Below are 54989 nucleotides of genomic sequence, written 5' to 3'. Positions count from 1 at the left end.
CCGCCGCTGATCACGACAGCCGGCGCGATCGAACTGGTGCTTGGCGCGCTGTTGATGATCGGCCTGTTCACGCGGATCGCTGCGTTCATCCTGTCCGGTGAAATGGCCTTCGCCTATTTCCTCGGACACATGTTCAAGAAGCCCGAAGATCCGGTGTTCCTGCCGCTGCTCAATGGCGGTACCGCCGCGATCCTGTTCTGCTTCGCCTGTCTCTATCTGGCGACCGCGGGCGGCGGGCCGTACAGCGTCGACGAGATGCGCAAGAAGTAACTGAAATCTAGTTCGTCATTGCGAGCGAAGCGAAGCAATCCACCTCTCTGCGGATTGCTTCGTCGCTACGCTCCTCGCAATGACGGCGAGAGGGTTTAACCCGCCACCTTCACATCGAGCGGCACCGCCGCTTCATATTTCGAATTGTGCAGCACCAGCGACGTCCTGACGTTGCGCACGTGAGGGGCTGCCGTCAGGTGCGTCACGAAATCCTGAAACGTCGCCATGTCGGGCGCGACGCATTTGAGGATGAAGTCCACCTCGCCCGACAGCATCCAGCATTCCCGCACCAGCGGCTCGGCGCGGACGAAATCCTCGAACGCGCGCAAATCCGCATCCGCCTGGCTGGAGAGATGAACGGACGCAAACACCGTGACGTCGAAGCCGAGCCGGCGCGGATCCAACAGGCCCCGATAGCCCTGGATATAGCCCTCTTCCTCCAGCGTGCGGACCCGGCGCAGGCAGGGCGGCGGCGAAATGCCGACGCGTTTGGCCAGTTCCACGTTGGTGATTCGGCCGTCGGCCTGGATTTCGGAGAGGATTCTGAGGTCGATTTCGTCAAGATTCTTCGACACGCGCGTCGGGTTCCCTAATTTGGCTGCGCCGGGCAGGCCTTACTGGCAACTCTCTTAGCGCACGCCGCGCGACTTGCGCAATTTTATTGCGCGTGCAGCGCCACATTTCGCGAATGTGAATTCAGTTCCGGGGAAAATTCGCTGGGATGAATTGCAATTCTTGCATAGCTACCCAGATATCCTAGACTTGGATTTGACACTTTCGGCGCCCCGCGACGTCCTTCCGGGCGCTTTCTGCTCAGTCAACAAAAACCCCCGAATAAGAGAGGGAATCGCCGATGCCCGCGCCTATCCATGCCAAGGTCGTCATTATCGGTTCCGGCCCCGCCGGTTACACCGCGGCGATCTACGCGGCGCGCGCGATGCTGGAACCGGTGCTGATCCAGGGCATCCAGCCTGGCGGACAACTCACCATCACCACCGACGTCGAAAATTATCCCGGCTTCGCCGACGTCATCCAGGGCCCGTGGCTGATGGAGCAGATGGAGAAGCAGGCGGCGCATGTCGGCACCAAGATCGTCACCGATTTCGTCAACAAGCTCGAACTGGCGCAGCGGCCGTTCCGGCTGACCTGCGATAGCGGCGACGTTTATCTGGCGGAAACCGTGATCCTCGCCACCGGCGCGCAGGCGCGCTGGCTCGGCATCGCTTCCGAAGAAAAGTTCAAGGGCTTTGGCGTCTCGGCCTGCGCGACCTGCGACGGCTTCTTCTACCGCGGCAAGGAAGTCATGGTCGTCGGCGGCGGCAACACCGCGGTCGAGGAGGCGCTGTTCCTAACCAATTTCGCCTCGCAGGTGACGATCGTTCATCGCCGCGATCATTTCCGCGCCGAGCGCATCCTGCAGGATCGCCTGTTCAAGAACCCCAAGATCAAGGTGATCTGGGATAGCGCCATCGACGAGATCTGCGGCACCGACAATCCAGGCAAGGTCACCCATGTGCGCCTGAAAAACGTCAAGAGCGGCACGCTCACGGAAGTGCCGGCCGACGGCGTCTTCATCGCCATCGGCCACGCGCCGGCCACCGACCTCGTCGCCGGCCAGATCAAGCTGAAATCCTCGGGCTATGTCGAGGTGGCGCCGAACTCGACCGCCACGTCTATCCCCGGCCTGTTCGCCGCCGGCGACGTGGCGGACGAAACCTACCGGCAGGCGGTCACAGCTGCAGGCCTCGGCTGTATGGCGGCCCTCGAGGCCGAACGTTTCCTGGCTTTGCGCGCGAGCGATCGCGCGGCGGCGGAATAATCATGCCTAGAACACGGGACGGATCAAAGGACATGGATTGGGACAAGCTGAAGGTGTTTCACGCAGCGGCTGAAGCGGGAAGCTTCACCCATGCCGGCGAGCAGCTCGGGCTTTCGCAATCGGCGGTGTCGCGGCAGGTCAGCGCGCTGGAGCAGGAGCTCGCGGTGTCGCTGTTCCACCGCCACGCGCGCGGGCTGATCCTCACCGAACAGGGCGATCTGCTGTTTCGCACCGCGCATGACGTGTTCATGCAGCTGCAGGCGGCGCGCGCCAAGCTGACCGACAGCCGCGAGCGGCCGAGCGGCGACCTCAAGATCACCACGCCGCCGGCGCTCGGCATCAACTGGCTGATCCCGCGGCTCGACGAGTTCACCGCGCTCTATCCTGACATCCGGATCTCGCTGATCGTCACCGACGAGGATCTCGACCTGTCGATGCGCGAGGCTGACGTGGCGATCCGGACCCGCAAGCCGACCCAGCCGGACCTGATCCAGCGAAAACTGTTCTCGATCGGCTTCCATGCCTATTGCTCGCCCGAATACATCAAGCGCTTCGGTACGCCGCGGACGCTCGATGACCTCGATTCGCACCGCATCATCATGCTGGGGGATGCGCAGGTTCCACCGCATCTGCAGAACCGCAGCTGGCTGATCGACGCCGGCCGCAACGGCTCGGGCCCGCGCGAAGCTTACTTTAAGGTCAACAATATCTTAGGACTGGTCCGCGCCTGCCAGCAGGGGCTCGGCATCGCCGCGTTGCCGGACTATCTGGTCGAGGAAAACAACCGCCTGGTGCAGCTGTTCGGCGAAACCGACTCGATCGTGGTCGACACCTACTTCGTCTATCCCGAAGAGTTGAAGACGGTGGCGCGGGTGCAGGTGTTCCGCGATTTCGTGGTGAGCAAGGCGCAGCGCTGGCCCTCCTAGATCTTCGGTTCGGATTGCATCAGAACCGAAGCTCTAGTTTCTTGTTTTGATGCGTTTTCTACCGCAGATAAGTCTAGGCAATCAGCGTAACGTGATCGCCATGCGAACCGGAACCCACTTCGCGCGAAAACGCCATGGGTGACGTTTCATCCCGCTTTGCGGATTAGCCTATTTTATAGAGGGCCCGCTCTCCGCATGTCAGACATGCGGCTCGGACGGTTGCCGCACAGCACTGATGAGGATCATAGTACTCGAACGCTGAGCGGTCGTGTCGCGCATATGTCCCCCTCCTCCAGTGGCGCGGCAGTTCAGTAATCCCTCTTGGAAGGTGATTGTGTCGGCCTCACGTGGCCAATACCTCAAGCCGGGCTCTCTTGGGCCCGGCTTTTTTTCGCCCGCAAGTCTTTCATCGACAAGCGATGTTGCTGCGCGGATTGACATTAAGGTCCCCTGCCACCATCATCCGCGAATGATCACGCGTTCGTGCGCAGCTTTGTCGTCGAAAAAAGGTCTCCGCCTGGGGACCCGAGATCGACGCGCGCGCTAGTCTGCCGCAACCCGCGATCCCGAAAGCCCCGCCGTCTGGACGGGGTTTTTTTATTGGTCCCGTCTCCGGCTCACCCCACGAGGAGATGGAACGATGACTGCCCCTACGACTGACGATCTGACAAGCCGCTTGCAGGGCCTGTGGCTACCGCTCATCACGCCGTTTCGCGACGGCGAACTCGACGAGGCGTCGCTGCGCCGGCTGGTCAGGCACTATGCGGCCGGACCGGTCGACGGCTTCATTCTCGCGGCGACGTCCGGCGAAGGCATGTCGCTCCGCGCGGACGAACTCGAGCGGCTGGTCACCGTGACGCGCAGCGAGCTCTCCGGCAGCGGTCGCCGCCTGCCGATCCTGCTGGGCCTGTCCGGCGCCTCTACCGCGAAGCTCCTGGATGCGCTGGATGAGACAGCGGCCTGGCCGATCGACGGCTATCTGATCGCGAGCCCCTATTACATCCGCCCCTCGCAGCGCGGCCTGCTGCAGCATTTCACCACGCTCGCCGATCACGCCTCGTGGCCGATCGTGCTCTACAACATCCCCTACCGGACCGGCGTCAGCCTCACCAACGAGACGCTGCTTGAGCTCGCCTTGCATCCGAACATCGTCGGCATGAAGGATTGCGGCGCCGACCGCGCGCAGTCGATCGACTTGCTGGGCAGACGCCCACCCGGCTTCCGCGTGCTGACCGGCGAAGATGCACTGTATCACGAAGCGCTCGCCGACGGCGCCGACGGGGCGATCCTGCTGTCGGCGCATCTGGAGACCGAAGCGTTCGCCTCGGTGCAGACACTCATGAAGCAGGGCGATCGCGACAGCGCGCGGGCGTGCTGGAAGGGAATTTCCGCGCTGACGCGGCTGCTGTTCGCCGAGCCGAGCCCGGCGCCCGCGAAGTATTGGCTTAAGCGCGGCGGGCTGATCGACAGCGCGCAAGTGCGCCTGCCGATGGTGGAGGTGAGCGCGGAGCTCGCCGCGTTGCTGGACGAGGAAATCGAGCGGCGCAGGCCACCGCTATTGCGCCGGGCCTGAATGACGCGCCAGGAGAGATGGCCGGCCACCGCTCGCCTTGGATGGCGAGCGGAAGCAATGCGCTTTAGCTGACCAGCAGGCGATAGGTCAGCACCGGCGCGAAGCCGAGCACCATCGCCCAGATGGCGAACGACGACACCAAGAGAACGTCATGCGCTCGCTGCGCGAGTTCGCCAATCGGATATTTGTCGTGCGTGAACATTGTCATTCCCCCCGGTGATGTTTTCTTGAGGAGAAATATCTACAGATAAAATTTTAATGTCTTGGGCGGGCCTTCGCTCGAAGTTGCGGCTTCGAACTTACCCGCCATTAACCAGGATATCGCGGTGGTTAATCGGCGGTAGCGCGCGCGGTCAAATGCAAGGGAAATCGCCACCGGCTTTTTAAAGCTGGTCGCGTATCAATAGCCCCACAACAACGAAAACGCGGGGGCGCGTGGTGCACTTCGAAAACAACAATACGATCACTCAACAGGGCTTTTCCACCGAGGACATTCTGTGGGCCGTCGGCATCTGGTCGGTGATCCTGACGCTGTCGCCGGTCGTCGTGTTCTACGTGCTGATGGTGGCGTAAGCCGCACTCTCACCATCGTCATTGCGAGCCAACGGGTCGCATGACGATGATAGTGCGTTGCCAACGCACCCAAAAAGAAAAACGCGCGGAGCGCCGCGCGTCTTTGTCAGTCCATAATAATCAATCCAGAAAAGAAAGCGGCGTTGTTACGCCGCCTGCTTGTGCATGGCACCCGATGCGGACGCCGTTCCGCGGATCGCCTTGATCGAACGTTCGATCGCGCCCCACAGCCTGGTGATCTCCGCCGCAGCGCGGCCTTCGGCATAATATTCGCGGGCGCCTTCGCCCTGGCTCAGCGCCATGATCAAATCGGCGCGGTTGGTGATCTGGCCGCTCCACACCGGCGCGCGGAATTTCGCCAACGCTTCACGTGCTATGGTGACGATGCGGCTCTCGGCGCCGTCGCGTTCGGCAGGCGCGCCGTTGACCACGACCGCGTAGGGCTTGCGCGCCGCGCGGCAGGTCTGAATCGTTTCCTGCACCGCGTTGACGTCGAATACGCCGGGCCGCGCCGGAATGATCACCATCGTGGCGTTGCGGATCGCGTCGTCGACGACAGCCGACAGATTCGGCGGCGTGTCGATGAACACCCATTCGATGCCGTCGCGCTTGGCGGCAGCGACGATGCCGCTGACGGAATTCACCGCGGCCTTGATCGGCGGTTCGTTGGTGCCGCGCAATTTGTGCCAGAGCGTAAGCGATCCCTGCGGGTCGGCATCGACCAAAAGGATGGGCTTCGTTGCCTTGTGAACATGGGCAGCGAGGTGAGCAGCCAGGGTACTCTTTCCCGAGCCCCCCTTACGCGACGCGAAAACAATTACGTTCATATCTTGGCCTCCAGTTGACCCCAGAAATCGAAAATGAATCACCGGGCTGATTCGCGAAAGAAAAATTTATGGAAAGCCGCGATCAAGCCACGTAATTGCCAACAAGGCTGGTTTTTGAGTCACACGTGTGATTACGGTCACAACCGAAAACCGGAATCGGTTGAAGGCCTTGATCCACTCATTGCGTACTTTTTGCGCGCTCGCGTTCGAGCTTTGCGCGCTGGCGCTCGAGCCATTTGCGCTCGATCCATCCGAGCCCCTGCGCCATCGGCTTCTGCAGCGGCGGCACGTCCTGCGCGAACAAAAGGAGTCCGAGCGGCAGCATCCAGAGTCCGAGCACCGGCAGGAAGCTGAGAAAGCCGCCGGCGACCAGCAGTATGGCGATCGGAATCCGGGCGTAGATCGACGACGGCTTGCGTACCCAACTGACGAACTTCGCCGGCCGCGGCGGCAGCTTCTTCTCAAACCAGGCAAAGTGCCGGTCGAGTTCCTTTTGATGCTTACTCAATGAACCCTCTCCTCTTGCCCAAGGAGATGTTCATTACCGAAGCCGCAGACAAGCAGTCGCAGCGTGAGGGAATCTTAAAATGGCGCAATACCGTCAGGTCGCCTGCGCCGTCAGGTCGCCTGCGCCGTCAGGTCGCACGCTTCGCCGGCTTCTTGGCCTTGCCCGCCTTGGCGCTTACGGCCTTGCGCGGCGTTGCGGGCCGGATGACCGTCGGCCGGCCAACCGGCCTGGCCGCGGCCGCGCTCGGCTCGGGATCCGGCCTGAACTGCGACCGGCAGGCCGGCGAGAGCTGGGACTTTTTGGCGACCATGCAGGCGGTCACGCGGCCGATATCGGGAATCTCGGAACTGCAAAGCCGGAACGCGTCGCCAGTGCAGGCCTGCTCCTGTTCGGGGGTGTAGGTTTGCCCAGCGGCGGGTCCGATCGAAACTCCGAGCACGCTAGCCAGCAACATTCCGAGCTGGATCCTCCTTGGTGCGGCAGCCAACATAGATCCCCCCACCCCGATGGAATGACCGGGCTTTGTTGCTGCATGCGCCCGATTCCCCCGGAATTGTGAGTGAGCGTTAGGAGATTGGCAAGCAGACCGGGCATTGGCCTTTTGACGCGGGCAGGTCGCCGTTCATAATTGATTTTAATGCGCTCCCGCAAAGAGGCGACACGACACCGTGGCCACCACTTCTTCCCTGCCCGTCAGCACGATCCTCCGGACCGTGTGGGATGACCTTGGCGAACTATCGGTGCGGCTGCGCAGTCAATCCGTCATCGCCGGTGCAAACGCCGCCTTCTTCGCGTTGATCGGCGCAAATCCGGCGATATCGGATGATCGCTTGCTTGCTGAAGTCTTCGATCTGATGGGCACATTGGTGCTCGTGCCGTTCGAAATCGCGATCTATCGCCTGCTGATATCAGGCGAAGCTGCCTCCGGATACCGTTTCGAGATATCGACCGTCCGGTTTCAGCGCATGCTGGGCTGGACTGCCGGCTTTTGGCTGCTTGGGAAGATCCCGCTTCATTTGTCGGGCGCCGTCGCACCATCCGATGGCGCGGAAGTCATCATCAGCGTCGTCTTGTTTGCGCTGGTCATCTTTGCCGTGCTGCGACTGACGATTTTCCTGCCCGCCATCGCGGTTGACGCGCCGGGCGCTTCGGTCCGAAACGTTTTCGCGGACACGGGCGGCCACACCTGGCTTATCGTCAAGGCGTACTTAGCTGCTCTGCTGCCCTTCATCCTGCTCGTCATTTCGATTGTAGGGCTCGCATCGCTTGGCGGCGCACATGACGTCCGTTCCGGTATTGGGTCTTTGGCGGCAGACGTATTTGCCGGTCTGCTGGGATTTCTGATCTGGACATGCTGCGTAATCGTCTCAGCCCGGCTTTTCATAAAGATCGGCGACCGCGTGAAGACTGGCGGGCCTGCGGCGAGCGAATGAACCGGCAGCAGCAGCGCCGGACATTTCCGAATTGGGGGCGATGGAGGGTTGGTACAGTTGGGTGGGCTCGAACCACCGACCTCCTGTTCCACAGACATAGCCAGGGCTCCGCCGGTGCTACGCCATTCCCGCCGTTGATACGAAAACTTCAGTGTAATCAATAGATAAGATCGCCTTCTCCCGCCTTGTCTGCGCTGCAATTGGCGCTATGGTGGTAGCTATATGGTAGCTACAGAGGCGATCGATGGCTGTCTCGAGTGTAACGATCCGCGCGGTGCGAGCGCTCAAGCCGGGCGAAACCATTTGGGACGCCGACCACCGCGAAGCAGTGCGTGGCTTTGGTGTTCGGCGCCAACGCGACCAGGCGACTTACGTCCTCAAGTACCGCGTGTTCGGTCGACAACGCTTCGTCACCATCGGTCCTCACGGCGCCCCTTGGACCCCCGAGCTGGCACGCAGGGAGGCCAAGCGGCTTTTAGGCCTGGTTGCCAATGGCAAAGATCCAGCGGACGAGAAAGCGAAGGCCCGTCTGCAGGCGGCCGACACGCTCCTGGCAATTGCGGATCAGTATCTGCGGAACGCGAAACAGCGGCTGAAACCCCGGACCTATTCGGAAATAGAACGCTACTTGCTGGTCATTTGGAAACCCTTGCACCCGGTTTCGGTGTTCCAGATCACCCGCCGTCACATCTCGGCTCGTATCGCTGACATCGCATCCGCTCATGGAACGGTCTCAGCAGCCCGCGCCAGGACAGCCGTGTCCTCCATGTTCAACTGGGCTATTCGCGAAGGTCTCGACATTCCCGCTAACCCGGTTCTCGGCACTAATCGACCCGCCCAGCCCGGAGGCCGCGAACGGGTCCTCACGGAGACGGAACTATCTGCGATCTGGCGGGCCTGCGGTGAGGACGATTACGGACGCATTGTGCGCTTGTTGCTGCTCACCGCCCAACGCCGTGATGAGGTAGGCAGCATGCAGTGGGCCGAACTGGATACTATTACGGGGCTCTGGACGCTGCCGGGCGCCCGGACCAAGAACCATCGCGAGCACTTGCTGCCATTGGTTCCCGCCGCCTTGGCCCTCCTCCCACCCCGCCGAGACGGCCGTGACTTCCTCTTTGGCGACGGACCCCGACGCAGCGGTGACCCGCATCGTGGGTTCTCCGGCTGGTCAAAGTCGAAGGCAGCGCTTGATGCGCGCATCGCGGAAGCCCTGGGCGCCCCCCTGCCTCATTGGACGGTTCACGATCTTCGGCGATCAGCATCCACGGTGATGGCCGATCGGCTTGGCGTATTGCCTCATATAGTGGAGGCGATCCTAAACCACATCAGCGGCCATCGGGCCGGCGTTGCCGGCGTGTATAACCGCGCTCGGTATTTGACCGAAATGCGCGAGGCGCTTGCACGCTGGGCACAGCACATTGAGGCCCTGCCAGACCAAAAGCTGGGAAAGGTTGCAGCGTGACAGCGGACTCCGGCCTTTCTCCTACTGGTCTCCTCACTGGGGCTGTCGGGTTCCACTCCTAGTTCAAGGCGCTATTCCGATTCCGCGGTCTGTTCCTTCGACCCGGTTGGTACTTCCGCATTTGACCACCGGGGGCCTAGTTTGAAAAAACCGCAGTGGCCAGTTTTGGTTAGCCGAATAGGTCAGAAGCCCTCCGTGGTTCTCCGGCCACAGGGAACATCGTTCCATGACGCCCTTGATTCCCGAAGTTCTCGAATTAGAATTTCTGTTGCTTGAACCCTGCGGTTAGGACCCGCAAGAGCGAGAGAAGGTTAGCGATGAGCAGCCGCAACCGTTCCGTTCCTCACACATTTCAAGACAATATCGCCGCTGAAAAAGCGAAGCTTGTTGCCCAGGTCGCCAAGTTAAAACCGGGCCCCGCGATGGAAGCGCTCGAAGAGAAAATCCGACAGCTAGAAACCGCCCTCCACATGGATGAGTGGTTACGGTCTCCCGGCCTGAAGTCCCCGGAGTGAGCGGAGCCATGAGGGAATATTACGCTTACGTCATCGGAGATGACGGTCATATCGCAAGCCGTGTTGAAGTAATGGGCGTTGACGATACGGAAGCGAAGCGACTTGCAAAGCAACACTGTGGCAAGGGACACGTCAGGTCGCGCGGTTTGAACCGGAGGAGTAGGGCCGCCCCAGTGGCGGTCTCTCCTCTTTGGGGGCTCTACCTTTTCTGGAAATAGGTTGCCTGCTTCTCCATGACCTAGTTTGATTTGCTAGGTGGCCTAGTTTGATTTTCGGGCGCATGATCGGGCATGGAATCACACCATCGAACCTGCCGGTGCGGAGCGGTCTATAGCCGGACCGAGGCTATGGCCCCCGAGAGGCAGATCGCCAGCTTTGAATGCTCTCTCTGTGGGACTACCTTGGAAAGCTGGAACACGGCTTGGGTGCCAGCTTACAAGTTTGTTGCTGGTCCGGTGAGGCGACCTGAAAGCGCCCCGTAGTACCTGAACAGGGTCCCACGTCCTGAATTTTGCAATGGCATATTTTGGGTCTAGGTTTTGGTTGGTCGGCCGGAACCTTGGGGCGGGTCATGCAGTCACAGTCCGTTCTTGCTATACTGTTACTTGTATCTATGATTGGGCTTGGTGCCATTGTGTTCTATGAGTAAGTGCTCACTGATGGCAAAACTAACCAAAGCGCTTCGCAAGCAGGCCGATAAGGCTGAGCGCTGTGCTGTCGCCATGCCCGACCCGGAAGCGTCGGCCAGCCTGTTGGCTTTGGCCCGGGCCTATCGCGCACAAGCTGACGTGATCAAATCTAAAAAGAAAAAGACGAAAGGCAGAGGGTGACCGCATCGGCATCGTCCCCGGGCAGGATTTTGACGAGAGCAAGATGAAGGCGGATTTCCTCAAGCGCCTGCTAAAGCCCCGAAACTAGTTGGATGCTTGAAATCGACTGCGGTGCTTTGACCGCGGGCTCCATGCGCAAATCCGAGTTGCGGTGGTCAGGCTTGTCACCCATCAGCAGAAGCCACGCCACCAGCATCAGAGCTGCACAGAGAATCGCAAACCCGGCGGCAATTAGGTCTCGATAATCGTCCATCTTATTCTTGCGGCTTCAATTCGCACTCAGGATTCTCGCGTCCCGTATTCCGTCGAAGATAAACTGCGAAGCGAGTGCAGCAAGTATGACGCCCGCTAAACGGGCTATCACATTCGATCCAGTGGTTTTAAGAAGCCGGTGCAGTAGGTCCGTAAAGATCATCCCCGCATAGGTCAGAACGACGCAGATGAGCATTGACGCGAGGACGACGACCGACCTAACTAGATCGCCTGTCGCCTGCCCCATGAGCAAGACAACGGCAGTGAGGCCGGCGGGACCTGCGATCACCGGGAAGGCGAGCGGAAAAATCGCAATGTCACCGGGTTCCAGCGCTTCCCTGCGCTCTCCGGCAGTGAGCGTAGAAAGCCCGGCCGGGTGGCCAAAGATGAGCTGGATGGCTTGAAGCAGCAGCAGCACCCCACCTGCAAAGCGAAAGGCTTCCAGGGACACGTGCAGCCCGCCAAGCAATTGAACGCCGAGCAGCGCAAAGCCGAACAAGACCCCGCCGGCAATAAGGACAGCCCGAAGCGCCAACCGGACCCGGTCCGGACGGTGTACGCCACCCGTCAAGCCGCCGAACACCAGCGCGGTATCGAGGGGCCCGATAGCCACAAAGAGTGTCGCGAACGTTGTTACGGCGAAATCGGCGATCGGCATTGGTCTGAACTTGTGCGGCCTTCGATCCCTTAACCGTCCAGAGAAACGTTTGTTCAAGACGAATTGACGCGCCGCCTGGAAGTCGCAAAAAATTTTGCGGTCCCCCCTTGAAGGCCATTTTTTCGACTCCCAAGTCGTTTGCCGCCGGGGCCGGTTACGGACCCTGTTCGCCGAGAGGCCGAAAGTCTGAGCCCGTGGCAGCTGCGCTGCCAACGGACTCTGATCAGGCCGGGCCCGTCCATGAGAATGACCGGGCGCACCCTCGATAAGGAGAAGGAAAGACATACCAGGAGATCAAAGATGAGCAGACGCATGCAATCTCGATCGCACGAGAGCGGGGCGACTGTACTGCATTGGCTCATGTTCGCCCTCAGCTTTCTGACGATCGGATGGATCAGCTTCGTACCGATCAGCTTCGTACCGACAGGAGGATGAGATGACTAGGAATCGCAAATTCGTCTCCGCTGTCATGGAGACCTTGCGCCGACACCGGCGAATTGTTGCCGGCTCTTTCGCACTCGCCATGCTGTTGCCGGCCGGCGCCTTCACCATGGACAGCACGCCCAAAGTGACGCCCGATCGAGCCGGCTATGTGGTGCCGCTGCCGCCTATCCGCTATCTGGATTCGATGCGCTGGATGGATTGGAAGCCGAGCGCACCGGTGTTCAAGGTGGATACCTTGCTGCTTCCGGACAGCACTCAACCGGGCGTTTTCCGCCTTCCCTCGGATTATAAGCGGGGCCTGCCCCGCGTCAGCTGAAGCCGGTTGAGGCCGAACATGCGCAAGCCCGCAACCTGGCCGCCCGCCAGCCAAGGAGAGCGGCCGCTCCCCGAGACGGTGCGCGCCTTTCTCATCGAAAGCGAGCGGCGCGTCCTCTTGCACTGCGAGAGACTGCTCGCGCAGGACAACTTGGCCGATGGCGAGCGGCAAAGGTTGCTGCGTCTCTCCACGGCCGCTCAGGAAGAGGTGCAACGCCTTGCGGGCTCGCGCGAGATCAAAGCAGCTTAAAAAATCAGAGGAGGCTCTTGCAACGATCGCAGATTTTTCTATTTCGGTTTACCGCAAAGCCGCGGCGCCGGATGCCAGCTCGGGTCCGGCGGACTGAACCAGGCGCCGGACAGGTGTCCAGCGCTCCTTCGTACCCATCTTGCTCTCAGGAGGACTTGGTTATGAGGACCACCCTTGACTTCGCGCCGCTCTGGCGCTCCACCATCGGCTTCGATCATGTGGCTGACGTCGTTGACAGCGCACTGCGTTAGTCCAACGACAACTATCCACCCACCGACATCGAACGATCCAGTGAGGATCACTACCGGATTTGCCTGGCAGTGGCCGGCTTCGGCATCAACGATATTGCCGTAACTGCCGAGCAAAACGCGCTGACCGTTGAGGGCAAGAAGCCCGATGGCAATACGCGCGAATACCTGTACCAGGGCATTGCCGCCCTGCCATTCCGGCGCGTGTTCAAGCTCGCCGACTACGTTCAGGTGAAGCAGGCCTCCTTCGAGGACGGCTTGCTGGTGATCGACCTCGTGCGCGAGGTGCCGGAGTCCATGAAGCCGCGGCGAATTCCGATCGTCGGCGCCGGCAACGATAGCCGGAAAACCGAAAATACGCAGGCGGCCTGAGAACAGCTGTCTTCGAGCAGCGACCGCTGCGAAGCCGCGCTCCGGAGAGCTGCGACAATTCTAAACCATGAAAAGGAGTACAAAAATGGCACTACGCGATCTTGTTCCATGGAACAACAGCTCACGCAAAGTGAGCGTACCAGGCAATGAAACAAGCAATCCGTTTCTTGCGCTCCATCGTGAAATGAACCGCATGTTCGACGAGGCATTCCGCAGCTTCGACATTGGTCCCTTCGGCTCGTCCTCCATGATGGGTTGGCCAAGCGTCGAGCTCAACGAGACGGAAAGGAGGTCAAGGTCCTCGCCGAACTTCCCGGCCTCGACCAGAACGACGTTGCGATCGAACTCTCCGACGGCGTGCTGACCATCAGCGGCGAAAAGAAGAGCGAAACGGAAGACAAGGAGCGCCGCTTCAGCGAGCGCTACTACGGACGTTTCGAGCGACGAATTCCGGTCGATGACGTCGACCAGGACAAAGTTGCCGCGTCGTTCAAGGACGGGGTCCTCACCGTGACGCTGCCCAAGCTGCCTACGGCGCAGCGGAAGGTAAGAAGGATAGCGATCAACGGAACAAAGCAATAGCTGAAAGCAGGATAAAGATCGGGCGGGGTTTCTCCCCGCCCGCCTCCTTCGAGGGAGGCGGCCATGAACACTTTGCCCTTATCGGCCGATTCGGACTTGACGGATAGTCAATCCGTCCCCGGTCCGATGACGCAGCCGGCATGTCCGGCGGACGTGGAAGGCACGAGCGATGAAGAATTGGAGTCGCTGATCCGCCGGGATTACGAACGGTGCCATCCCGGCGACACACTGGATGATCTCAAGCGGCGGGCCGCGTTCTCAAAGGAGGACAGAGGACTGCTGCGAGATTGGATGGCGACAGCAGCGGCCTATAGGAAACGTTGTCGCGACTAAATTCAACCGCGGGAGCCTGAAGGGAACAGTCCCGCTCGCCCGCAGATCGGCTCGTCCACCCGGGTAAACGGCGAGGAGATGCGTCATTGGAACCTGCGGCGAGCAGTAATCATTTACCCGGTTTGCGATGGGAGACCAGAGTGCCCGCTTCGGAAGCGCACAAGCTTCGCAGACAAGTCTCTACATTGTCGGAGTTCGGCAAGCGAGCTTTGCGGAGCGATGACATAGATGGTCTCCTGCAGGAGGCAACCAAGCTCGTTTCTGATGCCATTGATGTGGAGCTGGTTAAAGTGCTGGAGTTCGTCCCAGGCGGCGAGAATTTGCTTGTCCGAGCCGGGGTGAACTGGAACCCCGGCGTAGTCGGGCACGCCATGATACCCGCCCATAAAGGCTCGCCAGCAGGCTTTGCCTTGCACACGAACCAACCTGTGATCACCGAAGATACCGAGCGGGAGGTTCGGTTCGCAATTCCCGAGCTGCTGATCGAGCATAGCGTCAGGAGCACCGTCAATGTTGTTATTCGCGGCGAGGACGGCCCATTCGGTGTGCTGGAGGTCGATTCGCGGAAGCTCCGGAAATTCGAGCAGGACGATATCGATTTTCTTCAGAACTATGCCAATCTCCTGGCTTCTGCTATCGACCGAGTGAGGATCCAGCGGGAATTGGCGGAGCGCGCGCTCAGGCAGGAAGTGCTCGGTCATGAACTTCAGCATCGCATCAATAACCTGCTGACGACGATCCAAGCCGTCGCGCGAAGGACGCGCGCCAAAAGCCAGAACCTTGATGAGTTCGCAAAAGCTTTTGAGGATCGATTGAGGGCGATTGCGCGCACTCATGCTTTATTGAACCGGACACATACGCGCAACATCGATATCCGCGAGGTTCTCGCTCAGGAGCTCTCGCTGCACGGTGCTGTCGAGGGCGAGAACCTCAGGCAGCACGGCCCCGAGATCTTAATTCCGGCAAAACAGGCCGAAGTTTTGTCGATGGCAATACACGAACTCGCCACAAACGCCGTCAAGTACGGCGCCCTATCCGTGGAGAACGGCCAAATCGATATATCGTGGGACGCTCATGGTCGAGGCAATGAAAATGAGTTCCAACTTCGCTGGCGGGAGCGGGCAGTCCCCATCGCGCACCAGCCGGCCCGACGAGGCTTCGGTTCAGAGTTTCTCGAGAAATCGATACCACATATGGTGAACGGGCAATTCGAACGGAAGTTTGGCTCCGATGGAATAGAATGCACCGTCTCATTCTTATTGGATAAGAATGATACATGAGCGGGGCCGCATTTATCCAGACGACGTTCCTGCGCAACTGAATAGGCGTGATCTTTGCCAACGCCAAGCCGGGCGTCTCTCGCGATCGATGCCCACCAAGCCAAATCATCCCAGCCCAACGGGGCAATAAGGCCGCCGTCCGAACCCCCGCCCCCCTTCAGTGAGGAAGTTTCTTTAGTGATTTGTTAACGAAATCTAGGCTCCAGCGACCTCATCGGACTTAAAAAAAATTTCAACCCCTCTTGAAACCAAAAACGACTTTGCTAATTTTTTTCTCGTCACCGAACGGTGGCGTCCGGGCGCCCCATGGGCCCGGGCAAGAGACGGGCACCGGTCGTGTCCGGTGCCGCTCGTATCCATCTTGCTCTTTGGAGGATTTGGCTATGCGCACTTACGACTTCTCCCCCCTGTGGCGCTCGACCGTTGGCTTCGACCGCCTGTTTGACCTCGCGGAAATGGCCCAGCGGGCCGGCGAGGACAATTATCCCCCCTGCAATATCGAACGGCTGGCCGAGGACCGCTATCAGATTTCGCTGGCGGTTGCCGGTTTTGCGCCCAGCGATATCACGATCACGGCCGAGCAGAACGTGGTCACGATCGAAGGCAGCAAGCCCGACAAGGCCGAGCGGGACTTCCTCTATCGCGGTATCTCGACCCGCAACTTCAAGCGTCAGTTCAACCTGGCGGACTATGTTCAGGTCAAGAGTGCCGCGTTCGACAATGGCCTGCTCAAGATCGAGTTGGTCCGGGAAATCCCGGAAGCCATGAAGCCGCGCCGGATTGCGATCAACGGCGCGTCAGCCGACAACGTCCAGAAACTGGAAGCCAAGGCAGCCTAGGAGCGGCTCTGGCCGGCGCCGCGCGACGCGTCGCGCGGCGGCCGCGCATCGTCAATGAAAAGGAGGATACCATGCGGCCGACGACCGCCGACGACAACGTTTTCGATTTCAACGCGCTGCTTCATCCCGGCACGGCTTTCGAGCATCCGAAGGATGTGGTGCATCACTCCGCCCTGACGACGGCCGAGAAGAGAGCAATTCTGGCATCCTGGGCGTCGGATGCGTCTGCAATAGCATCGTGTCCCTCAATGCGTTCGCCTGCCGGTCTCAAGAAGCCGGTATCGATCGACGAAATCCTCGAAGCCTTGTGCGAACTCGATGGCGGCCCCCGGAATCCCCCCGGCGGCAAACCCTGTCGATTGCGCTCGACCGAACGTGCCCTTGCTGCCTGAAGCCGGAGGTGGACCATGCTTGAGGTAACCCTGGAACGGCTGCTTGCGCATCGAGGGAATATCGACCGCTATCGCAGGCTGCTGGCGACGCGTCTGTCGGACCTTGAACGCTCGTTTATCGAGCGCCGACTGAGCGAAGAGGAAGCCTCGGTGAAAGGACTTCTGCGAGAGGCGTTCCCCGAGCGCCTCTCCGCGGGACTGCCGAGGGTCGAGGGACGAACGCCGCCGCTTGAAATGGCTGCCCTGCTGCACCCGGCCGACGCATTCGATCATCCCTTGGACGTTGTCGACGACTGCGATCTGACGTCGTACGAGAAGCGGGCAATCCTGTCGTCCTGGGTCGCAGGTGCTTGCGCCGTTCCAGGACCAGACCAGCCCGTCCGGGATACTGCCGTCAGCTTCGACGACATCCTTGATGCCTTGCACCTTGTGGAATCGGAACCAGAGCCTGCGGCCGATCACGGCAAGGATCGTGGCCGTCACAAGGGGCACGATGATCCGGATACGCTTTCCATTGATTTCTAAAAAGCTCTCGCGAGGTGGAAATGTATCAAACCGTCTCTCAACCATTGCCATCCGTCGGTAGCGGGCTGACGCACTATCTCGCCGAGATTCGGAAGTTTCCGATCTTGACGCATGAGGAGGAAACGAACTTCGCCAGGCGCTGGCGTCAGCACGGCGACCGCGATGCAGCCTATCGCCTTGTCACCAGCCACCTGCGTCTCGTTGCGAAGATCGCCATGCGGTACCGTGGCTACGGCCTGCCAATCGCCGATATCGTTTCCGAGGGGAATATCGGCTTGATGCAAGCCGTGCGGCGCTTCGATCCAGAGCGCGGGATTCGTCTTTCCACCTATGCGATGTGGTGGATAAAGGCGACAATCCAGGAATACGTCCTTCGGTCGTGGTCACTGGTGAAGATTTCGGCGAATTCTGCCCAAAAGAAACTGTTTTTCAAACTGAAGCGAGCCAAGAGCGCTATTTCGGCGCTCGATGAAGGTGATTTGCGACCGGATCAAGTCAAAACAATCTCTGAGCGCCTCAAAGTGCCCGAGCATGAAGTGGTGGATATGGACCGTCGCTTGCGTGGCGACATATCGCTGAATTCTCGGATCAATGAGGCGTCCGATTCGAGCGAGAGGGTTGAACTTCTTGTTGATCCCTCACTTTGCCATGACATTGCGTTTGCTGAGGACGAAGAATTGTCGCAACGGCGCGCCGCCCTGAAGGCTGCCATTCAGACTCTCAATCCTCGCGAAAAGCACATCTTTACGGAGCGCTACCTGAACGAGGCCCCTCCCAAGCTCGAAACGCTCGCGGTAAAATACGGCATCTCACGTGAGCGCATCCGCCAAATAGAACTGCGTGCATTCCAGAAAGTGCAATCTGCGATGCAGCAAGGGAGAAACCTGCCAAAGCAGCGCCTAGTTAGATGAGCCCGCGAAGTTCAAGGGGTTCTCGGCGAGAAATGATGGGAATGGTCGTAGCGGTAGGCCTAGCGGTTTTGATTGCGCTATCGATTTGGGTGATATTCTTGGAACGCGCGATCCCCTGCTCCAAAGATCGCAGGCTTAACCGCGCGCCACCTCCTATGCTATTTCCCGAACGGGGATGGCTTTCGCATGTCCTTCTGTCCGCTTGTGCTTCTCAATCGCACGATTGGCCAGCATCAGGGGGCGTCGCTCGCCCTTGAAGGCTCGATCGCGGATGTCCATCAGCAGCACTTCCGCGGAGCGGTGGGGGTCTGAAATCTCTCCAGATGCCTCAAGGAAATCCCAGGCGATTTGGAGAGACTGTTCAACGAACTCGGGCAATGAATTTGTCATACGGGGTAACGTCCGGCAGGGCCTCACGTTCCTTCTTTGAGTCCCTTGCACGAACTCGCCCGGAGCAGACCTTCCGATGCGATATCCCGGTACTCAATGTCGGCGTAGAACTTCGGCTCAACCCATGTCGCCTTGGGCTTTTTGAGTGGCTTACTCAATTTGCTCTTTGGGCTCACGACTATCCAGCGTCTGCCGGATCTTCGCGGAGGTGGTCCGATTCCAGCCCGTACCAGCTCCTTCCCTTTTCGCTTCCCGAGGTAGAGCGCAGCGACACCTGTAGAGTCTTTGATAAATCCTACCACGGGGAATTGACACTTCATCACGGTCTTGATTTTCAGCCAGGCTTCGGTTCGCTCCGACCGGTACGGCGCTTCGGCGTTCTTTGAAACGGTCCGCTCGTAGTTTAGCCTGCTGACCGCCTGACCGGACCAGGCTCAGCCCATCCGGGCCAGCGGCTGCTCGGCCTTGTCGCTGATGGCAAGGACCCGGCGGACGAACGCGCGCAGGCAGCGCTCCGGGCCGCAGACACGCTCCGTAGAATTGCCGATGAATACCTGAAGCAGGCAAAGCAGAAGCAACGGCCACGAACCTACTCGGAGATAGAGCGATACCTGTTAACCGATTGGAAGCCATTGCATTCGGTCTCCGTGTTCCACATTCGCCGTCGCCATGTCGCGGCACGGCTCACCGAGATAGCGACGGACCGGGGGCCGGTCGCAGCCGCACGCGCCCGAGCGGCGCTCTCTGCCATGTTTAACTGGGCCATCCGAGAAGGGCTCGACATTCCGGCCAACCCGGTGGTTGGCACCAATCGACAGGCCGAGCCAAAGTCGCGGGATCGGGTCCTCACCGACGTTGAGTTGGCCGAAATTTGGTCAGCATGCCGTGATGACGATTATGGGCGGATGACGAAGTTGCTATTGCTGACGGCCCAACGTCGAGATGAAGTCGGCAGCATGCGATGGTTAGAGATTGATCCCGAGAACAAGTCTTGGATCATCCCCGGCACCCGGACGAAGAACCATCGCGACCACATTCTTCCGCTGGCTGACGCCGCGCTGGCGCTGATCGAAGCCTCGCCCCACCATCGCGATTTCGTTTTCGGCGATGGCCCGCGCCGCAGGGGCGACAAGCAACGTGGGTTCTCGGGTTGGTCGAAGTCGAAGGCCGCACTGGATGAGCGCATCCTTGAGGCTCGGCAGAAGGTCACAGAGGATGCCAAGCCCCTACCCGACTGGCGGCTGCACGACCTGCGTCGCACGGCCGCCACCGTAATGGCGGATCGGTTGGGGGTGCTTCCGCATATTGTGGAGGCGATTTTAAACCACGTCAGCGGCCACCGTGCTGGCGTAGCTGGAGTCTACAATCGTGCCCGCTATGAAGCTGAGAAGCGCGAGGCGCTAAGCGTTGGAGCGAACATGTGTCCGCTCTTGTCGGATAAGCTAAGCGCGGCGGCAAGTACTGATATGCCGCGAATAGACCTTTATGAGTCCATACGCCAAAGGCGCCGCTAGAGTTGTGTAGGGAACGCACGGTCCCGCTTGCCGAGCCTCTGCCGGGCCGGCGACATCGGGTCAAGGCCGCAAGCCGCGAAGCGGGGGCGCGGCACGCGCCAGCCTTGAGGGGATGGCGCCGGTCCGGCCCCATGGTGACAAGCAGGTAGCGATGTTGGGACACTCACAGCCCCAACCCCCGTTTCCTGCCTAAACCCCATTCGATGCCACCTGCGCTGCGCATGATGCCGGTGATGTGCTGGCCGATGCGCTTGTCGAGTACGGGTTGCCAAGGCACGAGCTGGAAGCCGATGCCGTCATCGATCATGGCAAAGCGGCCGCCGGCGAGCTGGGTGGAGCCGACAAGCGTGCCGCTGACATATTCGCCGGTCTTGGCGGCGGTGAATTTGAGCCCGCGTTCGGCAGCCATGGCCTTGCCGACACGAGTCAACTCCGTACGCTCCAGATCGGCGATAAAATCCTTTGACACTCGGATACGGCCGTCCTCCAGCCGGGCGGCGTGCCCCATGTTCACGAGGCTCTGCTTGCGGCGTTCCATTGCCTCAGTGACCTCCCGGCCGAACCCGGTATTGGCAAGCATGGTACGGCTGGGCGAAGCCAATTCCCGGTCGAGCCAGGTCGCTCCGTCATGGCCGATCTGCTGCTCAAGGCCGGTGGGAGACTGAATACTGACGTGAATGTTCGCGCGGTCCCGCGCGAGGTCGTAGGCTTGTCCGCGCTCGGGGAGATCGGCAGGGACGCGCCAGCGATCCGAGTCGATCCGCTCGGCATGGCCGGCACGGCGCAGTGCCTCCAGCCGGCGGACGTGGGAGCGGACGAACGCTTCCGGATCGCCACCGATGCGCTCGATGGCGGCACGCGCCCGTTCGAGGTGCTCGGACGGGCGGTAGACGCCGTCTTGGCCTGCGAGGTCCATGATGTTGCGGTCAGCCGCGCGCGGCCCGGGAGGGGCGGAGCCGGCTACGACGATCATGCCTCGGCCGACGTCATCGGCGCGGGCGGCATCCATCTCGATGTGATGCACGCGCCCGTCTACCCCATCGATCACCAGCCGGACCCGCTCGCCCATCTCGTCGCTTCCCAACCCCTTGTCGAGCACGCGGCCGACGATGCGCTCGGTTGCATTCTCGCGGTGCAGGATGTAGCGCGCGGGATGGCGGTCCTCCGCCAACCCTTCGCGCTCCAGCGCCCGGTGCATGGTCTTGATGATGTCGCCGCGCTCGCCAAGCTCCCGCAGCACGGGCTCCACCTTTGGCGATACCATCCATTTGCCGGTCTCAATTTCGGACGCCAGCCCCATGCGCTCCAGCTTGCGCGCCCGCTCGATCAGCAGCGCGCGGTTCTGGCGGAACGTGTCGCGCATGTCCTGGTCGGGGCGCAGGTCGGTGAACTCCGTCCCCTGCCGCTCGGCGATCAGCATGCGGTCGAGCCGGGTGAAGCGATCGGCATCCACTTCCCGCTCAAGCTGCTTCGTTACCTCCAACTCGGTCTGACGGCCCAGCTCCAGCGTGACGATCTCGCTGGCGCGTTCGCGAATGCCGTAGGCGATATAGTCGCCGGCAATATTGAGGGTCCTGCCGTCCTCAGTCACGCCGCGCACGAGGATATGGGTGTGCGGGTGGCCGGTGTTGTGGTGATCGACGGCGATCCAGTCGAGCTTCGTCTCGAGGTCATTTTCCATCTGCTTCATCAGATTGCGGGTCGTCTCGCGTGGATTGGACAGCTCCGCGCCGTTCTCGGCTGAGACGATGAAGCGGAACTGATGGCGATCGTCGCGCCCCCGCTCCAGGAAAGTGCGACCATCCTCCACGTCGCGCTCGCGCGAATAGACCTGGCCCTTCTCACCAGCCTTCGTCACGCCGTCCCGTTCGAGATAGCGCAGGTGCGCGTCCACCGCCCTGGCGCTAACATATTGCCGTCCGCGGGCAGCTCCGCGCTGCGGGTTGAGCTTCACCACGCGGGCCTTCACCGCCACCCGTCGCGTCCGCGTGCGCACCCCGCTCCCGTCCCGGCTCCACGCGCTGCGGTCCTTTAGGGTCAACGCCGCCGCGGCGCCACGGCCCCGCGCATTGAAGCGTCCGCCTCCCTTTCCGGTTCTACCCGGGCGGTCAGGGTTGCCGCCCGCGCGACGGATGGCCTGATGAACCTCGCCGAGGAAGCTCGCCGGGCGTCGGCGCATCCAGCCGATCCGGCGAGCGCTCGTGCCTGCATTATTACGATCGCGGACCTTGCCGGGGCGAATGCGAAAACCGTCTTCATCGCGTGCCATGAGACGACGATCGGAAGTCAAAACGCGTCCAGCAAGAGCTAAACACGCTCATCGTAGAGGAGCGTAGAAGCACTTGCATCGGCGTAGGCGGTGCGGTCTCTCCTTCCCCGCACATTGCCGACGACGGCGCTTGGACCGTTGAAAACAAAGGAGATCGCATCCGAAGCGCCGTCGCCGCACCTCGCCGCGTCAAAACTGATCCGTTCAAAACCAATGTGCAGACAAAAACTTAGGAACGAAGTTCCGGCAGCGAGGAATCTCGCTTTATCTTGCCGTCATCCTCGCCGTCATCCTCGCCGTCGTAAGCGTCCGGTTCTTGCACGACTTTTCGAAAGTGTGTTCTCGTTCCATTTCGGGTTCTCTGCTGCAGTGGAGAATCTCCGGTGGGTCCGAAACATTCCAGAACAAGGCCAGACGCGAGTGGTGGTCGATCACATCGAGGCCTGGCAGCGCACTAGCGTTTTGCAAGCAGAATACTGCCGTCAGCATCGATTTGACGAGAAGACATTCACGCGCTGGCTCAAGCGTCTTGCTGGCGAGGAAGCTGCACGCAAGCTATGGAATATCAGACGGAATTGCGCCGCGAGAAGCGCTGTGAGGCGCAGGAGAAAGGACTGAAGAGACGCCAACGGCGGCGCTTCAGCGTGAGCACAGACGTGCGCAATCGCGGCACGCAAGCGTTCTGGGCGATGCATGTCGAGGCGATGAACTGGAGCGGAATGGGCGTTCGCGAATACGCTGCAGCTCTGCGTCTGTCGCTCTATCCGTTGCGCAAATGGCGCGACCGGCTGGACGAGCGAGGTTGAAATCGACTGGCGCGCGCATCTTCATCCCTCCGCCCGCCCGGTCGTTGGCACCAGTGCCAGCCAATCGGCCGCTGAAAGCAGCTTGACAGCGCCTTCAAATGACGAGCCGCAGGCGCCAAGCACGCCTGCCCGGCGCTTCTTCAGCGACGAACAGAAGCTCGCGATCGCAATGGAAAGCGGGCAACCGGGAGCGACGGTTTCCGGCGTTGCTCGCAAGCATGGGATCGTCACGGGGCTTCCTGTTCCGCTGGCGCGTACAGTTCGGCGTGGCGCAAAAGAAACGCGCGAAGCTTGTGCCCGTCGCTCTCGCCGATGACATGGCGGCGGCCCGCGTTCTGCGTGATCTTGTGCAACCTCCTGAGGGAATGGTGACCGTTGATCTGCCCGACGGGCGGCGTGTCTTTGCTACCGCCGGCAACGATCCCGATGTCGTGCGGGCGCGCGTTGAGAGCGGAGAGATCGCGCCATGTTGATCGTTCCCGCGGGCGTGAACGTGCGGATAATCTGAGCACGATACGCTCTCCTAGCGCCTCCTGGAATGGCAGGCCGCTTCGAGCTGCTATTGGACGGAAACCGGGAGCAAAGGCCGAGCGAAACTGAGTTCGTGGCCATCGGGGTCAATTAGGTGGAAGAAGCGCTCACCCCATTCGGCATCCTGGGGCACGGTGGCTGGCTGGCATCCCGCTGCGAGCGCACGGTCGTAAAGTACGTCAACATCGGCAACGTAGAAGATTACCCGCCCCCACCAGGACCAGCGCCGCTCGGTAGGCTGGGTGATGAGGTTGAGATAGCTCGTTCCTGCCCGAAAGCTGGTGAATGACGAATCTTCGCCGCCATGCAGGACCTCAAACCCGAGCGTGCGGTAGAATCGGACGGCTCGTGGCATTTCGTGGGTGCCGAGTGTAACCGCGCTGATCCCCTCGATCATGGACCTCCTCCGTTTCATTTCCCCGCGTCGTTGCCACAGGCCCCAGACTGGCAACTGGCGGCGGACGCTCACCGCATCGGGCGAGAGCTTCCGGTCTCGCAATTTCCGCGGGGCGCTTACCTTCCTGCCAAATATCTGCGAATTAACTCGCGTTTGAGATCCCTCAGGCGCATACTTAGACAATCACCGCTCCGCCTCCTAGGCATTACCGGTGACAGAGAGTGTTGCGCTCCCGCCTGTTCGAGGGAAGCATCATGCCCCAATCTCAACGCCTCTCGTCCATCATTCCATTCGCTGCAATTGAGCGCCCCGCCTGTCCGAAGTGCAAGGCCCAGATGATGCTCGTTAGCATCGAGCCAGCACGCGCCCGGGACGTCGACTTGCAAACGTTTGAATGCGCTGTCTGCAATCAGGTACTTACGAGCTTTGCCGCGTTTGAAGACCCCATGAAGTCCAAGGGCCTAGGACGCTGGCTTCAAGGCGATTTGCACTCACCGAAATAGGCCCGCCGGCATGAACCGGCGGATCGGACGGCGCGGGACTAGCTCGCGCCCTCGTTGTCAGATCTCCTCGGTTTCAGCCTCCGGCTGGCTGCGGTAGGCGTCTTTGAGCCACAGGCGATTAAGGGGAGCGTCCGTGCTAAACGCGCGCGAGCCGCCGGGCTTCCCCAGCGGCTCAAGCGTTGCGTAGCGATGGATTGCGACGCGCAGCGTCGCGTGGCGGAACCTTACGATGCGCCGAGGCGCGTCGCGTTGCCTGCCGTGATGTCGATAAGTCCTACGTGTCTCATCGACGACACCAACATGGTGCCGTCGCGAGGCGACTTCAAGACAGCGCTGCTGCCGTAAAACGTGCGCCATCTGTTTGTGATGCCATCTCTTTATGATCGTGCTTAAGACGGCCGCAACTGCCGTAACGAGATGTAGCAAAACCATGAAATATAATAGACGCGCGCAGCGTTTTTCGATTGCGAGCTTGCCTCGTCCGAGCCGGTCATCCTCATCAGCGCCGACCTATTCGAGGAGTGAAGAGCTTTCGCGGCCATCGAGTACGCAATTATCCTCGAACGAAGGAGAACAACCCGTTTGTCGCAGTTGCCTAGTCGACAACAGAAAAATCGAAATCTTCAAAGCTTCGGCATGTCCGGGGCATTTGCTTATAGCTTTCTCAGTGGCGCTCTCCTCGTCGTAAGAAATGCAAGCGCGATGTCGCCTGTTGGCAAACTTAACCGACATGTCGCTAGCTATTAGGGATGTCTTGAGGGGAGAGCGGACATTGCCTAAGTCGGCTTCCAATTCCGCTTATGACCGATTGTGTTCTCTAATTCCGGGTCTGGATGTCAAGTTCTCCAACGATCATCCTTGCCGGGCCCACTGTTCTCTCCGCGGTAGGGGTAAGCCCTCCGCATGATGGCGTAAGGTGACGCTGGCGGTTCAATGTTGCAATCGCGGTCGGCCTTTCGGCGCTCGCAAAAAACGGAAGACACCGTCCACGGCGCGTAGTTCGGCAGGCTTGATCAGTTTGGAGTGCGCGACGGTGACCGCAAACAGCGGGCCTTCGAGCTTTGTTTCCCAGAACGCGAGGAAATCCTTCAACGCCGGGAAATCCGGAAACATATCGTAGTCCTGCCAGACGTAAGTTTGCAGCAGCCAGCGCCGATCCGGACGGCGATAAACGATTTCCGCTGTTGTCAGTCCGTAGCCTAAGACCTGCTTCCTGAAATCCTTGGAAACCGCATCGTTCTCGACCATGCCAACCTCCAGCCCAACTGAAGAGTAATGCGTGATTCTCAATTCGCCAAAAAGGAAAACGTTCAATAGGTCATAGCAATCAACGCGCTAGCAGCATGTTACTTCACCTGCTTAGCAGTCGCCCCTCCTCCAGAAACTCAAGTCGCAGTCAAACATCGTGGGCCGAAGCCCTTGCGCCCCAGTGTCACAAGCTTATGTGAAGAGCGGCTAGCACTCGCACATTGCGACTGCCAATCCAGAAAATCACAAAAGCCAGGGAGGACCGCATGAAATTCCGTCCGCTCCACGACCGTGTCGTGGTCAAACGCATCGATGCCGAAGATAAAACCGCAGGTGGCATCATCATTCCAGACAGTGCCAAGGAAAAGCCCTCGGAGGGCGAAATCGTCGCCGTGGGCCCGGGTGGCCGCGACGAAGCTGGCAAACTGATTCCGATCGACCTCAAGGTTGGCGACCGCCTGCTGTTCGGCAAATGGTCCGGCACCGAACTCAAGATCGACGGCCATGAGCTGTTGATCATGAAGGAAAGCGACATCATGGGCGTCCTAACCGACGTTCCGGCGGCCAAGAAGAAGGCCGCCTAACCGCACCCGCTCCCTCATCCTGAGGAGCCGGCGCAGCCGGCGTCTCGAAGGATGGGCTCCAAACTCAACTCATCTCATCCTTCGAGACGCCCGCCGGGCTCCTCCGGATGAGGATCAGTTTCAAACGGAGATCATTATGTCAGCCAAAGAAGTCAAATTCGGCGTCGACGCCCGCGACAGGATGTTGCGCGGCGTTGAAATTCTCAACAACGCGGTCAAGGTGACGCTGGGCCCCAAGGGCCGCAATGTCGTGCTCGACAAGTCGTTCGGCGCTCCCCGCATCACCAAGGACGGCGTCACCGTCGCCAAGGAAATCGAACTCGACGACAAGTTCGAGAACATGGGCGCGCAGATGGTGCGCGAAGTCGCCTCCAAGTCAGCAGACGCTGCCGGCGACGGCACCACCACCGCGACCGTTCTGGCGGCTGCGATCGTCCGAGAAGGCGCCAAGTCGGTTGCCGCCGGCATGAACCCGATGGATCTGAAGCGCGGTATCGACATGGCGGTGGAAGCCGTAGTCGCCGACCTCGTCAAGAACTCCAAGAAGGTCACCTCGAACGAGGAAATCGCCCAGGTCGGCACCATCTCCGCCAACGGCGACGCCGAAATCGGCAAGTTCCTCTCCGACGCCATGAAGAAGGTCGGCAACGAGGGCGTCATCACGGTTGAAGAAGCTAAGTCGCTCGAGACCGAACTCGAGGTCGTCGAGGGCATGCAGTTCGACCGCGGCTACATCTCACCCTACTTCGTCACCAACGCCGACAAGATGCGCGTTGAAATGGAAGATGCCTACGTCCTCATCAACGAAAAGAAGCTATCTCAGTTGAATGAATTGCTTCCCTTGCTCGAAGCCGTGGTGCAGAGCGGCAAGCCGCTTGTGATTATTGCGGAAGACGTCGAAGGCGAGGCTCTCGCCACCCTCGTCGTCAACCGTCTGCGTGGCGGCCTCAAGGTTGCTGCCGTGAAGGCTCCGGGCTTCGGCGATCGCCGCAAGGCCATGCTGCAGGACATCGCCGTTCTGACCGGTGGTCAGGCGATCTCGGAAGATCTCGGCATCAAGCTCGAGAACGTCACGCTGCAGATGCTCGGTCGCGCCAAGAAGGTGATGATCGACAAGGAAAACACTACAATCGTCAGCGGCGCCGGCAAGAGGGCCGACATCGAGGCGCGCGTTCAGCAGATCAAGGCGCAGATCGAGGAAACCACCTCGGACTACGACCGTGAGAAGCTGCAGGAGCGTCTGGCCAAGCTCGCGGGCGGCGTCGCGGTGATCCGCGTCGGCGGCGCGACCGAAGTCGAAGTTAGGGAGCGCAAGGATCGCGTGGATGACGCGATGCATGCGACCCGTGCGGCGGTTGAGGAAGGCATCGTGCCGGGCGGCGGCGTCGCCCTGCTGCGCGCCTCCCAGCATCTCAAGGGACTTCGCACCAAGAACGACGACCAGAAGACCGGCGTCGAAATCGTCCGCAAGGCGTTGTCGTATCCAGCCCGCCAAATCGCGATCAACGCCGGTGAAGACGGCTCCGTCATCGTCGGCAAGATCCTCGAGAAGGATCAATATTCCTACGGCTTCGACTCGCAGACCGGCGAATACGTCAACCTGATCTCCAAGGGCATCATCGACCCGACCAAGGTGGTTCGTGTGGCGATCCAGAACGCAGCGTCCGTCGCGGCTCTGCTGATCACCACGGAAGCCATGGTGGCCGAAGTGCCGAAGAAGAACGCCGGCGGCGGCGGTGGCGGCATGCCTCCGGGCGGCGGCATGGGTGGCATGGGAGGTATGGACTTCTAACTCCAACCGTTCAGAGCACAACAATAAGAAAGGCCCGCAGCATTGCTGGGCCTTTCTGCACTAGCCACACGTCCATCTCGACGCGGCAAGATCGTACTGCTACCAAGGACTCGGAGCGCCCCCCCCCCGATTCCCTAAGGACTTTGCCGTGCGGCCCGGCCTAGATCGAAGGTCGCGCCTTCTCGCAAGGTTGGAACCCGAATTGCTCTTGTTCTGTTAGGTATATAGGCCGAGCGGCCCCAACCAGTCGAGCCAACGCTATGCCCAAGGTCCGCGTTTCAATGCCGGAATTGCACCGTCGAGCGTTGTCAGAGTCGAGCGTTGTCAGAAGTGAGAAAGCAGCCCGGCTGTCATAACGTGCAGGAAATAGCGATCAATCGCGTTGCAAAGCACGCTGAAAATAACTGGTCGCTCTGTGTGCTTACAGCGGGCGCGGCAGATGCCAATACCGCCGCGCGCGCGGCGGTTCACGTCCAAACTGTCTTGCGCCGGGAGTATGATCTGCTGACGGATTGATCTGTAGGTCCATAAAAGGAAGGCGGAGATCAAATGGACCACCGCTTCACATTCTCGATATTCACGGTTGAGATCAACGGCACGCCAATGCTTGCGCTGCAGGCTAAGAGGCACAAGGACGCGGAACGTCTTTGCGAACACGGCCGGTTACGCACAAAGTTGAGTACAATCACGTCTCATGGCACCCCGTTGTGCGATGCCAGCGCCACGATGAAGATCAGGTTGGCTACTGCTGAAGAAGCAGTTCTTTATCGGCAAGCAACGCAATCGACCGAGCCATCAAGTGACACTAACGTCGTGTATCTTGTGGATCTCGATGGATAGGCCGACTTTGGACCAAACGTTAGCAGGAAAAAGAGGGCCGAAGCCCTCTTTCAAGATTAGTACCGACGATAGCCCCGATAGTATCCGTAGCCGCGACGTACATAGCGACGGCGGAGGACGTAGGCCCCGCGCCGATACTGCGGATCGAAACCGTGATTGCGCCGATCTAAACCGGAAATGGCGGAGTGCCTGAATACCGTGTCGATTGTTCGGAATTGACTCGCTATTGGACCGTTAAAAGGCGCAGGGTGATTTATCACCGTTTCGCGCTTTCGGCTGTTGTCGGTGACTGAGAGTGTTGAACTCCCGCCCGGTGAAAGGGAGATCCCCTTGCCCAAGAATTCCCCGCCCCCGATCTGCCCGAAGTGCAGCATGCCTATGCGATTTGTCCTCGTGAAAACGGGAGGACGCAAATTCCGCTGCGTCGATTGCGATGTAACAGGCCTCCTTAAATTGCCGGAGGTCACACAGCTTCTCACGGGCGAATTAAGACATCCGGGCTAAATTGCCTCCGTTGGCTTTGGCGATGGTCGTCTGGATACAGCCAAAGTATCCGGCGTGGTGCCCGAATTGTCTCGCTATCTGGGCCCAACAAACGCAGCTTGGTTCCTGGGTCTCTCTTGGAGATCAGTCATGAGCGGCAATATTTTCAATAGCAAGGGCACCCGCGTTGGGGTGGTGGATGGCGCGACCATCTTCAACCTTAGCGGCCAAGAACTTTATCATCTCAACGGGATCAATATCTATCGACTTTCCGGCGAGCTGGTCGGCCATCTAAACGGGACGCACGGCTCCGATAAGCGGCTCGATCGTTCCTCTGACAAGCTATTGCCAGAGGCAGTTCTTAAGACCCTGCCGAACTCGGAGAAGGCGTGACAAGCCGCGACATTCCGGCCTTGCTTGCCTTTACGAGCTGGCTGATGAGGTTGAATGGCGGGCGGGTTGACGTCTGAGAGGCTGGCATTCATCCGACAGGCATAGGTCTCTGGAGGTCATCATGAATGACGCATTCTCGCTCTCGATCTCGGTGTTTATCATTGCCTTTGGAATTTGGATTGCTGCTGGCACGATCGGCGCTGGCTCGCCTTTGGCCTGGATGCTCATAGGACTACTTCCCGTCATTGTCGGTACGATCAGCCTTTATCTGGCGATTCGCGAAGTCAAAGTTGCGCAGCGGAATTGAGATTCTGAAATATCGTCAGTTAACGCACAAGCGCCAGATGACGGGACCAAGCAACGCACATGCGGGCTGGTCGCCGAACTAGAACCGCTCACGCCACATCGACGAAAATCCGCTTCAGCGGATGACGGGCGCGAGCGTTACTCCGCTTGCCTTCGTTCGGGCCCCTTGGTCGCAAAGCATCACCCTCTTTCGGATAAGCTTTTCGCCGCGTGGCCGCGCCGGTGGAGCCGCGGTCCATTCAGGGTCATTTCCCGAAGTAAGCTCGATCAACCGCGAGGTCCGCTTTCTCTCACATTGTGTTGCAAAAGTCGAAAGTTGCAGGGCTCAAGATCTTTCGCGAAAACACTAAGCAGCGAGCGATCGCTGATTCGTATGACGTAAATCGCGTTACCGAAGTCGCCTGTGAATTTTGCGTGAGGCCGTGAGGGTCCCTCGCATCTTGTACGCGAAAGTCGCGCCCACGGCCCGCAGAATTTTGGTCATCGGCGAAAATTTGACTTTTGCAACAGTATCCCTCAACGAACGAACATCATCAGCTTCATCGTTTTGGTCCGAAAAGTGCCACGGAGCCCGCCAACTGACTAGCCTTACTAGTTGCTAGTGAACGTCGCTATCTTCCGATCAGACTGCCACAGCTCTACGTCGTGCCCGTCCACTAGCTGCTTGGCTTGCTCTTTAGCGGCCTCTTCATGCTCGCAGATTAGATCGACCCAGCTTCGGATATGTCCGTCCGGCCCCATCAAATAGGCGCGGTACTCGTTCATTGGGCGAGGCAAGCCCCGGCGACGACAGCCAATCGTTCATGTGTGAAGCTGTTTCGGCTTGTCGCGCCCGGCGCAAAAGCAACTCGCGAGCTGTACTACCCGGAAGCTGCTTTTCGGCCGCTTCCTTGAACAGCCGGGCCTCCTCAGCTAGACGCTCCGCAAAGGTGGTTTGGTGTTTTGTACGTTTCCGTATCTGGCCCATGGCGCACACTCCGCAACAAACTAACCGCAAATTCTAAGCGCATTTCGCTTTCGTCAGTCTGTCCGACATTTCAAATCAGGCCTGTGGATTAGCTTCCCCCACGGCGCTGAGGAGGGCAGAAGCTCGAAGTCTGATTGGGTCTCGCACGCCACCCGCCGCCTGCTTCAGGATGCGCTGAGCCATCTCAGATTTATGGGTTTCAGATTTGGAACCATCCGGCAGAGAAGCCCAAGCTTCATCAAGGGCCTTTCTAAGGAGAACCAAGGTTTCGGGATCATAATGGGCCATCTCAGCACCTCCAGGAATCCATTCCAAGCTCCGATCCCGATGGCTGTCGGTTAAGTTCCCGACATAGCTGAAAATAAAGCTCGCTTTCCCCCAGCGAAGGGCTAGCGTCTGTGCATTATCGGCACCTTTCCAGGCCCGCCGCTAACTGAGAGTTCTCTGTGGTCCCGCCCTCGGGAGCATGACATGCCCAACTCCAGCAATTTGCTATTGGCCTCTTTCCGAGAGTGACGCCACTGCTCTTCGGCCTTACTTGAAATCCGTCCATCTGGACAATGAGCAAGTTCTGTTCGAGGCTGGCGGGTCATCTCCGACGATCGCTTTCATTGTCGAATAAGTTGGCCAATTGCGCTCGCGATATCAGCAACGACATACGGCTTGGGCAGAAAGCGGCTGCCGTCGGGCAAATCCTTTTCGGTGATTTTTGCATAGCCTGACGTTGCGATGATCTTGATCGGCGGCCAACGGTTCCTCACGAAGTGGGCCAGCCTAAGTCCATCCATCGACCCCGGCATCTGGATGTCGGTAAATATCAAGTGGACGTCGCTCCGCCGCTCAAGGATCGCAATGGCCTCATCGGCATCGCTTGCGTCGATGACATCAAAACCAGCCGCCTCGATTGCGTCGATTGCGTCCATCCGGACCAGAATTTCGTCCTCGACAACGAGCACCACAGGTCGCTTGCTGGCGCCGCTGGGCTGCATGGGCGAGACCTTCCCGTGGATAGCTGCTGCCCGATTGCGGGGCGGCGCTCGCACGCTATGTCCCGTAGCCGACATACGACGGGGCCAATCAATCCCAAACCGAATGGTTCCAAAAAAATGAAGGCTTTTGCGGCTTCGCTGCAAGCTCCATGTGGCTTTTAGCGACCATGCTGGGTGGGGCCTGTCCGTTTCAGGGTCTTCGGAAGTCAGGGCGGGCAGCTCGGCAGTCCGCTTCACCCTCAAGAACGGACGTCGCCAGTCGGGCCGTCAGGTCCGAAAAGTGCTAAACAGACGAAGCTAAGGTAATGAAGCCGCAAGGTCGTCAGCCAAGGAGCGATCGGTACAAGTCCAGATATCGATCAGCCATCCGGTCGACCGTAAAACGCTCAGACACCGCTGCTCGGCATACGGCGCGATCAAGTTCACCCACGCGGCTGATCGCATTTACGACTTCATCGACGTTGTTGACTAAGAAGCCAGTCACGCCATCGTCGATCAGCTCGGGCATCGATCCGCGGTTGCAGGCGATCACCGGTGTGCCGCAGGCAAGCGCCTCCACGACCGATAGCCCGAACGGCTCGTCGAAATTGATAAGATGGAGCAGCGCGCGCGCGGAACCCAGGGCGTTGGTGCGGGCCGCGCCGCCCACCGGGCCGCGATAGACCACGGAGCGCTCGTCCAGCGCGGGCACGACCTGCTCGTTATAATACCCCCGATCCTGGACGATACCGGCCATGATCAGCCGGCGACCCGCTCGACCTGCCGCCGCAATCGCCTCGGCCGCCCCCTTGTCCGGGTGGATGCGGCCGAAGAAGAGCAGGTCTTCGCTGCCGTGCGGGTCGAAGGGAAAGTCCTCCAGCCGAATCCCGTGGTGGATTGTCGCTGCATAGCGCAGGTCCGGATGGCGATCTGCATCGCTGATCGCGACATAATGGACGCGATCCTCGTATGCCTTGAAGGCGGGCAGGATGCGTTCCGAGGAGAATCCGTGGATCGTCGTCACCACCGGCGTCTCCACCAACCGAGAGAATGCGAGCGGCACGAAATCGGCATGGTTGTGAATGAGATCGAACTCACCCGCGCGCTCGAATACATGGGCTATGTGGAGAATCTCCCATACCTTGGCGTCGGTCGTGGGGTCCTCGGAATAGGGCGCTGGGCAGACACCGGCCAGGTTGCCGGCCGTCCGGCTATCCTTCGTGGCGAACAAGGTGACGTCGATGCCGCGCGCCACCAGCGCCTCGGTCAACAGGCTCGTCACCAACTCCCATGGACCATAATGGCGCGGCGGCGTGCGCCAGGAGATCGGAGCGAGCATGGCGATACGCATGCGATTGTCCTTCGTTGCTTTCGTTAATCGGCCGTCAGAATCATGCCCTCGTCTGCCCGTAGCAGCACGCCACCGTCTCCGGCCAGCGTTGCATCGGCGACAGTGGACAAGAGCACCCGGCAATCGCTCGCCCAGTCCGGTAATTCCAGGCGCTGCGAATGTCCCCCGAGATTGAGTGCTACGATCAATCGCTCGGCGCCGTGCCGACGCTCATACGCGACTACATCACCCTCCGTGTCCAGCAGCGTGAAGTCGCCGAGCGCCAACGCCGGATGTGCACGCCTGGCGACCAGCAATCGGCGATAAAGCGCCAGGATTGAATGAGGCTCCTGCGCCATCCGCGCAACGTTGCGAATAGGCCAGTCGACATTGAGCGGCAGCCACGGCTTAGCCGTGGTGAAGCCGGCATTCTCGCTCCCGTCCCACGGCATCGGCGTGCGGACCGGATCGCGGCCCAAGGCGAGGGCGGGCTCGCGCAGCCCGCGCGGATCCTGAACCTGGGCGGACGGGATTGCGACATCGCTCAAGCCCAACTCGTCTCCGTAGTAGAGGGTGGGCGTGCCGCGGAGCGTCAGCAGCAGCATCGCTGCGACGCGGGCCGGGGCCTGCCCACGCTTGGCTGCGACGCGTGGCCGGTCATGGTTGCCGAGCACCCAATTCGGCCAAGCGGCTGGCGGAAGCGCCGCCTCATAGTTGGCGATCAGCGCCGCGAGGGAGCGCGCCTCCCACGGCGCATCGATGAGCTGGAAGTTGAAGGGCAGGTGCACCTCTGCCCGTTCCCGGCCGTAATAGCGCAGCAGCCGATCGACCGGCAGGTAGATTTCGCCGATCAGCACGCGTTCGCCCCGTCCACTGGCGCCGTAACTATCGGCGATGGCGCGCATGTCGGCGGCGATCTCGTGCACCTCGGGCTGGTCGGTCGAATGGAGCTGGAGCACGCGGTGCATATCGCCCATCGCCGGCTGATAGGCAGGGTTGGGCGGATTGTCGGGGAAGTCTGCCGCCTTGACCAGGTGCCACAGCACGTCGATGCGGAGGCCGTCCACGCCTCGGTCGAACCAGAAGCGCATTACGTCGTACATCGCCGCCTGCACGGCCGGATTACGCCAGTTGAGGTCCGCCTGCTCCTTCAGGAAGGCGTGGTAGTAATATTGGCTGGTGGCCTTGTCCCACTCCCATCCCGAGCCGCCGAAATCGCTGATCCAGTTGTTGGGCGGCCCGCCATCCGGCGCGGGATCGCGCCAGATGTACCAGTCCCGTTTCGGATTGTCGCGCGAGGCGCGGCTCTCGACGAACCAGGGATGCCGGTCGGATGTGTGGTTGGGCACGAAGTCGAGCAGAATCTTGAGCCCGCGCGCATGGGCCTGTGAAAGCAGGCTGTCAAAATCGGCAAGCACACCGAAGCGCGAATCGACGTCGCAATAATCGGTGACGTCATAGCCGAAATCAGCCATCGGCGAGGGGTAGATGGGTGAGATCCAGATGGCGTCAACGCCAAGGCCGGCAAGATAGTCGAGTCGCCGCTCGATCCCCTTGAGGTCGCCGATGCCGTCGGCGTTCGTATCTTGAAAGGAGCGCGGGTATATCTGGTAGATCACACCCGTTCGCCACCAGAGTGCTCCGAAAGAGGCCGCCAACTGAGGCGACCCTACCGCGGCGCTTTAAGTCCGGGCGACGAGAGCCACTCATTCACACGGCAAGCGGTTACAGCTTGGCGAGCTTTTCTGATCCTGGCGTCGCGCAACGAACCCGGCGGGAGTTCGTTCGCCTCGTCCTTGAGGCGCATGGCCTCCAGCATCAGACGGTGTTGTAACGGCGCTTTGGGTTGGTTGCGTTGGATGCGGGGCATGGTGGCTCTCCGAAACGGGCGGGAGCACAACACTCTCAGTCACCGATGGAAGCCGAAGGCGGGGCGGTGATAGGTCGAGTAGATTCCCTTTATGTCCGTTTGCCAACTTAAGAGATCTTAACGCTCCGAACCCTTGTCAAAGACGGATCAGGACACTGGCCGCAGCCTAGGACAATTTCGGGTTAAACTCGGACAGTACCTAGCGACCGGTGCCGGCCGAAATCGGCCATCGCTGGATCAAACTAGGCTACTAATGCAGACAGCGCCCCCAAGCCGAATAATGCTTGGTGGCGCTGTGTTGAATCCGGACAGTGCAATCCCCCGGCAATTATCTGTCTGCGGAGGCGCAATAAGGTTCAACGACCCGAGGCAATCAAGCGGCCTTACTCGCCGATCTCCCGGAGCGCGCGCGCCTGCTCAAGTTCCGCGATCTGAGTCCTGATGCGCGTCACGAGTTCCTCGTCCGCGGTCCGGTCCACCAACTGGCGGTACCTCACGATCTTCATTTCCGTTTCAGCACGCTTGCAGCGCACCGCCGGACCATACATTCGGGTCATTGGCGGACGGAAGCGCGGCGGATCGGTAGTTGCGCGCAACTTCAAATCGGGTTCTGCAAGGGCGCCGCAAACCCGTCGATCCCCCTTGATAGCGGGCCTGCTGCAACGCCCATGGCCGGAAAGCATCAATCTCAACAGCCGCGGCAGATACCCTTTAGCTTGGAGGTGGTTCGGGCGTCTTCCGCGATGAAGGGGTCTTTGTAGGGCGGCCGTGACGCGTCGCTTTCGATGGCTGCCGGCTTTTGTATTCTTGGAGGAGACGCCGCATCGTAGCAGGCAAGTCGCCCGCTCGTGCTTTCGATCGTGCGGCATTCCGGTCCAGCGGCGAGAGCGCCTTGCGCGCAGGCGCAGAGCATCAATACGGCGAGCGCAATTTTCATCCGATTTCCTTTGGGGGTGGTATCACCATTAGAACAGGCCGCGAGCGCTGGCCGCCCCCACGAAGCAATAGGCCAATCAGCGCCGCCCGATCGCGCCGCCCCGCGAGAACGCGCTTTTTGCGCGCGCGCTCGAACGCGTCAGTCCAACGCATCGCTTTACGTCGACGCTTGCGTTGCTATTTCTTCTTGCCGGACGCGAAACCCGGTTGCCATCCCGCGGCTTTTTGGTTTGGCGCCGCAGCTATTGTCTTGATCTTCTCTTTCTTGGGCTTCTTGGCTTCGCGATTTCCTTTTTGCTCGCCCTTGGCCATGTCGATCTCCCTTGGTTTGATGATGACGCCGTCATTGCACGCCGAGTTTCACATTGTCGCGTAGCGCGCCGCAATTCTCATCGCGCCATCGATCTCTTCGGCCAGTTCGACTTCCCCGATCTCATGCAGACTGGAAGCCATGATCGATGCCTGGGTCGCAGCCATGGAGAACGGTTCGCCGGTCTCATAGCTGAATTTGATGCGCCAGATTCCCCTGTGGTTGCGATGCGGCTCGATCAGCAACACCGGAAGATCGGGCAACCCATTCTCAAGCAGGAGTTTCGATAGCGTAGGCATCACCTCGCCCCTTCAGGTCCGGCCGATGCCCGGAAGGACATCGCGCCAAGCCTGCATTGATCTCCTGCGGTGGATCCATGGCTTGAACCAGAAAGGTCGTTCGGCGCAACCTGAAGACTCGCATTGTGCAACTGTGCTCCCTTTGTCCCCGAATAGCCATGCATTAATTGATGCTGCGCCTTGCTGCCGCCGCGGCTCAGCCTTTTGTCGGAATGACTTCCTCTCCACTGATGGCCCGATCGAGCGCATCGACCAGCACCTGAATCTCGATGAACTTGTTGCGTGCCCGCTCGGCCTTATCCCGGTCAAAAGGAGCAGCCAGCACCTTGGCATGCGCGTGCCTGTCCTCGATCATGCGCTCACGGGCTTTCTTCAGCGTTTCAAGTCGCTCGCTCATTCAGGCTCCCTGACCTTCCAACGGACGGATTGGCGCCGCGCAAGCGGCGGTCACCTTTTCATCGCCCGCATCAGCGCCGAAATTCTGATGGTCGCGAAATTGGAGAAGGTGTCCGACACAGCGTATGGCAGAATGATCTGGTCGTTGTGCCGCATCGCGCCGCAGGTATAGACGACGTTGGGGACGTATCCCTCGCGCTCCGATGGCTCGGGCCGCAGCAACGGCTCGCGGGAGCGGGCCAGCACCTTCGAGGGATCGTTCTTGTCGAGCAACGCCGCCCCGATCGAGTATTTGCGCACCGGGCCGACGCCATGCGTCAGCAGCAGCCAGCCTTCATCGAGCTCGATAGGCGATCCGCAATTGCCGATCTGAACGAACTCCCAGGGAAATTCCGGTTTCAGAATGGCCTGACCGCCGTCCCATGTGTACAGGTCGTCCGAATAGATCAGGTACAGATTCTCATTGTCCTGTCGCGCGATCATGGCGTATCTGCCGCCGATCTTGCGCGGGAACAGCGCCATGCCCTTGTTGCGCGCCGCGGCGCCTTTCAAGGGCGCCAATCGGAACGACATGAAATCGCGGGTCTCGATCAGTTCGGAGCGGATCGCTCGTCCGCTATAGGCGGTATAGGTCGCGTAGTAGGTTTTTTGGCCGCCATCGCTGAACTCGACAAAGCGGACGTCCTCGATGCCGTTCGACTGGGATTCGGTGACCGGAAAGATGACACGCTCGCTGAGCTCTTCCTCCGGCTTGAAGATCAGTTCGACATGATCGCCGTCCGGTCCGGATGTGCGATGGCAAATCCGAGGACTCGAGGCAAGCCGCGCCGTCGGATCAACGGTCAGGCTGCCGTCGGCTGCGAATGTGCCGGCCCGAAACGTCAGTGACGACACATGCCCTTCGCCGATGGCACGGAGGCTGAGAATGAAGCGCAGGCCGCCCTTCGGCGCGTCCGATTGGTCGGGGTGCGGCACGATGCTGGGGTTGAACAAGGCAGAGGCTTCGAACGAATACTCATTGAGAAAATAGGCCCCGATCAACTGGCGCTGGATCTTTGAAAAGCTTCCATGCGCTGCGAAAGCCTCCTCCATTTCGTTCGCGCGGGCCTCGAACCTCTCCAACAGGTTCCGATGCCGACCAAGGAAATTTTCAAGGACGTCCGCGAGCTGGGAGGCAACGGCTTCGGAGTCGAGGGCGAGCACCCGGTCGACGATATGATTTGCACGGGTCTTGTCGGTCGGGTTGAGATCGCGCGGTTCAGTCGCCGGCTTGAACGGGCGCACGATCACCCGCGCGGGATCTGGACGCAAATAAAGCGCCTGCCGGTTCAGGAAGGTGGCCTGTGACACGTTGTCCTCGATCGCTTGAGCAGGAGGCGAGATTCAGGCGCCCATGGCGCGCAATGCCGCGGGTTTGGTCAGGCCGGCGTTGACCCGCGCAAGCTGGCGAATCTCCGCTAGCCCAAGCAGGTAGCACACAACCGACTCGCCGCCGCGATTTTCATTGGCACGATCGGGGTGCAGTCCATCGCGGCAACTGCCGGTGTGCGGATCGACCAGCGCCACCGACAGGTCGTTGCTGCCGAGAAACCAGGTGAAGGCACGCGTCGCAAGCGCTTTCCACTCCGCATCGCCATCCGCCCGCCATGCCGTAAGGCAGGCAGCGATCGTCGCCGTCGCTTCCACGGGTTGCTGATCAAATGCGCGGGGAAGTTGCCGCAATTCGCCGAAGCCTGCGGTGCCGACCGGCCGGAAATGCCCTGCCGGCGTCGTTTGTCGCGTCATCAGCCACCGCAGAGACCTCAATCCGGCCTGCACGTATTCAGGCGTTTGCGTCGCCGCGCCTGTCATCATCAGCGCCTGCGGCAGGCGGGCGTTGTCGTAAGCCAACCCTTCCTCGAACCACACCCAGTCCGGCGTTTCGACCGAAGCCAGACAGGACATCAACCTGTCGGCAAGAGAATGCCGGATCTCCTGGGCGTGGAGATCATCGGGAGCCACGGCGCAATAGGCCCCCAAACCCAGCAGGGTGAACGCCCACGCCCGCGGAGAGCGAAAGGTCTCTACAGTCGACAGAGCCTCGGCGAACAAGGCAGCAGCCCACTGGCGCCGCGACGGAGTTGCGTCGCTGCGCGCGGTTTCGCCGAGCGCCCAAAGCGTCCGCGCGTGACTGTCTTCGGACCCGCTGGCTTCAAGCCAGGTTCGATTGAAGCCCATGAAGTTTCGAAACCGCCCGGTGTCGGGATTCCATGCATGCTGCACGAAAGCGGCAAAGCGGGCCGTCAAGACTTCCGACAGCGGCTGTTCACCCGGATTATTGAGGGCGCAGGCCAAAAGCATCGCGCGGGCGTTGTCGTCGACGCAATAGCCGTGCGAACGGTCGGGCACCGAGTGCACGGCGTGCTGGAACAGGCCGGTATCGTCGCACATCGACAGGAAATGGCTGATTTGCATGTCCGGCGCTGCAGGGCCGCGTGGCTCCGGAACGACCGCGTTGGAGGGCGCAATGACCTTGAGCCAGTGCCCCTGAGACGCACTCTCGAAAACCGACATGTAGTGCTCGGCGGTGCGTTCCCACGTCATGGTTCGGCTGACCGCATAGGCACGCCGGCTCATCGCCAGCCGGCGAACGTCATCGGTGAGCAATTCCGCAATTTTGCTGCCGATCGCGGCCGCATCGCCGAACGGCACCAGGACGCCGCGTCCATTGGCCAACAGTTCGCGGGCATGCCAGTAAGGCGTCGAGACGACGGGCTTCCCCAGTCCGAAGCTGTAGGCCAACGTACCCGACGTCATCTGCGCCTCGTTGAGGTAGGGCGTGACATAGACGTCGCACATCGAGATGAATTCGAGCAGCGTGGGCAGGTCGACGAAGCGGTCGAGGAACACAACGTGGTCCTCGACGCCCAGTTCGCGGACCCGCCTCATCAGTCTGTTGCGATACGCCTCGCCCTGGTCTCGAACCAGATTCGGATGCGTTGCGCCGAGCACGACATACACCGCATCGGCTCGACGATTCAGTATCGACGGCATGGCGTCAATCATGACTTCGATGCCCTTGTTGGGCGACAGCAGGCCGAATGTCAGAATGACCGACTTTCCATCAAATCCGAGCCTGGCCTTCGCCGCATCGGGTGCGACAAACGCGACATCGGGAATGCCGTGGGCTATGACTTCGATCTTGTCGTCCGGCACCCTATAGACGCTGCGCAGCAGTTCGCGGCCCTTGTTGGCCATCACAACGACCTTCGACGACGCATCGACGATGCGCTCCATGACCGCACGTTGCGCGAGGGTCGGATTGGCCAGCACGGTGTGGAACGTCGTCACGACAGGCATGGTGAGACGCGACAGCAGTTCGAGGATGTGGCCGCCGGCTTCGCCACCGAAAATTCCGAATTCGTGCTGCAGGCATACGGTGTCGAACCGGCCGGCATTCAGGAAGTCTGCTGCACGGATGTATTCTTCGATCTTGTTATCCTGGATCTGAAAAGCGACCGCCTTGGGATAATCATAGGTTTGGCCATGATCGGTCATCGCCACGATGCAGGTCTCGAGAGTCGAGCGTGACGTCGAGATCGCCTGCTGCAGGTCGGTCGTGAAGGTTGCGATCCCGCAGCGGCGGGGCAGCGAATTGCCGATAACGGCGATGCGGCGGAGCGGCGTCATGCTTGTACCTCGACAGTCTCGCTTGATTTCGGCGAATGGCCGGCGGACATGCTGACAGATTTGGTCAGTTCTCCGGCGTCCTCCAGCAGGGCGGCAACGGGATCAGGTCCCGGATAAGCCATTAGGCCGCTCATGCCGCCCGCGCCGACCTCGATGCCGGTTCGTTCGCCCTCGATGAAGACGGCGTCACCGACCGATATGCTCGTCGACCCGATCCGCGCCCGGCCCTCGATCGCAAGGATCCAGGTTTCCCGATCGGCATTGAGTGCCCAACTCGAATTCGCCGGCAGGTCGATCCGCTCAATGACGAAATGCTGGCTTCTGATCAGGGCTGTTCGAGCCGTGGTGAGGCGTCGTGGACCGGATTGGACCTGAACCGGCCCGGCGTCGGAAACAGCGACGGCGCTTTCTTCATGCAGTTCGCGCTGCCTGCCATAGTCAAACAGGCGGAATGTCGTATCGCTGCGCTGCTGAATCTCGGCGAGCACGATACCGGCGCCAATGGCGTGGATCGTGCCGGCGGGGACGTAGATGATGTCGCCTTTCGCGACGGGACGCCATTGCGTGAGATCGGCAATCGAGCCGTCCCTGATCGCTGCGCGCAATGCCTGTGGCGTGAGTCGCCGCTTCAGTCCCAGCGCAACCCGCGCGCCCGGGGCTGCTGCGAGAATGTACCAGGCTTCAGTTTTGCCGTTCGGCAAGCCGATTGAGCGGGCAAGTTCATCGTCCGGATGAACCTGAATCGACAGGGGCTCGCTGGTGAACAGCAATTTGAGCAGCAGGGCCGGGATGGGTGCATGCTTATGCGTGCGCTGGAACCACAACTCTCCAACCGGGTCACCGGCAACGTCGATGCTGCTCCATGGATGGAGATCGCCTACTCCCCACGGTTTGCGCGCAAACTGCACGGCGGCATGCTCGATGGCCATAGATTTTCCTGACCCGAAACGCGCATATCGCAGCGATATGCCGTTGGTCGATACCGTTTATATGATTTGGCGTGGCTAAGGCGTCGCGACGGGATGTTCGCGTTTGTCGCGATCCCGCTGGGCTAACTGATCAGATGGTTATTCCGGCGTCAGATAGCAACCTTGCTGGGTCCATTAGCGTTTGGTCGCCCAGGACGGACGAACGCCAGTCCAGGCGGGAAGCGCATCCCATTCGGCCCACCGCATCCGGCGTTCCTCATCGCCGACCCTGATAAAGACAAAGGCGGCATCATCCTTGCCGGTTTTCGAATCAACGAACATTGCTGGAACGCCGTATGCGTCTCTGATGATCGCCGTATTTGCCATTCCGACTCCTGCTTTCTGTTAAGCACTCGGATTCCCGTTGCCGGCATGTCACTTGAGGCGGACTACCACTGAATAATCACGGCAGCAGCGATCAGCAGCGCAAAAAAGATCGGCAACAGCACCGGAGGCACCAGCCAATCACGAAGATCGAATTTGAGGGTATCAGACATGTGACCGCCCTTTTGGTGGAGGCGGGAGCGCAACGCTCTCAGTCACCGATAACAGCCCGGGGCGCGCGGTGATGTCTTAGATATAGTGACTATCTGCCGAATAGCGAGGAGAATCGTAGTTTGTTTTGGGCTGGGCCTGACCATCATGGTGCTCACGAATGATGACGCGCCGTTCACCACTTTCGCGCCAGCAATGGCCTGACTCATTGCAAACCATACGGACGTTTTTAATATTGCTCTCCGGAACGAATACTCCGAGCTTTGCACCGCAAGCATCTGAAGACGATGGGTTCTACGCGTTGGGCAACCACCGGAACCTCTTGTCCAGCCCTGTGATGAACTTCCCGCTTAATCCGTCCGCAAAGCCCGACCATGACTCCGTATGCGCGAGGCGCGCAGCGATTTTTTGGCACTTCTTTCCCAACCTAAGGGGTGGACCGCCGAGATAGCTCTCTGTCCTAGCCGATAGTCCGACGCGGTCATGCGCTTCGTCGGGACCAAGCCGTTGATAGCTGCGATCGCGGCCTGAAACCGCTCTCCAGAGACGATGGCGCTGCGACCTCCTGACTGGAGACCAAGAACGTGCTGTACAGCATCAGGACAACAGTCTACCGTTCAGCTGCGGGGTGGCCGTTGCTCACCTTGACGCTGTCCAAGAAGCGGCGACGTCCGACGTCGCTGCTCGTCGTCGTAGCGGCAGCTAGAGTGCCATCGGAAGGCGCAATCTCTTAGGCTGGATACTTTTCCAAGCGCGGATGCAAGCGGCGTCTGCGGCTGCGAACGCGCTTGTGTGCGCAACAAAGATCATCATGAGAATACCCGCAATTTTGCAGGGTGAGGCCCGGACCCGCTTCCTCCAAGGTATCGCCTTCGGCGCTGTTGCAGCGATGACGATCGGATTTATCTGGGGCGGCTGGGTCACCGAAGGCACTGCCAGATCTATGAGCGCAATGGCAGAAAGCAGCGGTCGGATGTCTGTCCTGGTCCCGATGTGCGTCGCACAGTTCACGGCGGCTGACGGCGCCGTCGCCAAGTTCAAGGCGGCGGGCTCATATTCAAGGGACAACGTCATCGGCGAATTCGTGAAGACCGTTGCCTCCATGAGTATGGACTATTCATTCGCCAGGGCGTGCGCAGTCGGCGTAGAAGCTGAACTCTCAAAGACGGCCACAGAGCTGAGTGGTCGGTCCGCCAAGACAAGGATCCAGCGAAATGAGCGGTCACAGGTCCCGACGGCCTTCCTACCTTGCATATGGCTTGTTGGCCGTCATCCTATTCGGCGGTTATGTACTGCTCAATGACTTTCAAAACGACAGCTCCGCAACCATGGCCCCGACCCTGACACTCAATCGCTGACGCCTCGCGCGCTTTTTCATTGGGAACTCCACCGGCACGCCCGCGTGGGCAAGTGGATCCGCCGCCTCTTTTGTCTCGACGGGTACGCAGGTCGCGGTGGAATTGGAGTGAAGAACCCTTGTGCCTTAGTCGTTCGATTCTTCTCGGCGGAGATCGCCCGTTTGTAGCGGGAGAACGAGCGGCTGCACATACAGAATCCACCGACCTCGTTGGCGATCTGTTTAGCCAAGCAGTTGATCATTTCACATCAAGCCGTAACGCGTCGCGCTTCTAACCGCATCATCGATCTCGCCGGCCAACTGGTCTTCGCCTAATTGATATAGATCAGTCGCCAATGACGACGTCTGCTCGGCTCTCATCGAGAGTGGTGGTCCAACGTCATAGCAGAACTTGATGCGCCAAATCCCGCTGCGACTTCGATGAGGCTCGATGAGCACCACTGAAAGATCGGGTAACCCGTTCTGGAACAGCACCAACGATAGACTGGTCATCAAAACCGTCGGCCGGGCCGATCGGATATCCTCAGCGCCAAGTCTGACTCAACTAGGCTCCTGCGCCCCGCGTGAAGATGCCTCGAGTCGCTCCCAACACGGCTTAATTTGATATTGGCGCCGGACTTTGATTTCGTGGCAATGCATAGTGGATCGTCAGCAGGCTTGCCTTGCTGTCATCGAAAACCAGACGATCCGTCTTTGCCATTTCGGCGCGCATCGCGTTGCAGCAGAAGAGTCCATGGATCAAAAACAGGGAGCTTACTGACGGACCTGTAGAGCTCTCCACACTCGATAGTTAGGTCTTGCCGACCTTGTGCGCCCGCCAATTCGAGCCGGGACTTAATCTCTTGCCGGAACTGATCTGTTGAAACCATGCCACATCCGATTAGCTGAAATCCTTTCCGAAAAGGGATCGGCTGGCCAGGGTTACGTATAAGAAAACGTCCTCGTCGATTCGGACGTCAGGGCTTCAAACCATAGAGAAACGCCAGCTTAAATATACAGCTAATGGAGCAAATTAGCCGACGCCATCACCTCGCTATTGAGCGAGCGAGTTCCTATACGTCTGATATCATCGCCCGACCTCGGCTGTTATCGGTGACTGAGAGCCATTGCGCTCTCGCCCCAACCGAGCAGGCGGTTCGATGCAACCACGTCGAGACAAACGTGTTTGCCTCTGACCCCTCCAAATCAAAAGCGGTCGGATGGCTCGCTGGCGAGCTTGGACGATCCACGGTTACGCACGAAATCAGTGAGGGGAAGTTGATTTCGAAGTCAGCGGAGGAAAGCGGTTAAGGTCGCTTCAGTCGGCGTCCGTAATCCTTCCCTTTCCCGCACAGGCCTCGCACTTCACCGGATAGATTTTGTGAGTAGCCAATGCTGGCTGCTTCACCTTCGGGAAGCCCGTGCCGTTGCAGGCCGCACAGGCATGCTCTCTGATCTTCGGCGTCATGGGAACCTTTCAGGCCGTCTTAGTTGGCGACCGCATTTCCTGGCGTATTGCTCTACGGAATTAGCTCGGTATCTGCGAGCGGAGGTGAGCAGACTAGCACATCACCGCCCCGCCTCGGCATCTATCTGTGACTGTGAGTCTCGTGCGCCCGCCTGATCGGGAGCAACTGCGAAATGCAGGTTTTTTGCGCGCCTACGTCTTAGGCCCAGACGGTCGTATCATTCAGAGTCGCTTCCAGCGCGCTGTCGTGCCCCCAGAACCGCACGGCTCGCCGGGTCTGGTCATACGAGCGGCTATGATTTGGAAACTCAATCATGGCTTACCACCGATCAGATTATCAGGCGCCAAGCCACGCGTCTCACCGGGCCTTCACACGCCCCGTGTCGAGGCCTGGTTCAACGGCCTTGCGAACCGCACATCGGAGCGATGTGCGGTTCGTCAATGTCGTTGACAAGATTTGGCGTGGCTAAGCTTCGCGCTGCCGTAAAGGCGATGCTGAAGCAATACGATGGCGCTCGGACTGAGATGGCTACTCAATGCAGCATTACAAGCCTGCTAGGCAGCCCCCAGAAAACAAAATTGCGATTCTCCTCGCTATTCGGCAGATAGTCGCTATATCTGAGGTATCACCGCGCGCCCCGGGCTGTTATCGGTGACTGAGAGCGTTGCGCTCCCGCCTCAACCAAAAGGGCGGTCATATGCCAAAATTCTCCGCATTCAATCTTCGTGAGTGGCTGGTACCTCCGGTATTGATGCCGATCTTTCTTGTGCTGCTGGTCGCCGCTGCGATGGTTATTCAATGGTGATCGACGTAGCGCGGCTTCACTGCAGGGACGGGCTATCTCCGATTAAACAATCCCAATGGTCGCTGGCGCACGATCTGGACGCCAGGGCAGTGATCGCCCTGGGCGAGGCTCGCGAGATGCCGCCGGGGGATGAGCGCAACGAGGCTGCTCACAAAGCAATCGTCCTTCGAAATGCCGCTGAAATGCACGAAATGTTCTGCGGCAAGCGCGGCGTACCGGACGTATGACGGAGGCTTAGTCCGTTGGCGCCGAGCTTTGGTGTCATTGTGAATCCAGCGGGGATCATATGGGCCGCGAGATACTTGTCCCAGATGAATGCCTATCCAAGTCAATCGCCGTTCCCCGCAAGCGCCGTTATGATGGTACTTGATCAATCATGCATTCCCGCCGTCGTTCTCATTGTCGAGGACGAAATGGTGCTGCGCATTCGCGCGGTCGACATGGTGGAAGACGCCGGATACACGCCACTCGAGGCGCTGGACGCCGCCGAAGCCGTCGCCATCCTGGAATCCCGATCCGACGTCGCGCTGATGTGCACCGATATCCAGATGCCTGGCCAAATGGACGGCGTCGGACTTGCGCATGCCGTCCATGAGCGTTGGCCGACCATCAGGATCATCGTGGTATCGGGGCAATTGGACCTGCCGCACCTCGATCTTCCCCCCCGCAGCAGGTTTCTCGGCAAGCCGCTCAATGCAGGGGAAGTAATAGCCGAAATGCGCGACATGATCGGTTACACCTGAGACGCCAGCGCTTTATCACGCCTAATATGGCCCTAAGCGCGTGATTTCGGCAAATCCCAGCCCCCGAAGATCAGTGCGGTACCCAGCCTATGATGATACAATCGGTGATGTCTGAAGCCGATCTCCGAACCAACCCGCGTCCCGCAAGCAGCAGCACAGCACAGCACCAGGACGATCTGGCGGAAGAGAACGTCAGCCTGCGGCTTCTGCTCGCGCAGGCCGAGATTGATGCACGGAGTTTGCTGGCCACGGCCGGCATCGACGCCAGGGAGCGCGAGGCGTCCGACAAGCTGCAGAAGCTGATCCTCGAAGAACTGCACCACCGTATCAAGAATACGCTTGCGACCGTTGGCGCCATCGTCTCGCAGAGTCTGCGCCATCTGCCAGCTGCTGGGCACGCGCAGCAAGCAATCGAGGGCCGGCTGCTCGCGCTCGGACGCGCGCACGATCTGCTTTTGCAGGCAAGATGGAGCAGCGCGGACCTTGGCACGATCGTCCGCAGCGCGACCGAAGCCTTCGACAATCCCGACGAGCCGAAATTCTCGATTTCGGGACCCGATATCCGGATGACGTCGGGCGCCGTCATCGCCATCGCGATGACGCTCAACGAGCTTTGCACCAACACCACGAAGTTTGGCGCCCTGTCGGTCCCGCAAGGGCGCGTCGACATCAACTGGACGCTGGATCAACAGGCGCAGCGCCTGCATTTCATATGGACCGAGACGAACGGTGCGGCAGTCCGCCCGCCCAAACAGCGCAGCTTCGGCACGCGGCTGATCGAGACGCTCGGCAGGCAACTCCGGGGCGACGTGCGGCTAACCTATGAGCCAACCGGGTTCGTCTACACATTCGACGTGCCGATGGCCTCTCTGACTTCGGCGGCGGCATAAACCCGTATTCGGGCATTGCGGAAGCCAAATCGCAACCTGCATTCGTTCGCACGGCTACGATCTGTCAGGTACGGCTTTTGCCTCGCGATTAATGACATCGTGATTTGTCATCGAAGCTCGTTATTCGACCCTTCGATCCCCATATACAGCTCCATCCTCGTCAACAATCGGGATCGGTCGGATCGCGCGGAGACTTCCAACGAAAGGACGCGGCATGTTTAGACCTCAGCAGCACCGCGAAAAGGCCGCCGCATACGGCGAACTGATCAAGCATTCGAGCGGTGAGGGCGAAAACGACGAACTTCAGAAACTAAGGGATCGCCACTCAGCGCTCGCCGATAACGAGCAGGGACTGGCTGATGACTATGACAGCGCCGTGAACGCTGCGGAACAGAATCGCGCTCGCGGCCTGGCCCTTGCGGCCGAAGAGGAGCACGTCTTGCGATGTCTCGGCGCGGCCATCATCATGCAATGGAACGCGCTTCCGAAGACGCTGCAACGCGAGATCTTCGACACCGCCGGATCGGTCGGAAAGTTATTGGAGACGGCGGCGCTCCGCGGGCAGATCGCCCGATTTCTGCACAAACACAAGAACGATGCCGGCCGCAAAAATGCGCCCGCGGCGGATGCGCATCACGACGCAAAATCAGGCGCTGCGGCGTTATCGCGATGGGACGATGAGGGAGGCGCAGTCACCGACGGACTGCCGAGGTGAACCAACGTCGGCAACAGGAGGATCTCCCATGTCACGTAAAAACTTGTCACTTACAAAATTCGGCATCGATGACGGCCCGCACAACATGGACGGGCTGCGGCTTCTCGCGCGGGACGGAGCTGAACGGGTCGAAGCGTTCATCGGCCGCAAGGTGATGGACGTCTGGGTCGAATCCATCGAGCACAGGGGAGGACGACGAAGTCTGTTCCGCGATCAGTACAACGCGTTGGGCAAGCGCAATCTTGCGGCGATCGAGCGGATCGTGAACGCGAAATACCAGCGCGGCGCCGCACTCAACCGCCAGCACCCTTATGTCGAGGTGCTGTTCTCGGACGTCACCGAAAGCGGCGAATCTTTAGATCTAAGTGAGCTCGTGCGAGAGGCTTTGCCGCCGGCATTTCGTAGGCTGACTTGAGTCTGCACCACGAGAATGTTGCGAAAAAACCCCGCCAAACAGACTTTCGGTCGTGCCCGCCAAGCCGCTCGAGGAGGATAGTGCGACTACATTTTCAATTCCCTCCCTTGAGGAACGTCAGCTGCAGCGAGCCCGACTATCGGCCTTTGCGAAGGTGGCCGACATGATCGAGCGCAGAGAGGGAGGCGAAAGGAACTGATGTTCATTCGGGTGCGAGATTCCCATTCCCGCTCGATCGTCAAGGCCGTCAGTTGGAGGGCACCGGTAGCGTCGACACCTTCGTGCTGAGTTTCGTCTTCACCGGTAGCATCAAGGTGGTAGGCGCGATCGCCGACGCGGAGGTGATCACGAAAATGATCCTCTACTATCTTCACGAAAGGCCTGGTCCTTCATTCGCTGGGACCAGCAAGGACAAGCCGGTGACGGCTCCCAGCACAACCTGATCCGCTAGTCAGAATGGCAGGGCCGCGCCTGGTGCGGCCATGGAGGAGAGCACCAGTTGAGCTCGTGCTCACCGTCGTAATTTGGCATGAAGACGCTTAATTGTCTTTCGACTTAGCATTGTCTTTTGACTTCGCAACCTCTCTCGCCAACCGTTCGGCCCTCAATCGTTCTAGGTTCTTGTGCAGCGCTCTTTGCTCCTTCTCGTATTCGGTCAGGAGCTTATCCGATGAACGGAACGCTTTGCCTGCCTCATCTGCGCGTTTGTTGTAGCTCATGATTCAACCATCAAGATCAGCAGCAAATGCCGGCGAAGGTGGCTTCGTCTTTTGCGGGAATGTCACCTCGTCGCCTCGTGATCGCCGATACGTGGAGGCTATCGATTGTGAGTCGCGCTGCAACGAGAGACGCGCGTTAAGCTTGATGGTTTGCCACGTGTTAATTCGGGAACCGAATGAGGCGCCCACAGCTGACGTGATCACGCGAGGGCCGATCGTGTCATCTGCTATCAACGCCGCCAATATGGGCGCGGCTTCCGATACGGGCCGCCTACCGCGACCTCCTATGAGGCGACGTGCAATCCGTATTTGCCCGGACGCCGGAATTGCGCAGCGCGTTAAGTGCAGAGACTGACAGCGAAGATTGCGACATACCATCGGGCAAACGCCTATCCGGTAGGCCGCTGAGGGTGGTCGTAGCCCGTGCGTCGCGCGATTTGCGCCCCATCACCATTTGCCGCACGTCGATCAGGCGCCCTCCGCTTTTGGGCTTCGGCAAGCGCGCGACCGACGCGCGGTAGCTAGGCGGTAGCTTAGCGGCGTGGGATTTCAAGGGTGATGCCTTTAAGCCATTGTAATTGCTGGTACAGTTGGGTGGGCTCGAACCACCGACCTCCTGTTCCACAGACAGGCGCTCTAACCAACTGAGCTACAACTGCATACCGCACGCGAGGCCCCAAAAAGGGGGGTCGCGAATGGGCCGGAAACTAGGTGCAACGCCTCGCTTTGGCAAGGCCGCGAAGCGCCTGATTGTAGTCGTCCCGAGGGCATTTTGCGTTCATTTGCGGGGAGCTTCGGCCAGGCCACGGCAGCCTGCCAAAATCATCCCCTGATCATCCCTGTTGGGCAGCAAAAAGCCCGGGCCAACCGCCCGGGCTTTTCGTAGTCAATACCGGAAACGATCAGGCAGCCGGCTTGTAAAGCTTCGAGGCCGAGGCCTTGATCGGCTCGACGGTCTCGGTCGCGACCTTCTGGCCGAGCTCGGCGAGCTCCTTGGCTTGCGCGGTCAAGGTCTCGTACTGCTTCTTGGCATGCGAGGTCCACAGCTCCAGCGCCGCCGCGGGCGTCTTCACGCCGAACAGCTCCTGCGCGAAATCGAGCGAGGAGGAAGTGTTGGCCTTGAAGAACTCGATCAGCTTGGCGTTGTACTCGCTGGCGCCCTTGCTGGCCGAGGTGAACACGGCCTCGATGGTGCCGTTATGGGTTTCAGCCGCATCCTTGAATTTGGCGTAGCTGTCGCGGGCCTGCGAAACGCCTTTTTCAGCAAACGCGCGCATCTGCTCGGGGACTTCGAAGGGAATGATGGAGGCAGAGAAGGGATCGGTGGAGCTGGTCAAGGCTTGCATCCTTCACAATGGGGTTAAACGTTGTTCCCCCTCGCAGACGCCGGGCGGCAATGGCCGGTACGCCGCAGGGATTACGTACTCGCACGCACTCATGGAAGTGTGCCCATCCACGGGCTCGCCCAATAAGCACCCATATCATGTCAAATTTGTGCAACGCACTGCAATTTCTGGTGCGGCGCCGCAAATTTAACCCGGCATACGGGTCCAGCAGACGATCCAGCGGTAGCTTTCCACCAGCGGCCGTCAGGCTTTCGGCTTCGCCGCTTCCATGGCGGCCTTGCCGACGACCTGGCCCATTTCGCTGGCCTGCTCCGCCAGCGCACGCATTTGCGCCTGCACATATTCGCTGTGCAGCCGCATCACCTCGGGCAGATCCTTGGCCTTCAGCAATGATTGGGCGTGATCGAGCGAGGCCTGCACGTTCTGCTCGGCATAGGCGATGGCTTTGCTGCTGACATCCTTGGCGCCGGCGCGAACCGTGGCGTTGCGCTCCTCGATGGAGCCGGCGGCGGCCTGCGCGGCGCCGACGAATTTCTCAAAAGTCTTGCGGGCCTGCTCGAAGCTCGCCTCCGCCATCGATCGCATTTCCTTGGGTATCTCGAAAGGCTCTCGCGCATCGTCGCTCATGCTGTGCTCCTTTGCGTTGGCAGGGATTGCGCCCGGATACCGCCAAGGGCCGCTCCGGAACGGATGCGGCGCCGCGAAGGTTCATTTGAACCCGTGACGGCCGTTTGCTACCACCCAACGCGGCAGCCGACCAAAGGGTCCCCACCGGGTTAAGGTTATCCGCGGCTTAATTTCCCCTGGCGCGTCGAGCCGTGGACCTGCCGCTGCCGGCTTGCGATAGTAACGATCGTTTAACGCTGTCGGCATCCTGGGGGCCGATCTGATGCTGGACGGTGATGTGGTCGCGATGAAGCATGCGGAAATTCTGGGGCTGGCACAGAGCGATCCACGATTGGCGGCCTACGCGGGGAGCCGCCTGCCCGCCTGGCTGTGGACGGCCGATGGCAGGCAGATCCTGTGGGCCAATCCGGCCGGCGCCCGCACGTTCGGCGTGGCCAATACCGCAGCCCTTGCCGAAAAAACCTTCGGACCGGCCGACCGGCACCGGCGGCAGATCGCGCGGCTCGCAGGCCGGTTGCTCGCGAACGGCGCTATCCGGCTGGAGCGCTTGCAGGGATTTGGCGCGGCGCCCGGCATGCTTGTGACCTGCGGCGCTTCGCGGTTCGACTTTCCCGATGGCAGCCACGGCGTTCTGATCGCCGCCGGCAACATCCCGCTGATCGTGCCGCGACCGACACAGACGCAATCCGATAACGAGATGCAGCCAGCCACCACATCATCCGAGCCGGGCTTGTCAGAGCCGGTCTTGTCCGAGGCAGTCTTGTCCGAAGCAGTCTTGCAGCCCAGCGCGGCCGCCGCGCCCGTCATCGAGCAACCGCTCGCGCCGCAACCGGCTCCCGATGACCAGCAGCCGGCACCATCGGACGAAACGCCCGCCGGGTTTGCGTTGTTCGATGCGTTCGCCGAACCAGCCGCCGCAGACGAGCCGCCCGCGGCCGAAACCATGCCGCCTGCGGCTGAGACCATCGCGCGCGCGCCACCACCTGCCATCGAAGCGTTTGCCGGACAACCGGCGCCGCAGGCGCGCCGCGTGCCGCTGCGCTTCACCTGGCAGATGGATCGGGAAGACCGCTTCACGCTCGGCACCAACGAATTCACAGGCCTGATCGGCCCGCGCACCACGGCCGCTTTCGGCCGGCCATGGCGCGAGATCGCCGAGACCTTTGGCTTCGATCCCACCGGCCGGGTGATGCAGGCCTTTGCAACAGGCGCGACCTGGAGCGGCATCACGCTGAACTGGCCGGTGGACGGCGGCGGCACCTTGCCCGTCGAACTGTCCGGCCTGCCGATCTTCGATGCGGCGCGAAACTTCATCGGCTTTCGCGGCATCGGCGTCTGCCGCGATTTCGACGCCATCGCGCGGCTTGCCGCCCTGCGGCTGGCGGAATTGTCCGGCGAAATGCTGACGCCGCAACAACCGTCCGCTGCGCCATCTGCCGAGCCAACCGGCGTTGCATCGCCTTCATCAGACGAATTGCCTGAACCGATTGCTGCCAACACTTCTGCTGCCGAGATTTCCGCTGCAGAGACTTCTGCTGCAGAGACTTCACATCAAAAAGATTTGGAAACGCCCGTGGAACCTCCCAAGGAAGCCGTAGAGGAAGCCGTAGAGGCAAGCGTCCAGGAAATCGCCAAGGACACACTGACGGAAACCGCAACGGATTTGCCGGCAGACGCCGCCGCAAACGTCTTGCCGTTCCGCGCCCCGGGCGAAGCGAAGCAGCCCGCGCTGACGCCGGTTGAAAACAACGCCTTCGACGAACTCGCGCGGCAATTGTCGGCGCGGCTCGACACCGAGATCGGTAACGAAGCGCACGCCGACGGCGAGACCATCTTCGACCCGCTGGCCCCACCGGCGGTGCGCGAACCGGCTCCCACGCCGCCGGAATGGCTGGCGGCGCCCGAACCGCCGGCGCGAGGCGAAGCGGCGCGCGACAAGGCGCTGCTCGATTTGCTGCCGGTCGGCATCCTGATCTACCGGCTCGACCGGCTGCTCTACGCCAACCCCGCCTTCCTGACGCAGATGGGCTATCCGAGCCTGCATGCGCTGGAAGATGCCGGCGGCCTCGACACGCTCTATGTCGAACCCGGCGTATCAAACGCTTCCTCGACATCGGACACCGGCAAACCGGTGACGATTTCGGCAAGCGGGCCTGCGGATGCGGATACGCTGTCGGCGTCGGCCGCCGCGCGCCTCTACACCATCTCGTGGGACGGCGATTCGGCGCTGGCCTTGATCTTTTCGGGCACGCGCCATGAGGGCGCGGCGATCGCGGCCGCCATCGCGCGAGCCGAGCCTGCATCAGAGCCTGACGTCTTCGAACCGTCAGTATCGGAGTCTGAAGTCTCCGAACCGGCGTTATCGGAGCCCGACGCTTCCGACGTCGGGCATGCCAACGCCGAAGACCTCGCCGCCATCCTCGACACCACCGCCGAAGGCATCGTGATGTTCGACGCCGCGGGTAACATCCATGCGGCCAACCGCAGCGCCGAAGCGCTGTTCGGCCATGACGGCGACGAACTCGCGCGACGTAATCTGTCGGAGTTGTTCGCACCGGAAAGCCAGCACGGCGTGTTCGAATATCTCGCCGACATCAAGGCTTCCGGCGTCGAAAGCCTGCTCGATCACGGCCGCGAGGTGCTGGCGCGCGAAAGCAAGGGCGGCCTCATCCCACTGTCGATGACCATGGGCCGCACCCGTCCTGAAGGCCCGAATTTCTTCGCGGTGTTCCGCGATCTCTCGCAAGCCAAGCATACCGAGAGCGAATTGCGCGAGGCGCGGCGGCTGGCCGAGCGCGCCGCCAACGCCAAGGCCGATGTGCTGGCGCGGATCAGCCACGAGGTGCGGACGCCGCTGAACGCCATCATCGGCTTTTCCGAAGTGATGATCGGCGAACGGTTCGGCGCACTCGGCAACGAGCGCTACGTCGAATACATGAAGGACATCCGCGCCTCCGGCGAACGCGTGATCGCCATCATCAACGACCTGCTCGACCTGTCCCGGATCGAAACCGGAAAGCTCGATCTCGCCTTCACCAACCAGAACCTCAACGAACTGATCGAGAGCTGCGTTGCGGTGTTGCAGCCGCAGGCCAATCGCGAGCGCATCATCATCCGCACGTCGCTCGCGCACATGTTGCCGCCCGTGATCGCGGACGCGCGGGCCTTGCGCCAGATCACGCTGAACCTGATCGGCAATTCGATCCATCTCGCCAATGCCGGCGGCCAGGTCATCGTCTCGACCGCGCTGTCCGATTTCGGCGAGGTGATGCTGCGGGTCCGCGACACCGGCAACGGCCTCAACGACAATGAGGTTGCCGCAGCCCTGCAGCCGTTCCGCACCCCTGCGCCATCGGACCGGGCCGAGAGTTCGGCCGTCAGCCTGTCGCTGACTAAAGCGCTCGTCGAAGCCAACCGCGCCAAATTCCAGATCAAGACCGGCGGCCGTTCGGGCACGCTGATCGAGATCGTGTTTCCGCACGCGGTGGCGAGGGTGTGACTTCACCGGCATCGACCGAAA

63 protein-coding genes, 1 tRNA gene and 3 pseudogenes (1 of these 67 only partly in view) are annotated in these 54989 nt (G+C 60.4%); 37 read left to right on the top strand and 30 right to left on the bottom strand.

Going from position 1 to position 54989, the window contains the following annotated elements; translation table 11 throughout:
• On the top strand, positions 1-270 hold the 3' portion of the coding sequence (locus ACVWVY_RS12025) for a DoxX family protein (RefSeq protein WP_456626569.1). The gene continues 141 nt to the left of window position 1, outside the view; only the last 270 of its 411 coding nucleotides appear in the window; its start codon lies off the left edge, out of view; the stop codon is at positions 268-270.
• Between the two features lie 95 nt (positions 271-365).
• Here the strand turns inward: ACVWVY_RS12025 and ACVWVY_RS12020 are convergent, their stop codons facing one another.
• Positions 366-845, bottom strand: a complete 480-nt coding sequence (locus tag ACVWVY_RS12020) for an Lrp/AsnC family transcriptional regulator (protein WP_456626568.1) — start codon at positions 843-845, stop codon at positions 366-368.
• A gap of 278 nt (positions 846-1123) precedes the next feature.
• Here ACVWVY_RS12020 and trxB point away from each other — a divergent pair, with 278 nt between their 5' ends.
• From trxB to dapA, 3 genes are all read left to right on the top strand, one after another.
• Positions 1124-2089, top strand: coding sequence for a thioredoxin-disulfide reductase (gene trxB, locus ACVWVY_RS12015; protein WP_456626567.1), 966 nt, complete (start codon positions 1124-1126; stop codon positions 2087-2089).
• 2 nt (positions 2090-2091) lie between these two features.
• Entirely contained in the window at positions 2092-3015 is a 924-nt protein-coding gene (locus ACVWVY_RS12010; protein WP_456626566.1) for a LysR family transcriptional regulator, read from the top strand.
• 640 nt (positions 3016-3655) lie between these two features.
• Positions 3656-4588, top strand: a complete 933-nt coding sequence (dapA, locus tag ACVWVY_RS12005) for a 4-hydroxy-tetrahydrodipicolinate synthase (RefSeq protein ID WP_456626565.1) — start codon at positions 3656-3658, stop codon at positions 4586-4588.
• Between the two features lie 64 nt (positions 4589-4652).
• Here dapA and ACVWVY_RS12000 read toward each other — a convergent pair whose 3' ends face one another.
• On the bottom strand, positions 4653-4790 hold the full coding sequence (locus tag ACVWVY_RS12000) for a hypothetical protein (RefSeq protein WP_456626564.1): 138 nt from the start codon (positions 4788-4790) through the stop codon (positions 4653-4655).
• Between the two features lie 236 nt (positions 4791-5026).
• Here ACVWVY_RS12000 and ACVWVY_RS11995 point away from each other — a divergent pair, with 236 nt between their 5' ends.
• Entirely contained in the window at positions 5027-5161 is a 135-nt protein-coding gene (locus tag ACVWVY_RS11995) for a hypothetical protein (RefSeq protein WP_456632488.1), read from the top strand.
• Positions 5162-5307: 146 nt separating this feature from the next.
• Here the strand turns inward: ACVWVY_RS11995 and ACVWVY_RS11990 are convergent, their stop codons facing one another.
• The 3 genes from ACVWVY_RS11990 to ACVWVY_RS11980 all read right to left on the bottom strand — a co-directional run bounded on the left by ACVWVY_RS11990 (position 5308) and on the right by ACVWVY_RS11980 (position 6950).
• Entirely contained in the window at positions 5308-5988 is a 681-nt protein-coding gene (locus tag ACVWVY_RS11990; RefSeq protein ID WP_456626563.1) for an AAA family ATPase, read from the bottom strand.
• Positions 5989-6166: 178 nt separating this feature from the next.
• Positions 6167-6496: a hypothetical protein gene (locus ACVWVY_RS11985; RefSeq protein ID WP_456626562.1), complete on the bottom strand. Its 330-nt coding sequence runs from the start codon at positions 6494-6496 to the stop codon at positions 6167-6169.
• Between the two features lie 127 nt (positions 6497-6623).
• Entirely contained in the window at positions 6624-6950 is a 327-nt protein-coding gene (locus ACVWVY_RS11980) for a hypothetical protein (RefSeq protein WP_456626561.1), read from the bottom strand.
• A 214-nt stretch (positions 6951-7164) separates the two neighbouring features.
• Here ACVWVY_RS11980 and ACVWVY_RS11975 point away from each other — a divergent pair, with 214 nt between their 5' ends.
• The 4 genes from ACVWVY_RS11975 (at position 7165) to ACVWVY_RS11960 (ending at position 10739) form a co-directional block, all read left to right on the top strand.
• On the top strand, positions 7165-7929 hold the full coding sequence (locus ACVWVY_RS11975) for a hypothetical protein (RefSeq protein WP_456626560.1): 765 nt from the start codon (positions 7165-7167) through the stop codon (positions 7927-7929).
• Between the two features lie 244 nt (positions 7930-8173).
• Positions 8174-9394: a tyrosine-type recombinase/integrase gene (locus ACVWVY_RS11970; RefSeq protein ID WP_456626559.1), complete on the top strand. Its 1221-nt coding sequence runs from the start codon at positions 8174-8176 to the stop codon at positions 9392-9394.
• Positions 9395-9711: 317 nt separating this feature from the next.
• Entirely contained in the window at positions 9712-9909 is a 198-nt protein-coding gene (locus tag ACVWVY_RS11965; protein WP_456626558.1) for a hypothetical protein, read from the top strand.
• 659 nt (positions 9910-10568) lie between these two features.
• A complete protein-coding gene (locus ACVWVY_RS11960; RefSeq protein WP_456626557.1) occupies positions 10569-10739 on the top strand; it encodes a hypothetical protein in 171 nt (56 codons plus the stop codon).
• 70 nt (positions 10740-10809) lie between these two features.
• Here ACVWVY_RS11960 and ACVWVY_RS11955 read toward each other — a convergent pair whose 3' ends face one another.
• Both ACVWVY_RS11955 and ACVWVY_RS11950 read right to left on the bottom strand, forming a co-directional pair.
• Positions 10810-10992 (bottom strand): hypothetical protein, encoded by a 183-nt coding sequence (locus ACVWVY_RS11955; RefSeq protein ID WP_456626556.1) that lies wholly within the window; start codon positions 10990-10992, stop codon positions 10810-10812.
• 15 nt (positions 10993-11007) lie between these two features.
• Complete coding sequence (locus ACVWVY_RS11950; protein WP_456626555.1) at positions 11008-11649, bottom strand: MarC family protein; 642 nt, start codon at positions 11647-11649, stop codon at positions 11008-11010.
• A gap of 436 nt (positions 11650-12085) precedes the next feature.
• Between ACVWVY_RS11950 and ACVWVY_RS11945 the strand changes: the two genes are divergently transcribed.
• The 10 genes and pseudogenes from ACVWVY_RS11945 (at position 12086) to rpoH (ending at position 18140) form a co-directional block, all read left to right on the top strand.
• The gene (locus ACVWVY_RS11945) at positions 12086-12409 is read left to right on the top strand and encodes a hypothetical protein (protein WP_456626554.1); all 324 of its coding nucleotides are present in this window, start codon (positions 12086-12088) and stop codon (positions 12407-12409) included.
• Between the two features lie 18 nt (positions 12410-12427).
• A complete protein-coding gene (locus ACVWVY_RS11940) occupies positions 12428-12658 on the top strand; it encodes a hypothetical protein (RefSeq protein WP_456626553.1) in 231 nt (76 codons plus the stop codon).
• Positions 12659-12819: 161 nt separating this feature from the next.
• Positions 12820-13278 (top strand): annotated as a pseudogene (locus ACVWVY_RS11935) (Hsp20 family protein).
• A gap of 85 nt (positions 13279-13363) precedes the next feature.
• Positions 13364-13860, top strand: a pseudogene (locus ACVWVY_RS11930) (Hsp20/alpha crystallin family protein).
• A gap of 63 nt (positions 13861-13923) precedes the next feature.
• Positions 13924-14193: a hypothetical protein gene (locus ACVWVY_RS11925; protein ID WP_456626552.1), complete on the top strand. Its 270-nt coding sequence runs from the start codon at positions 13924-13926 to the stop codon at positions 14191-14193.
• A 140-nt stretch (positions 14194-14333) separates the two neighbouring features.
• A complete protein-coding gene (locus ACVWVY_RS11920; protein WP_456626551.1) occupies positions 14334-15473 on the top strand; it encodes a sensor histidine kinase in 1140 nt (379 codons plus the stop codon).
• Between the two features lie 383 nt (positions 15474-15856).
• Positions 15857-16312, top strand: coding sequence for a small heat shock protein HspD (gene hspD / locus ACVWVY_RS11915; RefSeq protein WP_456626550.1), 456 nt, complete (start codon positions 15857-15859; stop codon positions 16310-16312).
• A 71-nt stretch (positions 16313-16383) separates the two neighbouring features.
• Positions 16384-16704, top strand: coding sequence for a hypothetical protein (locus ACVWVY_RS11910; protein ID WP_456626549.1), 321 nt, complete (start codon positions 16384-16386; stop codon positions 16702-16704).
• A 15-nt stretch (positions 16705-16719) separates the two neighbouring features.
• Positions 16720-17229, top strand: coding sequence for a hypothetical protein (locus ACVWVY_RS11905; RefSeq protein ID WP_456626548.1), 510 nt, complete (start codon positions 16720-16722; stop codon positions 17227-17229).
• A 20-nt stretch (positions 17230-17249) separates the two neighbouring features.
• Positions 17250-18140 carry an RNA polymerase sigma factor RpoH gene (gene rpoH, locus ACVWVY_RS11900; protein WP_456626547.1) on the top strand — a complete coding sequence of 297 codons (891 nt, stop codon included), beginning with the start codon at positions 17250-17252 and terminating at the stop codon, positions 18138-18140.
• Positions 18141-18293: 153 nt separating this feature from the next.
• Here rpoH and ACVWVY_RS11895 read toward each other — a convergent pair whose 3' ends face one another.
• Positions 18294-18530, bottom strand: a complete 237-nt coding sequence (locus tag ACVWVY_RS11895; protein ID WP_456626546.1) for a hypothetical protein — start codon at positions 18528-18530, stop codon at positions 18294-18296.
• Between the two features lie 419 nt (positions 18531-18949).
• On the opposite strand from ACVWVY_RS11895, the pseudogene ACVWVY_RS11890 reads away from it, so the two are divergent.
• Together ACVWVY_RS11890 and ACVWVY_RS11885 are read left to right on the top strand one after the other, a co-directional pair.
• A pseudogene (locus ACVWVY_RS11890) lies at positions 18950-19249 on the top strand (integrase); the annotation flags it as partial.
• A gap of 30 nt (positions 19250-19279) precedes the next feature.
• Positions 19280-20044 carry a tyrosine-type recombinase/integrase gene (locus ACVWVY_RS11885; RefSeq protein ID WP_456626545.1) on the top strand — a complete coding sequence of 255 codons (765 nt, stop codon included), beginning with the start codon at positions 19280-19282 and terminating at the stop codon, positions 20042-20044.
• Positions 20045-20207: 163 nt separating this feature from the next.
• Here ACVWVY_RS11885 and ACVWVY_RS11880 read toward each other — a convergent pair whose 3' ends face one another.
• Positions 20208-22313, bottom strand: coding sequence for a DUF3363 domain-containing protein (locus ACVWVY_RS11880; protein WP_456626544.1), 2106 nt, complete (start codon positions 22311-22313; stop codon positions 20208-20210).
• A 213-nt stretch (positions 22314-22526) separates the two neighbouring features.
• Between ACVWVY_RS11880 and tnpA the strand changes: the two genes are divergently transcribed.
• Positions 22527-22931, top strand: coding sequence for an IS66 family insertion sequence element accessory protein TnpA (gene tnpA / locus ACVWVY_RS11875; RefSeq protein WP_456632177.1), 405 nt, complete (start codon positions 22527-22529; stop codon positions 22929-22931).
• 26 nt (positions 22932-22957) lie between these two features.
• Entirely contained in the window at positions 22958-23119 is a 162-nt protein-coding gene (locus ACVWVY_RS11870) for a hypothetical protein (protein ID WP_456626543.1), read from the top strand.
• A gap of 227 nt (positions 23120-23346) precedes the next feature.
• Here the strand turns inward: ACVWVY_RS11870 and ACVWVY_RS11865 are convergent, their stop codons facing one another.
• Together ACVWVY_RS11865 and ACVWVY_RS11860 are read right to left on the bottom strand one after the other, a co-directional pair.
• Entirely contained in the window at positions 23347-23631 is a 285-nt protein-coding gene (locus tag ACVWVY_RS11865) for a hypothetical protein (protein WP_456632487.1), read from the bottom strand.
• Between the two features lie 47 nt (positions 23632-23678).
• On the bottom strand, positions 23679-24047 hold the full coding sequence (locus tag ACVWVY_RS11860; RefSeq protein WP_456626542.1) for a VOC family protein: 369 nt from the start codon (positions 24045-24047) through the stop codon (positions 23679-23681).
• Between the two features lie 716 nt (positions 24048-24763).
• Between ACVWVY_RS11860 and ACVWVY_RS11855 the strand changes: the two genes are divergently transcribed.
• Positions 24764-24895: a hypothetical protein gene (locus ACVWVY_RS11855; protein ID WP_456626541.1), complete on the top strand. Its 132-nt coding sequence runs from the start codon at positions 24764-24766 to the stop codon at positions 24893-24895.
• 585 nt (positions 24896-25480) lie between these two features.
• On the opposite strand, the gene ACVWVY_RS11850 is transcribed toward ACVWVY_RS11855, so the two are convergent.
• Positions 25481-25798, bottom strand: coding sequence for an usg protein (locus ACVWVY_RS11850; protein ID WP_456626540.1), 318 nt, complete (start codon positions 25796-25798; stop codon positions 25481-25483).
• 266 nt (positions 25799-26064) lie between these two features.
• Here ACVWVY_RS11850 and ACVWVY_RS11845 point away from each other — a divergent pair, with 266 nt between their 5' ends.
• The 6 genes from ACVWVY_RS11845 to ACVWVY_RS11820 all read left to right on the top strand — a co-directional run bounded on the left by ACVWVY_RS11845 (position 26065) and on the right by ACVWVY_RS11820 (position 30197).
• Positions 26065-26382: a co-chaperone GroES gene (locus ACVWVY_RS11845; RefSeq protein WP_456626539.1), complete on the top strand. Its 318-nt coding sequence runs from the start codon at positions 26065-26067 to the stop codon at positions 26380-26382.
• A gap of 136 nt (positions 26383-26518) precedes the next feature.
• Positions 26519-28174, top strand: coding sequence for a chaperonin GroEL (groL, locus tag ACVWVY_RS11840; RefSeq protein WP_456626538.1), 1656 nt, complete (start codon positions 26519-26521; stop codon positions 28172-28174).
• A 321-nt stretch (positions 28175-28495) separates the two neighbouring features.
• Entirely contained in the window at positions 28496-28690 is a 195-nt protein-coding gene (locus tag ACVWVY_RS11835; RefSeq protein WP_456626537.1) for a hypothetical protein, read from the top strand.
• Between the two features lie 33 nt (positions 28691-28723).
• Positions 28724-29014, top strand: coding sequence for a hypothetical protein (locus ACVWVY_RS11830; RefSeq protein WP_456626536.1), 291 nt, complete (start codon positions 28724-28726; stop codon positions 29012-29014).
• A 633-nt stretch (positions 29015-29647) separates the two neighbouring features.
• Positions 29648-29890, top strand: coding sequence for a hypothetical protein (locus tag ACVWVY_RS11825; RefSeq protein WP_456626535.1), 243 nt, complete (start codon positions 29648-29650; stop codon positions 29888-29890).
• 121 nt (positions 29891-30011) lie between these two features.
• Complete coding sequence (locus tag ACVWVY_RS11820; RefSeq protein WP_456626534.1) at positions 30012-30197, top strand: hypothetical protein; 186 nt, start codon at positions 30012-30014, stop codon at positions 30195-30197.
• Between the two features lie 1041 nt (positions 30198-31238).
• Here the strand turns inward: ACVWVY_RS11820 and ACVWVY_RS11815 are convergent.
• From ACVWVY_RS11815 to ACVWVY_RS11750, 14 genes are all read right to left on the bottom strand, one after another.
• Entirely contained in the window at positions 31239-31451 is a 213-nt protein-coding gene (locus tag ACVWVY_RS11815; protein ID WP_456626533.1) for a hypothetical protein, read from the bottom strand.
• Between the two features lie 320 nt (positions 31452-31771).
• Positions 31772-32152, bottom strand: coding sequence for a response regulator (locus ACVWVY_RS11810; protein ID WP_456626532.1), 381 nt, complete (start codon positions 32150-32152; stop codon positions 31772-31774).
• Between the two features lie 322 nt (positions 32153-32474).
• Positions 32475-33482: a glycosyltransferase family 4 protein gene (locus tag ACVWVY_RS11805; protein ID WP_456626531.1), complete on the bottom strand. Its 1008-nt coding sequence runs from the start codon at positions 33480-33482 to the stop codon at positions 32475-32477.
• A 23-nt stretch (positions 33483-33505) separates the two neighbouring features.
• Positions 33506-35080: an alpha-amylase family glycosyl hydrolase gene (locus ACVWVY_RS11800; RefSeq protein ID WP_456626530.1), complete on the bottom strand. Its 1575-nt coding sequence runs from the start codon at positions 35078-35080 to the stop codon at positions 33506-33508.
• Positions 35081-35714: 634 nt separating this feature from the next.
• Positions 35715-35837 (bottom strand): hypothetical protein, encoded by a 123-nt coding sequence (locus tag ACVWVY_RS11795; RefSeq protein WP_456626529.1) that lies wholly within the window; start codon positions 35835-35837, stop codon positions 35715-35717.
• A gap of 607 nt (positions 35838-36444) precedes the next feature.
• A complete protein-coding gene (locus tag ACVWVY_RS11790) occupies positions 36445-36579 on the bottom strand; it encodes a hypothetical protein (protein WP_456626528.1) in 135 nt (44 codons plus the stop codon).
• A 48-nt stretch (positions 36580-36627) separates the two neighbouring features.
• The gene (locus ACVWVY_RS11785) at positions 36628-36876 is read right to left on the bottom strand and encodes a hypothetical protein (protein WP_456626527.1); all 249 of its coding nucleotides are present in this window, start codon (positions 36874-36876) and stop codon (positions 36628-36630) included.
• Positions 36877-37072: 196 nt separating this feature from the next.
• Entirely contained in the window at positions 37073-37273 is a 201-nt protein-coding gene (locus tag ACVWVY_RS11780) for a hypothetical protein (protein ID WP_057857270.1), read from the bottom strand.
• A 50-nt stretch (positions 37274-37323) separates the two neighbouring features.
• Complete coding sequence (locus ACVWVY_RS11775; RefSeq protein WP_456626526.1) at positions 37324-38622, bottom strand: glycoside hydrolase family 130 protein; 1299 nt, start codon at positions 38620-38622, stop codon at positions 37324-37326.
• Between the two features lie 33 nt (positions 38623-38655).
• The gene (locus tag ACVWVY_RS11770) at positions 38656-40941 is read right to left on the bottom strand and encodes a glycosyltransferase family 4 protein (RefSeq protein ID WP_456626525.1); all 2286 of its coding nucleotides are present in this window, start codon (positions 40939-40941) and stop codon (positions 38656-38658) included.
• The gene (locus tag ACVWVY_RS11765; protein WP_456626524.1) at positions 40938-41870 is read right to left on the bottom strand and encodes a class I mannose-6-phosphate isomerase; all 933 of its coding nucleotides are present in this window, start codon (positions 41868-41870) and stop codon (positions 40938-40940) included. Before ACVWVY_RS11765 ends, ACVWVY_RS11770 begins: the two co-directional genes overlap by 4 nt.
• Before the next feature lie 174 nt (positions 41871-42044).
• Complete coding sequence (locus ACVWVY_RS11760) at positions 42045-42236, bottom strand: hypothetical protein (RefSeq protein ID WP_057857267.1); 192 nt, start codon at positions 42234-42236, stop codon at positions 42045-42047.
• Between the two features lie 1768 nt (positions 42237-44004).
• Positions 44005-44253: a hypothetical protein gene (locus tag ACVWVY_RS11755; protein WP_456626523.1), complete on the bottom strand. Its 249-nt coding sequence runs from the start codon at positions 44251-44253 to the stop codon at positions 44005-44007.
• Between the two features lie 1154 nt (positions 44254-45407).
• Entirely contained in the window at positions 45408-45524 is a 117-nt protein-coding gene (locus ACVWVY_RS11750) for a DUF1488 family protein (protein WP_456626522.1), read from the bottom strand.
• Positions 45525-45938: 414 nt separating this feature from the next.
• On the opposite strand from ACVWVY_RS11750, the gene ACVWVY_RS11745 reads away from it, so the two are divergent.
• From ACVWVY_RS11745 to ACVWVY_RS11720, 6 genes are all read left to right on the top strand, one after another.
• Positions 45939-46241: a hypothetical protein gene (locus ACVWVY_RS11745; RefSeq protein WP_456626521.1), complete on the top strand. Its 303-nt coding sequence runs from the start codon at positions 45939-45941 to the stop codon at positions 46239-46241.
• 129 nt (positions 46242-46370) lie between these two features.
• Entirely contained in the window at positions 46371-46757 is a 387-nt protein-coding gene (locus ACVWVY_RS11740) for a response regulator (protein WP_456626520.1), read from the top strand.
• Between the two features lie 107 nt (positions 46758-46864).
• On the top strand, positions 46865-47647 hold the full coding sequence (locus ACVWVY_RS11735; RefSeq protein ID WP_456626519.1) for a sensor histidine kinase: 783 nt from the start codon (positions 46865-46867) through the stop codon (positions 47645-47647).
• A 214-nt stretch (positions 47648-47861) separates the two neighbouring features.
• Positions 47862-48362: a hypothetical protein gene (locus ACVWVY_RS11730; protein WP_456626518.1), complete on the top strand. Its 501-nt coding sequence runs from the start codon at positions 47862-47864 to the stop codon at positions 48360-48362.
• A 28-nt stretch (positions 48363-48390) separates the two neighbouring features.
• Positions 48391-48777: a signal transduction histidine kinase gene (locus ACVWVY_RS11725; RefSeq protein ID WP_456626517.1), complete on the top strand. Its 387-nt coding sequence runs from the start codon at positions 48391-48393 to the stop codon at positions 48775-48777.
• A 281-nt stretch (positions 48778-49058) separates the two neighbouring features.
• Entirely contained in the window at positions 49059-49220 is a 162-nt protein-coding gene (locus tag ACVWVY_RS11720; protein ID WP_456626516.1) for a DUF2061 domain-containing protein, read from the top strand.
• Positions 49221-49316: 96 nt separating this feature from the next.
• On the opposite strand, the gene ACVWVY_RS11715 is transcribed toward ACVWVY_RS11720, so the two are convergent.
• From ACVWVY_RS11715 to ACVWVY_RS11700, 4 genes are all read right to left on the bottom strand, one after another.
• Entirely contained in the window at positions 49317-49496 is a 180-nt protein-coding gene (locus ACVWVY_RS11715; protein WP_456626515.1) for a hypothetical protein, read from the bottom strand.
• Between the two features lie 582 nt (positions 49497-50078).
• Positions 50079-50155, bottom strand: a tRNA-His gene (locus ACVWVY_RS11710).
• Positions 50156-50398: 243 nt separating this feature from the next.
• Entirely contained in the window at positions 50399-50833 is a 435-nt protein-coding gene (locus ACVWVY_RS11705) for a phasin (protein WP_456626514.1), read from the bottom strand.
• 252 nt (positions 50834-51085) lie between these two features.
• Entirely contained in the window at positions 51086-51469 is a 384-nt protein-coding gene (locus ACVWVY_RS11700; RefSeq protein ID WP_456626513.1) for a phasin, read from the bottom strand.
• 262 nt (positions 51470-51731) lie between these two features.
• On the opposite strand from ACVWVY_RS11700, the gene ACVWVY_RS11695 reads away from it, so the two are divergent.
• Complete coding sequence (locus ACVWVY_RS11695; protein WP_456626512.1) at positions 51732-54968, top strand: PAS domain-containing protein; 3237 nt, start codon at positions 51732-51734, stop codon at positions 54966-54968.
• The last annotated feature ends 21 nt before the right edge of the window (positions 54969-54989 follow it).

The organism is Bradyrhizobium sp. URHC0002 (assembly GCF_054059515.1).
The sequence above is the reverse complement of the archived record's forward strand: the minus strand, read 5'-3'. Positions and strand labels throughout refer to the sequence as shown.

Bases quoted from the DNA above. Each gene is read 5' to 3' on its own strand.
- trxB (WP_456626567.1), top strand. From the start codon at position 1,124: ATGCCCGCGCCTATCCATGCCAAGGTCGTCATTATCGGTTCCGGCCCC.
- ACVWVY_RS12010 (WP_456626566.1), top strand. From the start codon at position 2,092: ATGCCTAGAACACGGGACGGATCAAAGGACATGGATTGGGACAAGCTG.
- dapA (WP_456626565.1), top strand. From the start codon at position 3,656: ATGACTGCCCCTACGACTGACGATCTGACAAGCCGCTTGCAGGGCCTG.
- ACVWVY_RS12000 (WP_456626564.1), bottom strand. From the start codon at position 4,790: ATGTTCACGCACGACAAATATCCGATTGGCGAACTCGCGCAGCGAGCG.
- ACVWVY_RS11990 (WP_456626563.1), bottom strand. From the start codon at position 5,988: ATGAACGTAATTGTTTTCGCGTCGCGTAAGGGGGGCTCGGGAAAGAGT.
- ACVWVY_RS11980 (WP_456626561.1), bottom strand. From the start codon at position 6,950: ATGTTGCTGGCTAGCGTGCTCGGAGTTTCGATCGGACCCGCCGCTGGG.
- ACVWVY_RS11970 (WP_456626559.1), top strand. From the start codon at position 8,174: ATGGCTGTCTCGAGTGTAACGATCCGCGCGGTGCGAGCGCTCAAGCCG.
- ACVWVY_RS11965 (WP_456626558.1), top strand. From the start codon at position 9,712: ATGAGCAGCCGCAACCGTTCCGTTCCTCACACATTTCAAGACAATATC.
- ACVWVY_RS11960 (WP_456626557.1), top strand. From the start codon at position 10,569: ATGGCAAAACTAACCAAAGCGCTTCGCAAGCAGGCCGATAAGGCTGAG.
- ACVWVY_RS11955 (WP_456626556.1), bottom strand. From the start codon at position 10,992: ATGGACGATTATCGAGACCTAATTGCCGCCGGGTTTGCGATTCTCTGT.
- ACVWVY_RS11950 (WP_456626555.1), bottom strand. From the start codon at position 11,649: ATGCCGATCGCCGATTTCGCCGTAACAACGTTCGCGACACTCTTTGTG.
- ACVWVY_RS11945 (WP_456626554.1), top strand. From the start codon at position 12,086: ATGACTAGGAATCGCAAATTCGTCTCCGCTGTCATGGAGACCTTGCGC.
- ACVWVY_RS11940 (WP_456626553.1), top strand. From the start codon at position 12,428: ATGCGCAAGCCCGCAACCTGGCCGCCCGCCAGCCAAGGAGAGCGGCCG.
- ACVWVY_RS11925 (WP_456626552.1), top strand. From the start codon at position 13,924: ATGAACACTTTGCCCTTATCGGCCGATTCGGACTTGACGGATAGTCAA.
- hspD (WP_456626550.1), top strand. From the start codon at position 15,857: ATGCGCACTTACGACTTCTCCCCCCTGTGGCGCTCGACCGTTGGCTTC.
- ACVWVY_RS11910 (WP_456626549.1), top strand. From the start codon at position 16,384: ATGCGGCCGACGACCGCCGACGACAACGTTTTCGATTTCAACGCGCTG.
- ACVWVY_RS11905 (WP_456626548.1), top strand. From the start codon at position 16,720: ATGCTTGAGGTAACCCTGGAACGGCTGCTTGCGCATCGAGGGAATATC.
- rpoH (WP_456626547.1), top strand. From the start codon at position 17,250: ATGTATCAAACCGTCTCTCAACCATTGCCATCCGTCGGTAGCGGGCTG.
- ACVWVY_RS11895 (WP_456626546.1), bottom strand. From the start codon at position 18,530: ATGACAAATTCATTGCCCGAGTTCGTTGAACAGTCTCTCCAAATCGCC.
- ACVWVY_RS11885 (WP_456626545.1), top strand. From the start codon at position 19,280: ATGTTTAACTGGGCCATCCGAGAAGGGCTCGACATTCCGGCCAACCCG.
- ACVWVY_RS11880 (WP_456626544.1), bottom strand. From the start codon at position 22,313: ATGGCACGCGATGAAGACGGTTTTCGCATTCGCCCCGGCAAGGTCCGC.
- tnpA (WP_456632177.1), top strand. From the start codon at position 22,527: ATGTGCAGACAAAAACTTAGGAACGAAGTTCCGGCAGCGAGGAATCTC.
- ACVWVY_RS11860 (WP_456626542.1), bottom strand. From the start codon at position 24,047: ATGATCGAGGGGATCAGCGCGGTTACACTCGGCACCCACGAAATGCCA.
- ACVWVY_RS11850 (WP_456626540.1), bottom strand. From the start codon at position 25,798: ATGGTCGAGAACGATGCGGTTTCCAAGGATTTCAGGAAGCAGGTCTTA.
- ACVWVY_RS11845 (WP_456626539.1), top strand. From the start codon at position 26,065: ATGAAATTCCGTCCGCTCCACGACCGTGTCGTGGTCAAACGCATCGAT.
- groL (WP_456626538.1), top strand. From the start codon at position 26,519: ATGTCAGCCAAAGAAGTCAAATTCGGCGTCGACGCCCGCGACAGGATG.
- ACVWVY_RS11830 (WP_456626536.1), top strand. From the start codon at position 28,724: ATGGACCACCGCTTCACATTCTCGATATTCACGGTTGAGATCAACGGC.
- ACVWVY_RS11825 (WP_456626535.1), top strand. From the start codon at position 29,648: ATGAGCGGCAATATTTTCAATAGCAAGGGCACCCGCGTTGGGGTGGTG.
- ACVWVY_RS11820 (WP_456626534.1), top strand. From the start codon at position 30,012: ATGAATGACGCATTCTCGCTCTCGATCTCGGTGTTTATCATTGCCTTT.
- ACVWVY_RS11815 (WP_456626533.1), bottom strand. From the start codon at position 31,451: ATGGCCCATTATGATCCCGAAACCTTGGTTCTCCTTAGAAAGGCCCTT.
- ACVWVY_RS11810 (WP_456626532.1), bottom strand. From the start codon at position 32,152: ATGCAGCCCAGCGGCGCCAGCAAGCGACCTGTGGTGCTCGTTGTCGAG.
- ACVWVY_RS11805 (WP_456626531.1), bottom strand. From the start codon at position 33,482: ATGCGTATCGCCATGCTCGCTCCGATCTCCTGGCGCACGCCGCCGCGC.
- ACVWVY_RS11795 (WP_456626529.1), bottom strand. From the start codon at position 35,837: ATGAAGATCGTGAGGTACCGCCAGTTGGTGGACCGGACCGCGGACGAG.
- ACVWVY_RS11790 (WP_456626528.1), bottom strand. From the start codon at position 36,579: ATGGCCAAGGGCGAGCAAAAAGGAAATCGCGAAGCCAAGAAGCCCAAG.
- ACVWVY_RS11785 (WP_456626527.1), bottom strand. From the start codon at position 36,876: ATGCCTACGCTATCGAAACTCCTGCTTGAGAATGGGTTGCCCGATCTT.
- ACVWVY_RS11780 (WP_057857270.1), bottom strand. From the start codon at position 37,273: ATGAGCGAGCGACTTGAAACGCTGAAGAAAGCCCGTGAGCGCATGATC.
- ACVWVY_RS11770 (WP_456626525.1), bottom strand. From the start codon at position 40,941: ATGACGCCGCTCCGCCGCATCGCCGTTATCGGCAATTCGCTGCCCCGC.
- ACVWVY_RS11765 (WP_456626524.1), bottom strand. From the start codon at position 41,870: ATGGCCATCGAGCATGCCGCCGTGCAGTTTGCGCGCAAACCGTGGGGA.
- ACVWVY_RS11760 (WP_057857267.1), bottom strand. From the start codon at position 42,236: ATGGCAAATACGGCGATCATCAGAGACGCATACGGCGTTCCAGCAATG.
- ACVWVY_RS11755 (WP_456626523.1), bottom strand. From the start codon at position 44,253: ATGACCAGTCTATCGTTGGTGCTGTTCCAGAACGGGTTACCCGATCTT.
- ACVWVY_RS11750 (WP_456626522.1), bottom strand. From the start codon at position 45,524: ATGATTGAGTTTCCAAATCATAGCCGCTCGTATGACCAGACCCGGCGA.
- ACVWVY_RS11740 (WP_456626520.1), top strand. From the start codon at position 46,371: ATGATGGTACTTGATCAATCATGCATTCCCGCCGTCGTTCTCATTGTC.
- ACVWVY_RS11735 (WP_456626519.1), top strand. From the start codon at position 46,865: ATGTCTGAAGCCGATCTCCGAACCAACCCGCGTCCCGCAAGCAGCAGC.
- ACVWVY_RS11730 (WP_456626518.1), top strand. From the start codon at position 47,862: ATGTTTAGACCTCAGCAGCACCGCGAAAAGGCCGCCGCATACGGCGAA.
- ACVWVY_RS11725 (WP_456626517.1), top strand. From the start codon at position 48,391: ATGTCACGTAAAAACTTGTCACTTACAAAATTCGGCATCGATGACGGC.
- ACVWVY_RS11715 (WP_456626515.1), bottom strand. From the start codon at position 49,496: ATGAGCTACAACAAACGCGCAGATGAGGCAGGCAAAGCGTTCCGTTCA.
- ACVWVY_RS11700 (WP_456626513.1), bottom strand. From the start codon at position 51,469: ATGAGCGACGATGCGCGAGAGCCTTTCGAGATACCCAAGGAAATGCGA.
- ACVWVY_RS11695 (WP_456626512.1), top strand. From the start codon at position 51,732: ATGCTGGACGGTGATGTGGTCGCGATGAAGCATGCGGAAATTCTGGGG.